Source organism: Pseudomonas sp. SJZ103 (assembly GCF_007828335.1).
In the GTDB taxonomy this organism is placed as follows: Bacteria; Pseudomonadota; Gammaproteobacteria; order Pseudomonadales; family Pseudomonadaceae; genus Aquipseudomonas.
In genome coordinates this window covers 1-56,070 of record NZ_VIUN01000019.1, presented here as the reverse complement: position 1 = coordinate 56,070, position 56,070 = coordinate 1, and the positions used below count along the sequence as shown (strand labels likewise).

Genomic DNA, 56,070 nt, shown 5'->3' with positions numbered 1-56,070 from the left:
AGCAAGTAGCAATGCCACAACTTCAACCAGGCATGGCGCGCATCCGGGTCAAGGACCTGTGCCTGCGCACCTTCATCGGTATCAATGAGGACGAAATCCTCAACAAGCAGGATGTGCTGATCAACCTGACCATCCTGTATGCCGCCCAGGAAGCCGTGCGCGACAACGACATCGACCATGCGCTGAACTACCGCACCATCACCAAGGCCATCATCGCCCACGTGGAAGGCAACCGCTTTGCCTTGCTGGAGCGCCTGACCCAGGAACTGCTGGACCTGGTGATGAGCAACGAATCGGTGCTGTACGCCGAAGTCGAAGTGGATAAGCCCCATGCGCTGCGCTTTGCCGAGTCGGTGTCGATTACCCTGGCGGCCAGCCGCTAACCCCTGAATTGTCAGTGAGCCCTATGAACGATCAACAACGCCTCGAACTCGAAGCCGCCGCCTTCCGCCGGCTGGTGGCGCATCTGGACAGCCGCAAGGATGTGCAGAACATTGACCTGATGAACCTCGCCGGCTTCTGCCGCAACTGCCTGTCCAAGTGGTACAAGGCCGAGGCCGACGAGCGCCAGATCGAGCTGAGCCTCGATGACGCCCGCGAAGTGGTGTACGGCATGCCGTATGCCGAGTGGAAAGCCCAATACCAGCAAGAAGCCAGCGCCGAGCAGCAGGCGGCGTTCGCCAAAGGAAAACCCCATGACTGATTTGAACACCCTGCGCGCCAGCCTCAACAGCGGCGCACATGTTTTTGCCGACACCCTGGCGTTTGTCGCTGCCGGTTACGATTACCAGCCGCAAGCCTTCACCAATGGCGATGTGGAAAACGCTGCCGGGCAAAACGAAGGTTCGTGCAAGACCCTGGGCTTGGCGTTGCTGGAAGGCTTGAGCGACCAGGAAGCGCTGCTGGCGTTTGGTGAGCACTACCGCTCGGTGGTGGCGACGCCTGAAGGCAGTGACCATGGCAATATTCGGGCGTTGATTGCCCATGGGTTGGCAGGTGTGACATTCACCGCCCAGCCACTGACTCGCAAATCCTGAGTCAGTTAAATTGCACGCATAAAAAACCGGCCTCGCAGCCGGTTTTTTTATTTCAACAATTTAGAAGGAAGCGTCCTTCAAACCGTCGAGGTAACGCTCGGCGTCCAGGGCCGCCATGCAACCGGCGCCGGCCGAAGTGATGGCCTGGCGGTAGACATGGTCGGCCACGTCGCCGGCAGCGAAGATGCCTTCGATGTTGGTCGCGGTAGCGTTGCCTTCACGGCCGCCTTGCACCACCAGGTAGCCGTCTTTGGCTTCCAGCACGCCTTCGAACAACGAGGTGTTCGGGGTGTGACCGATGGCGATGAACACGCCGTCGACTTTCAGCTCGTCGAAGCTGCCATCGTTGTTTTTCAGGCGAGCACCGGTCACGCCCATGTTATCGCCCAGGACTTCATCCAGGGTGGCGTTGAGCTTGAGGATGATCTTGCCCTCAGCCACACGGGCGTGGAGCTTGTCGATCAGGATCTTCTCGGCGCGGAAAGTCTCGCGGCGGTGAACCAGGGTCACGGTGCTGGCGATGTTGGCCAGGTACAGCGCCTCTTCCACGGCAGTGTTGCCACCACCGACCACGGCGACCGGCTTGTTGCGGTAGAAGAAACCGTCACAGGTGGCGCAAGCGGAAACGCCTTTGCCCATGAACGCTTCTTCCGATGGCAGGCCTAGGTAGCGAGCACTGGCGCCGGTGGCGATGATCAGCGCGTCACAGGTGTAGACGCCGCTGTCGCCGGTCAGGCTGTAAGGTTTCTTGGAGAAGTCGACCTTGTTGATGTGATCAAACACGATCTCGGTTTCAAAGCGCTCGGCGTGTTCTTTCATGCGCTCCATCAGCACCGGACCGGTCAGGCCGTGGACATCACCCGGCCAGTTGTCGACTTCAGTGGTGGTGGTCAACTGACCGCCCGCCTGCATGCCGGTGATCAGCAGCGGCTTGAGGTTGGCCCGGGCAGCGTAGACGGCAGCGCTGTAACCGGCAGGGCCGGAACCGAGAATAATCACTCGCGAATGACGGGTATCAGACATGACTCACTCCTATCGACCGCCCGGACTACAAGACGGCTGGAATAAAAAAGGGACCACGAAGCACTTGGGGAAGGCTTTAACTCGCAGGCCCTGAAAAATAATGGGTGCAGCGTATCGAGGGGGGCAAGATTAAGGAAATACGGAATAACAATCCAGCTCATAGGTGGTCTCTATGCAGTCAGGCCGATTAATCGACGCCTTTGTTACCGTTGATGTCGTCACACCGACCACGCTTTCGCCTTGAAGGCAAAGCCGGTAAGGTCGGCGCGTTCGTCATCCTGCTCGGAGTTCTCCATGCCCGCCCCTGCCCTTTCCGGCCCGCAATACCTGCGCGAAGGCCTCAGACTGGTGCTAAGCCCCGGCCTGCGCCTGTTTGTGCTGCTGCCGCTGGCGATCAACCTGGTGCTGTTCGTCGGCTTGATCTATTTTGCCGGCCATCAGTTCAGCCTGTGGGTCGACCACTTGATGCCGACCCTGCCCGGCTGGCTGAGCTTTCTGAATTACCTGCTATGGCCGCTGTTTGTGGTGCTGGTGGTGCTGATGGTGTTTTTCACTTTCACCATGCTCGCCAATATCATCGCGGCACCGTTCAACGGCTTTCTCTCCGAGAAAGTGGAAGTGGTGGTACGTGGCACTGATGACTTCCCGGCATTCAGTTGGGGCGAGCTGATTGAAATGGTCCCGCGTACCCTGGCCCGGGAAATGCGCAAGCTGGGCTACTTCCTGCCACGGGCCATCGGCCTGTTTATCCTGTCGTTCATTCCGGTGGTCAACCTGATCGCCGCGCCGCTGTGGTTGCTGTTTGGCGTGTGGATGATGGCGATCCAATACATCGACTACCCGGCGGATAACCACAAGCTGGGCTGGAACGAAATGCTCGCCTGGCTGCGCCAGAAACGCTGGCAGAGCATGAGTTTCGGCGGCATTGTTTACCTGGTGCTGCTGGTGCCGGTGGTCAACCTCCTGATGATGCCGGCCGCAGTGGCTGGGGCGACGTTGTTCTGGGTGCGTGAACAGGGCGCTGAGGCGATGGCGACGTCGAAAGTGGTCAAGTCATAAATCCATCATCTGCATGACACAATGGCGACATGGCCCATAGCGACACTGTGGGTCATGACGACAGCTTCGCTTCACATCACCCTGATCACCGAAACCTTCCCGCCAGAGATCAACGGGGTGGCCAATACCCTTGGCCGCCTGTGCGAAGGTTTACGCGCGCGCGGCCATCAGGTCGAGCTGGTACGCCCGCGCCAGGGCGCCGACGAGAGCCGGCCCAGCGATGATGGTTTACTGCTCTGCCGTGGCTGGCCGCTGCCGGGTTACCCCGGCCTGCAATGGGGCCAGTCGTCGATGCACAAGTTGCTGCGCCGCTGGACCCGCCAGCGCCCGGACGTGCTGTATATCGCCACTGAAGGGCCGCTGGGGCTGTCGGCGCTGCGGGCGGCGCGGCGTTTGGGCATCAGCGTGGTCAGCGGGTTTCATACCAATTTCCAGCAGTACTCCAACCAGTACGGCTTGAGCCTGTTGAGCCGCATGGTCACGCACTACCTGCGTTGGTTTCATAACCGCTCGAGCTTGACCCTGGTGCCCAGCGCCAGCCAGCGCCTGGAACTGGAGCGCAGGCATTTCGAGCGCCTGGGGATGCTGGCGCGCGGAGTGGATAGCCAACTGTTCCACCCGGCCAAGCGCGACAATGCCCTGCGCGAAAGCTGGGGCCTGGAAAACGACGATATTGCCGTACTGCACGTGGGGCGCCTGGCCCAGGAGAAAAACCTCGGGCTGCTCAAACGGTGCTTTGATGGGCTGCAGGCTACTTATCCACAGCGTCGGCTGAAGTTGATCATCGTCGGGGATGGTCCGCAGCGCCCGATACTGGAGCGCGACCTGCCCGAGGCGGTGTTCTGCGGCACCCAACGCGGTGAAGAACTGGCCAGGCATTACGCATCAGGGGACTTGTTCCTGTTCCCCAGCCTGACCGAAACCTTCGGCAATGTGGTGCTGGAGGCAATGGCCTCTGGCCTGGGCGTGGTGGCGTACGACCAGGCCGCCGCCACCCAGCATATTCGCCATGGCTACAACGGCGTGCTGGCGATGCCGGGAGATGAAAACGCATTTTGCGATGCTGCTACCTGGCTGCTGGAAGAGCGCGAGACCTTGCGCAGGGCCCGACTGAATGCTCGCCAGCATGCCAGTCGCCAGGGCTGGCCGGCGATTATCGAGCAATTCGAGCGCCAGTTACGCGGTGTGTGCGAGGACGGGCAACCGGTGCCCGTCCTGGCGCCGCTTACACCAGGGTCGTCAACGCCTCACGACTGAACGGCAGAATGTCGCCTTCGCGGCCTTCACGCACCTTCACGGCCCAGTCCGGATCTACCAGCAGCGCACGGCCCACAGCAACCAGATCAAACTCGTTGTTATTCAACCGCTCCAGCAGTTTCTCCAGGCTGGCCGGTTGTGCAACCTTGTCGGTGTTGACCATAAACTGCAGGAATTCGCCATCCAGGCCGACACTGCCCACGGTGATCGTCGGTTTGCCAGTGAGTTGGCGGGTCCAGCCGGCGAGGTTGAGGTCGGAGCCTTCGAACTCCGGCTCCCAGAAGCGACGGGTAGAGCAGTGGAAAATATCCACACCTGCCTCAGACAGCGGCTGGAGGAACTCACCCAATGCCTCGGGGGTTTGCACCAGGCGCGCGGTGTAGTCCTGCTGTTTCCACTGGGAGAAACGCAAGATGATCGGGAAGTCCGGGCCGACCGCGGCGCGGGTGGCCTGGATCAGTTCGATGGCAAAGCGCGAACGGTTGGCCAGGTTGCCGCCGTATTCGTCAGTGCGCTGGTTGCTGCCTTCCCAGAAGAACTGGTCGACCAGATAGCCATGGGCGCCATGGATTTCCACGCCGTCCATGCCGATGCGCTGGGCATCCTTGGCTGCTTGGGCGAAAGCGGCGATCACCTCCTTGATGTCCTGGGAGGTCATGCCGTGGACCACCACGTTGCCATCCTTGAGTTTTTCCATCGGGCCGTAGGCCGGCACACTGGCGTCAGGCTCGGTACCGATGCGGCGCACACTGCCCACGTGCCAGAGCTGCGGAACAATCTTGCCACCTTCGGCGTGCACGGCATCTACGACCTTCTTCCAGCCGGCCAGCGCCGCCTCGCCGTAGAAATGCGGGACATTCGGGTAGCCGTTGGAGGCCGGGTGACCGACCACGGTGCCTTCGGTAATGATCAGGCCCACGCCGGCAGCGGCTCGGCGGCGGTAGTACTCGATGACCTTGGAGTTCGGCACGCCACCCGGGGAAAACGAACGGGTCATCGGCGCCATGACCACACGGGTCGACAGCTGAAGTGCACCGAGCTGGAACGGTTTGAACAAGGCTTGGACAGGCATGGGAGCACTCCACGGAAGACGAGGTTTATGATGTGGATAATATGGGGGAGTGCAGCGTGCTGAATAGCACTATTGATTTGGGTGATTAAGGGGTATGAAGGTAGCGGCTAGCTGCAAGTTTAAAGCTGCAAGAGGACCCTTTGTGCTTCTACTTGCAGCTTCAAGCTTAGAACTTGAAGCTGCACCGGCAGGTGTTCAACTCAGGGCTTTTTCGATGGCCTGGACGACCGTCGGATCATCCGGTGCAGTACGCGGCGAGAATCGCGCGAGGACCCGGCCATCCTTGCCCAGCAGGAATTTCTCGAAATTCCAGGTGATATCCCCAGGAAACTCCGCGCCCTCGCCCGCCAGCAAACGGTACAGTTGGTGACGCTCAGGACCGTTCACATCGAGTTTGCTGCCCAGGGGGAAGGTCACGCCGTAGTTCAGGCTGCAGAACTCGCGGATTTCTTCCTCGGTGCCCGGTTCCTGGCCTGCAAACTGGTTGCACGGCAGGCCAAGCACGGTAAATCCCTGGTCCTTGTACTGCTGATAAAGGTTTTCCAACGCCGCGTACTGCGGGGTCAAGCCACATTTGGAGGCGACATTGACCACCAGCACAACGTGCCCCTTGAAGGGCGCCAACGGCAGCTCTTGTCCGTCCAAAGCTTTGAGTTTCAGGTCGTGGAAAGCACTCATGACGAACTCCAGATTTTCCATGTACTTTGCGTTGCAGCGCTTCGAGATTACAACCCGCAAGCCTGCAATCATAGACGCCGATTGCAAAATCCGCCTGCGAATTACTGAGCGGTCGGCCACGGCAGAACAGGAATCGCCGTCACCGCATTCTGCGGGCTGCCTTCGATCAAGCGGTCGCTGTAGACCAGGTACACCAGGGTATTGCGCTTCTTGTCGAGGAAGCGCACCACCTGCATGGTCTTGAACACCAGCGAGGTGCGCTCCTTGAACACTTCGTCGCCGTCCTTGAGTTCGCCCTTGAAGCGGATCGGGCCGACCTGGCGGCAAGCGATAGATGCTTCAGCACGGTCTTCGGCCAGGCCCAGGCCGCCTTTCACGCCGCCGGTCTTGGCGCGCGACAAATAGCAGGTCACGCCGTCGACCTTGGGGTCATCGAACGCTTCGACCACAATCCGGTCGTTGGGGCCGACAAACTTGAACACCGTCGACACCTGGCCAATTTCTTCGGCCGAAGCCAGCAGCGGCATGGCCAGCAGCAGGCCGAGCAATCCCTTCATCACGCGCATCGTGTATTCCCTTTGTTTAGACCAGGATCAGGTTATCGCGGTGAACCAGTTCCGGTTCTGCCATGTAACCCAATAGTCCGACAATCGCGTCAGACGATTGTCCAATGATTTTCTGCGCTTCCAGGGCACTGTAGTTGGCCAGGCCGCGGGCGATCTCACGACCGTCGGGCGCTACGCACACAACCATCTCGCCACGGCGAAAGCTGCCCTGCACCAACTTGACGCCCACCGGCAGCAGGCTCTTGTTGCCTTGAGACAACGCCGACACCGCGCCATCGTCGAGCACCAGGGTGCCACGGGTTTGCAGGTGCCCGGCCAGCCATTGCTTGCGCGCCGCGAGCATGCCGCGCTCGGGCGACAGCAACGTACCGATGCGCTCACCGGCCTTGAGGCGATCCAGCACACGCTCCAGGCGCCCACCGACGATGATGGTGTGAGCCCCGGAACGTGCGGCCAAGCGTGCTGCGCGCAGCTTGGTCTGCATGCCGCCACGGCCCAGGGCACCGCCAACGCTGCCGGCCACGGCGTCGAGCGCCGGGTCATCGGCGCGCGCTTCGTAGATCAGTTGGGCATCGGGGTTGTTGCGTGGGTCGGCGTCGAACATGCCGTCGCGGTCGGTGAGGATCACTAGCAGGTCGGCCTCCACCAGGTTGGCCACCAGCGCGGCCAGGGTGTCGTTGTCGCCGAAACGAATTTCGTCGGTGACCACGGTGTCATTCTCGTTGATCACCGGGATAACCTTGAGCTCCACCAGCGCACGCAAAGTACTGCGGGCGTTTAGGTAGCGCTTACGGTCGGACAGGTCATCGTGGGTCAGCAGGATCTGCGCCGTATGACGGCCGTGCTCTGCAAAGCTGGACTCCCAGGCTTGCACCAGGCCCATCTGACCGATGGCGGCGGCGGCTTGCAGTTCGTGCATCGCGCTGGGTCGCGCGGTCCAACCGAGGCGGCTCATCCCGGCGGCAACCGCCCCGGACGACACCAGCACCAACTCCACACCCGCCTCATGCAAGGCCACCATCTGCTCGACCCAGACGCTCATGGCTGCGCGATCCAGGCCTTTGCCGTCTGCCGTCAGCAGCGCACTTCCGATCTTTACGACCCAGCGCTGCGCACCTGTCACTTTGCTCCGCATCATCTTCAACCTTAGATTGAGGGCCGCGCGACCCAGCGCCGCCCATAACGTTATACCCGGATACCAAAACGCCGCTCCAGGGAGCGGCGTTCAAGTTTATCGCAACGGATCAGTCGCGCACGTAAATGATTTCCGGACCGTCTTCATCATCCACGTCTTCTTCGTCCCAATCATCGTCGCCGATGTCATGGACCGACTTCACGCCGCTGCGGCGCAGGGCACGCTGGTCGTCCAGGGCTTGCAGCTGGGCACGGGCTTCGTCTTCGATCTGCTGGTCGAGTTCGGCGAGTTCGGCCTTGAATACCGGGTCGGCCGCCAGGCGGTCGGCGCGGTCTTCCAGGTAGCGCATGATGTCGCGGGTCAGGCGCTCGGTGCCTTCTTTGGCGATGGCCGAGATCACGTAGACAGGACCCGTCCATTCCAGGCGATCGACGATTTCCTTGACGCGCTCCTCGTGCTCTTCCTCGAGGATCTGGTCGCACTTGTTCAGCACCAACCAGCGATCACGCTCGGCCAGGGCCGGGCTGAACTTGGTCAGCTCGCTGACGATCACTTCGGCGGCGTCCGGTGCACTGGTGTCATCCAATGGCGCCATGTCGACGAGGTGCAGCAGCAAACGGGTGCGGGACAAATGCTTGAGGAAGCGAATCCCCAAGCCTGCGCCGTCGGAAGCGCCTTCGATCAGGCCGGGAATGTCGGCGATCACGAAGCTTTTCCAGCGGTCGACGCTGACCACGCCCAGGTTTGGCACCAGGGTGGTGAACGGGTAGTCGGCGACTTTCGGCTTGGCGGCCGATACCGAGCGGATGAAGGTACTCTTGCCGGCGTTCGGCAGGCCCAGCAGGCCCACGTCAGCCAGTACTTTCATTTCCAGCTTCAGGTCGCGCTGCTCGCCCGGCTTGCCCGGCGTGGTCTGACGCGGTGCACGGTTTGTACTGGATTTGAATCGGGTGTTACCCAGACCGTGCCAGCCGCCCTGCACAACCATCAGCTTCTGGCCGGCCTTGGTCAGGTCGCCAATCACTTCCTGGGTCGCGGAGTCGATAATCGTGGTGCCGACCGGTACACGCAGTACCAGGTCTTCGCCTTTTTTACCGGTGCAGTCGGTGCTGCCGCCGTTGGAGCCACGCTCGGCATCGAAGTGCCGGGTGTAACGGTAGTCGACCAGGGTGTTGAGGTTTTCGTCGGCCATCATGTAGATGGAACCGCCATCACCGCCGTCACCGCCGTTGGGGCCACCGTTTTCGATGAATTTTTCGCGACGGAAACTCATGCAACCGTTACCGCCGTCGCCTGCTTTTACTCGGATGGAAACTTCATCAACGAACTTCATAACAAAACGCCTCTCGCCGCACGGACGAGCTTAAGAAACCAAGACATAAGACTCTTGCAAAAATGAGCGCAGCGACCTCAATCAACAGCCGCAAATCCAGCTGCTCGAGCCCATTACAAACAGCTTTGCAAGAGACTCACTCCACAAACGAAAAAGCCCCGTCGCAAGACAGGGCTTTTCCAGCGATCGCGCAATTAAGCGGCGACAACGCTCACGTAACGGCGGTTGAACGCGCCTTTTACTTCAAACTTGATCACGCCTTCGATTTTCGCGAAGAGGGTGTGATCTTTACCCATGCCAACACCGTAACCGGCGTGGAATTGGGTGCCGCGCTGACGCACGATGATGTTGCCCGGAATGATTTTCTGGCCGCCATACATCTTCACGCCAAGGCGTTTGGCTTCTGAGTCGCGACCGTTACGGGTACTACCACCAGCTTTTTTGTGTGCCATGAGTCAATTCTCCTAGTGAGGAATTAGGCTGAAATTAAGCCTGAATACCGGTGATTTTGATCTCGGTGTACCACTGGCGGTGGCCCATACGCTTCATGTGGTGCTTACGACGACGGAACTTGATGATGCGGACTTTATCGTGACGACCTTGGGAGATCACTTCAGCCACAACGGTAGCGCCAGCAACAACTGGAGCGCCGATGTTCACGTCATCGCCATTGGCGACCAACAGAACGCGATCAAAGGTAACGGATTCGCCGGTAGCGATTTCCAGTTTTTCGATCTTCAGGTATTCACCTGGGGCGACCTTGTATTGCTTGCCACCAGTAACAATTACTGCGTACGACATGGTATTTCTCCGATAATCCTGCTCACCCAGCGCTTTATAAGAAGAGGTATTGGCTGGCATGGCTGCATGGGATGGACGTCCCGAATGCAATTGCGTAAGGCAGGTGCTGCCCAGGAAGTTCAGGGTGCGCGATTGTACGCAATGTAAATGGGTGTTGCAAGTGGCTGTCTATCGCGCCTTGACACTACGGGGTCAGGGTCCTAGCATGCCGCGCAACCCTTCTGGAGCGACTGTCGCTGATGCAACCCCAAGCTTTCTACCGCGCGGTCGCGGACGATTTTAGCGCCGTCGACGGCATCATCAAGCAGCAGCTGACGTCTAAGGTGCCGCTGGTCTCAAAAATTGGCGACTACATTACGTCGGCAGGCGGTAAACGCCTGCGTCCTTTATTAGTGCTGCTGTGTGGCAAGGCCCTGGGCCGCGAAGGCGATGACCTGCGCCTGCTGGCTGCCACCATCGAATTCCTGCACACCGCCACCCTGCTGCATGACGACGTGGTCGACATGTCCGGCATGCGCCGTGGCCGCGAGACCGCCAATGCGATGTGGGGCAATGCCCCGAGCGTGCTGGTCGGCGACTTCCTGTACTCGCGCTCGTTCGAAATGATGGTCGAGCTGGGCTCGATGCCGGTGATGAAGATTCTTTCCCAGGCCACGCGCATCATCGCTGAAGGCGAAGTGCTGCAGCTGTCCAAGGTCCGCGACGCCAGCACCACCGAAGAAACCTATATGGAAGTGATTCGCGGTAAGACCGCGATGCTCTTCGAAGCCTCCACACACAGTGCCGCCGCGCTCTGTGGCGCGACCGCCGAACAGGCCGAAGCCCTGCGTACCTTTGGCGACCATCTGGGCGTGGCGTTCCAACTGGTGGACGACCTGCTCGACTACCGCGGCGATGCAGAGACCCTGGGCAAGAACGTCGGTGACGACCTGGCCGAAGGCAAACCGACCTTGCCGCTGATCTACACCATGCGCGAAGGCACGCCGGAACAGGCGGCCCTGGTGCGCAAGGCGATCCAGAAAGGCGGGATCGAGGACCTGGAAAGCATCCGTGAGGCTGTGGAAGCCTCGGGCTCGCTGGACTACACCGCGCAACTGGCACGTGACTACGTGGCCCGTGCGATCAAGTGCCTGGAAGCCCTTCCGGCCAGCGAGTACCGGGATGCCTTGGTTGAGCTGAGTGAATTTGCGGTCGCGCGGACGCACTAGGTCCTACCTGCAAACGCATACCCATGTGGGATGGGGGCTTGTCCCCCCCACATTCGGATTTGATAAAACCTGCAAGACCACAATTCCCTATATAATGTGCGACTTTTAGCCATCCTGACCGTTAAGGAGCTTTAGTGAGCACGTTGCCACCCTGCCCGAAATGCAATTCCGAATACACCTACGAAGACGGCGCCCAGCTGATCTGCCCGGAATGCGCCCATGAGTGGTCCGCCAATGGCGAGGCCGAAGTGGCCGGCGATGAAACCGTGAAGAAAGACTCTGTGGGCAACGTCCTGCAGGACGGCGACACCATCACCGTGATCAAAGACCTCAAGGTCAAGGGTACGTCCTTGGTCGTGAAGGTCGGCACCAAGGTCAAGAACATCCGCCTGTGCGACGGCGACCACGATATCGATTGCAAGATCGACGGTATCGGCCCGATGAAACTCAAGTCCGAATTCGTGCGCAAAGTCTGAACCTGCTGCATCCATCCCGCGCCCGCGCGGGATGGCGTTTTGCCCTCCCCGTTGACCCCTCTCAATATCCACACAGAAAAACCAGGAAACTGCCAATAGGCACTTGCTATTCTACGAATAAGAATTATTCTCATTGAAACCCATCAAGGAGATGCAACCATGACTTATTTGATAGATGCCTGGCTCGACCGCCCACACCCTTACCTACGCATCCTCCATCGGGAAACCGGTGAAGTCTGTGCTGTGCTGGAAGAAGAAGCGTTGAATGAGCTGCAGGACCAGGGCGACCTGGACGTCAACGGCCTGAGTTCGAGTGAACCTGGAGTACTGAAGGAGGTTGTGCGCAATCTGTTTCTGTTCTGCTATGCCCGAGCGTTGCGCCCGGCCACGGAGCTCAGTGGCAAGTTCCATCCATGAGAAAACCAGCAAAACACTGTAGGAGCGAGCTTGCTCGCGAAGACCGCATAAACAACGCGCTCATCCAGGATGCCCGCGTCATCGTTGACGTTTTTCGCGAGCAAGCTCGCTCCTACAGGTAATCAAAAGCAGGTCTTACAGAACGTCGAGCAGTTCGACGTCAAATACCAGCACGCTGTGCGGCGGAATGCTGCCAACGCCTTGAGCGCCATAAGCCAACTCGCTCGGCACGTACAGGCGCCATTTGCTGCCGGCATTCATCAGTTGCAGGGCTTCGGTCCAGCCGGCGATCACGCCGCCCACCGGGAATTCTGCAGGCTGGCCACGCTCGTAGGAGCTGTCGAACACAGTGCCGTCGATCAAGGTGCCGTGGTAGTGGGTACGAACCTGGTCTTCACGGGTCGGCTTGGCGCCGTCACCGGCGGTCAGCACTTCAAATTGCAGGCCGGAAGCCAGGGTGGTGATGCCATCACGCTTGGCGTTTTCAGCCAGGAAAGCCAGGCCAGCGCCTGCAGCCGCTTCAGCCTTGGCAGCCGCTTCGGCTTGCATGATTTCGCGGATGACCTTGAAGCTGGCAGCCATTTGCTCTTGATCAACACGGCTTGGTTTGCCGGCGAACGCGTCGGTCAGGCCAGCCAGGATCGCATCCAGGCTCACACCTGGCGGTGGGTTGTCGCGCAGTTGGTCGCCCAACTGACGGCCGATACCGTAGCTGACGCGGGTTTCGTCGGTGGACAGATTAACTTCGGACATGAAGAGGCTCCGCTATAGGGCAGCGCTGAAAACACCGGTTTCCCGCACCGCCCAGAACTAAAAGGGCCAGCAGACTAGCACACAAGACCTGCTCGTGATGAGCCCTGCACGGCAGCGCGGCACCGGGATCGCGACCCTTCGTCGCACACGCAATAAAAGCACTTCAGATTCACAGCCCGTCGCCGATACAGCGCTACACACTTTGGCTGGCTCAAATAACAACACCGTCCAGCAGACAGACATCACCTTTGCGGAGCATTAGATGAACAGCTGGTTCGGTAACATCAGCGTCAACCTCAAACTGGGCCTGGGCTTCGGCCTGGTACTGGTCCTCACCTCGATCCTGGCCCTCACCGGCTGGACCAGCCTGGGCGGTCTGATCGACCGCAGTAACTGGATGAGCGACATCACCCAGCTCAATGCCTCACTGACCAAACTGCGTATCGTGCGTCTGCAATACATGCTGGCCAACGGCGACGAGGCCGTGGCACAAAACGTACAGACCAACCTGGACGCCTTTACTGCCCAGCAACAGAAACTCCTGAACAGCTTCAAGAGCCCGGAAAACGTCAAGCTGCTCAACGAGCAGAAAGCCATCATCACGGCTTATCAGCAATCCCTGAACAAAATGCGCGAGGCTTACCGAAACGGTAATGCCTCTCGCCAAGTGATGGGCGACAAGGCCGATATCGCCAATGCCCAAATCGACGCGCTGGACGCCAGCGTGAGGCAAATGCCCGACAGCGCGGAGCACCTTGCACAGTTCCAGGCCGTGGCCGACGCCAAGATGCAGTTCCAGTTGGCCCGCTACGAAGTGCGCGGCTACACCGGCAACGTCAACCCGGACACCGAAGCCCGCGCTGCCGCACAAATCGAAAAAGCCATCAGTGGCTTGAAAGGCCTCAGCGCCGCCTTCGGCGCCAGCCAGCAAAGCGCCCTGAGCTCCTTGGAAACCGCCCTTGGCGCCTATCGCAGCGCCGTGCAGAACTACAAGGCCGCCAACGCCAATATCGTGGCTGCCCGTGCCGAAATGACCACCCAAGGCGCCGATATCGTCACGATCAGTGACAAGCTGTACGACATCCAGCTGGATCGTCGCGACGCTGAAAGCGCCCAGGCCCGCAGCCTGCAGTTGATCAGCACCTTGCTGGCACTGCTGGTCGGTATCATTGCGGCACTGGTGATCACCCGCCAGATCACGCGTCCATTGCAGGAAACCCTGGCCGTGGTTGAACGCATCGCTTCCGGCGACCTGAGCCACAATATCCAGGTCACCCGTCGCGATGAGCTGGGCGTATTGCAACAAGGGATTCAGCGCATGGGCACGACCCTGCGTGAATTGATCAGCGGTATTCGCGACGGCGTGACCCAGATCGCCAGCGCCGCCGAAGAGTTGTCGGCCGTCACCGAGCAGACCAGCGCCGGCGTGAACAGCCAGAAAATCGAGACCGATCAGGTCGCCACGGCGATGCACGAAATGACCGCCACCGTGCAGGAAGTCGCACGCAACGCCGAGCAAGCCTCTCTGGCCGCCGCCGATGCTGACGGCCAAGCCCGCGCAGGCGACAAAGTGGTGGCTGAGGCCATCGCCCAGATCGAACGCCTGGCCGCCGAAGTGGAACGTTCCACCGATGCCATGGCGCACCTGCAACAAGAGAGCAACAAGATCGGCAGCGTGATGGACGTGATCAAGGCCGTTGCCGAACAAACCAACCTGCTCGCGCTCAACGCAGCGATCGAAGCGGCGCGTGCCGGTGAAGCCGGTCGCGGCTTTGCCGTGGTGGCCGACGAAGTACGCGGCCTGGCCCAGCGCACGCAGAAGTCCACCGAGGAAATCGAAGGCCTGGTCGCCGGTTTGCAGAACGGCACCCAGCAAGTTGCCAACGTAATGAACAACAGCCGCAGCCTCACCGACAGCAGTGTCGAACTGACGCGCAAGGCCGGAGTGTCACTGGAAAACATCACCCGCACGGTGTCGAACATCCAGTCCATGAACCAACAGATCGCCGCCGCCGCCGAACAGCAAAGCGCCGTGGCCGAAGAGATCAGCCGCAGCATCGTGAATGTGCGTGATGTGTCCGAGCAGACCGCCACCGCGAGCGACGAGACGGCAAAATCGAGCGTGGAACTGGCACGTTTGGGTAGCCAGTTGCAGCAGATGGTCAGTCACTTCCGGGTTTAAGAAACCAAAAAGCCGCTTCGGTATTAACCGAAGCGGCTCCACTTCTCAGACCTTACAGGTCATCGAAGCTGTCCCGCAGGAATGTCCACACGTGATAAACACGTACGGCATTCACTACGAGGTTCCATGTACGTCGTGCAAACTTAGACATACTCGGCCCTCCGTGAGTTGGGCCTTACCTCCAGCACACTTACCGGAACACGTGAGCCTTTGGATGCGGGTCAACGCTTCCTGTGAGGCGGCCGGGCTTTGGTTCCTCCCGCATGAATCCGGCACGGATTACTAGCCCGTGGCGTTCGGTCCATAATTCCGCGCGCATACCCAGCCACCTACAAAACGACATACTTGGAACGGGGGTGATACTAATCAACATCCGAATCAAAGGTGTGACAGGCGACGATAAACCTGCTGGAAAGATCAACTGATATGTTGCAAATTTTTGCCACCAACTCTAAATAGAAATAAAGTCGACAGATAAAAAGCAACGCCCCTCGTCAAGCCTTGCGCGAGACGATAACCGGCATTAGTATCCCTTAGGCGGGTCAGCGCTTCCTGTAAGAATGCAACCCCAGCCACTAACTGGGGTTGCAAAAAAAAACCGCCTACCAAGGCGGTTTTTTATTGCCTGCGATTTGCCGCTCAGCCCTCGCCTTCCTCAACAAACACCACGCGATTCCCAAACGGATCCTTGATGCTCATCTCCCGCGATCCCCAAGGCGTTTCCTCAACCCCAGGCTTGGCGTAACGGTAATCCTTGCCCAGCAACTGCTGCTGGTACGCATCCACCCCTTGCGCCTGGATCCGCACCGCCGTGCCCGGAGAGGCGTCGCCATGATGCTCGGACAGGTGCAGCACGCAATCGCCCAGCGACACCTGCAGATACAGTGGATAATTCGCCTCGAAGCGGTGCTGCCAATCGACCTTGAAGCCCAGGAAGTCGACGTAGAATTCCAGCGCCTTGGCCTCATCGAAAATCCGCAGGATGGGGGTGACTTTTCCTAAGTGCATGGCAATCGCTCCGTGTATGAAAGCGCCCACTATAGAGTCGAAAACCCACCACGCAAATCCCCACTGCGCGCCAGGAACCGCCCCGGTCGCTGACCGTTCGCCTGGCCATCGCTGTAGCTCAACACGCCGTTGACCCACACGCCATCAATGCCTTGCGCTGCCCGCTGTGGTCCATTGAAGTCCGCCACATCGCGCACCCGCACAGGGTCGAACAACACCAGGTCGGCCCAGTGCCCTTCGCGAATTTCGCCCCGCTCGGATAACCCAAAACGCGCTGCCGACAAGCCGGTCATCTTGTGCACGGCGGTGTGCAACGGGAACAAGCCGACATCCCGGCTGAAATGCCCCAGCACCCGTGGGAACGCGCCCCATAAGCGAGGATGCGGAAACGGATCTTCAGGCAAGCCATCCGACCCCACCATCGACAACGGATGCGCGAGGATACGTCGCACATCCGCTTCATCCATCCCGTAGTACACCGCCCCCGCAGGCTGCAGACGACGGGCGGCGTCCATCAGGGAGACGTCCCATTCGCCAGCGATGTCCTGCAAGTCGCGCCCCCCCACTTCAGGGTGCGGCGTCGACCAGGTGATCGTGATACGAAACGCGTCGGTCACCTGCTTGAGGTCCAGGGTAGAAGAACTGGCCGCATAGGGATAACAATCACACCCCACCGGGTGGGTTTTCGCCGCCGATTCCAACGCTGCCAACAGCTGCGGACTACGCCCCCAGTTCCCCGCTCCCGCACATTTGAGGTGGGAAATAATCACCGGTACCTGTGAGTGCCGGCCGATCAGAAAAGCCTCGTCCATCGCCTCCAGCACCGGTTCGAATTCGCTGCGCAAATGGGTGGTGTACACCGCACCGAAGGCCGTGAGTTCTTCACTCAGTTGCAGCACCTCATCGGTCTCGGCATTAAACGCGCTGGCGTAGGCCAGGCCTGTGGATAAACCGAGGGCGCCGGCCTCGAGACTCTCGTGCAACTGCAAACGCATGGCGACGATTTCATCCGGTGTGGCGGTGCGATGCAGATCGTCCATGTGGTTACTGCGCAGCGCCGTGTGGCCGATCAATGCTGCGACATTGACCGCTGGATGAGCACGTTCAACGGCGCTGCGATAGTCGCTGAAACGGGGATAAACAAACGCCGCAGCGCTGCCCAACAAGTTCATCGGGTCGGGCGGATCGCTGCGTAAACTCACCGGTGAGGCGCTGATGCCACAGTTGCCGACAATCACCGTGGTCACACCCTGGCTGAGCTTGGGCAGCATCTGCGGCTGGCGGATGACCACCGTGTCGTCGTGGGTGTGCACGTCGATAAAGCCCGGCGCCAGCACACGGCCTGTCGCATCGATTTCATGCACGGCCGCCGCCGTCGACAAGTCGCCGATCGTCTCGATGCGCCCGTCACGCAGCCCCACATCGGCGACATAACCCGGGGTGTTGCTGCCATCGATGATCAGCGCCTGGCGAATCAGCGTGTCGTACGTCATATCAATCTCCAAGCGGCAGGCTGTCAGGGCCGCCGCGATAATCGTCGAGGGCCAGCTTGATCCGGCGCAGGCGTTCCTGGTTGTCGTCGGGCAGGGCCAGCGCCAGTTCGGTGGCGAGCAGGTCGATGGCCAGCAGCATGCCGTAACGCGCCGCCGTGGGTTTGTAGATAAAACTGGTTTCCGCCGGTTGCAGCGGCAGCAGCACATCCGCCAACTGCGCCAGGGGTGAGTCGGCAAGAGTGATGGCGACGATGCGCGCGTCGTAGTTGCGTGCCAGCGCCACCACATCGAGCAACTCGGGGGTAAGGCCGGTGAGCGAGCAGACGATCAGCGCGTGTTCCGGCCCCAGGGTTGCAGCCGTGACGCGCATCATCACCGGGTCGTGGCTGGCGGCAATCGGATAGCCCAGGCGTACCAGGCGCACCTGCAGTTCATCGCTGCACAAGCTCGATGGCCCGCCCATGCCAAACGCGTGGATCATCCGCGCCTTACCCAGCAGGTTGACCGCATCGACAAAACTGGCCTGGTTGAAACCGGACAAGTGCTGGCGCAACGTCGCTTCGATGTCGCCGAGAATCTGCCGATGAAACGCCGACTGTTCAGGCAACCCCGCCGGGTCCAGGAAGCGGCTGCCGACGCCGCTGGCCTGGGCCAGTTGCAGGCGCAGATCGCGCAAGTCCCGGCAACCGACACTGCGGGCAAAGCGCGACAAGGTGGCGGTACTGACCTCGGCCCGTTGGGACAGCTCTTCCAGACTGGCCGAGGCGGCAAAGCCCACATCCTCCAGCATCAGCCTGGCGATACGCCCTTCGCCGGCGCTGAAGGAATCCTGGCGGGCGCGGATCTGGTAGAGGATGTCCATGGGGGCTCCGGGTTACAAAATACAGGACAGGCCGTAAGTCAGACCGAAGGCAACCACAGAGATCAGCGTCTCCAATACGGTCCAGGTCTTGAAGGTCTGGATCACCGTCATATTGAAGTATTCCTTGATCAGCCAGAAGCCACCGTCGTTAACGTGGGAAAAGATCACCGAACCCGCGCCAGTGGCCAGCACCAGCAATTCCGGGTGTGGATAACCCAGGCCCAGGGCGACCGGGGCCACCACGCCCGAAGCCGTAGTCATGGCCACCGTGGCTGAGCCCGTCGCAATCCGCATCAACGCAGCGAACAGCCAGCCCATCACCAGCGGTGACAGGTGGAAGGCATGCGCCAGGCCTAGAATTTCGTTGGTAACGCCAGCGTCCACCAATATCCGGTTCAAACCGCCACCCGCGCCCACCAGCAAGGTGATGCTCGCGGTCGGCGCCAGGCATTCATTGGTGAACCTGAGGATCGACTCGCGGTTGAAGCCCTGCGCCAGGCCCAGGGTCCAGAAACTCACCAGGGTCGCCACCAGCAGCGCGATCACCGAGTTACCGATAAACAGCAGGAACTGGTTGAAGCCCGTACCCGGGGTGGAAATCACGTTGGCCCAGCCACCGATCATCATCAACACCACCGGCAACAGGATAGTGCCCATGGTCAAGGCAAAGCTCGGCAAACGCTCGCGAGGTTCACGCTCGATAAACTGGCGTTCCAGCGGGTTTTCCGCCGGCAGGTGAATACGCGGCACGATGAATTTGGCGTACAGCGGGCCGGCAATGATCGCCGTCGGAATACCGATGAGAATCGCATAGAGCACGGTCTGCCCCACCGACGCGTTATACGCCAGCACGGCCATCATCGCCGCTGGGTGCGGCGGCACCAACGCATGCACCACCGACAGGCCGGCGACCATCGGCAGGCCGACCATCAGGATCGACACCCCCACGCGCCGCGCCACGGTAAAGGCGATCGGCACCAGCAGCACAAAGCCCACTTCGAAAAACAGCGGCAGCCCCACCAGGAACGCGATGCACACCATGGCCCAATGGGCATTCCGTTCGCCGAAACGGTTGATCAGCGTGCGGGCCACCTGCTCGGCGCCACCGGACTCGGCCATCATCTTGCCGAGCATGGTGCCCAGCGCCACCACCAGGGCGATATGCCCCAGGGTTTTGCCGACGCCGGCCTCGTAGGAACCCATGATGGTGTCTGCCGGCATCCCGGCCATCAGCGCCAGGCCGATGGACACCAGGGTGATGACGATAAACGGGTTGAGCCGGTAACGTGCGATCAGCACGATCAAAGCAATGATGGCGATGGCAGCGTATGCCAACAGCCCGAAGCCCGGTGATGCGGCCATGCGGTACTCCTCGGAAAGGGTCACGTCGAATGGGTTGTGAAACTCATAAATCATTACCGAGGCGTATTTTCAAACTGTATGAAAGTAACTTTCGCTTACGGATAAGCGCTGTCGCGTTGGGATAAGCCCAAGGGCCGTGTATGAAAATTCGAGGGATGTTCTTACATCAAGATCAGAGAAGGCTGGAAACTCGACGAACACCCTTGAGTCATAGAATGCACACCCACTGATGCCAGGAAAATCGAGCATGATTCGTACGACACTCGCCACCGCCGCCCTGCTTCTCGCCGTGTGCGGCACTGCCGCTGCCGCCGACAACCCGGCGCTGAAAAAATGCATGGACGGCGCCAATACCACTGCCGACATGGTCAGTTGCAACGTCAAGGAAACCAAGGTGCAAGACACGCGCCTGAACACAGCCTACAAGACCGCCCTCGCCGCCCAGGAAGGCACACGCAAACAGCAACTGCAGGACCTGCAGCGCCTGTGGATCAAATACCGTGACGCCAATTGCGCCTTCGCCGGCTCCGCCACCGGCGGCACCATCGACCAGGTCAACGGCACCGGCTGCGTGCTGGACATGACACAGACCCGCGCCCAGGAATTGGAAGACCTGGTCGGGCCGTAAAAATCAGTCGTGGTGAACCTTGGCACGCTTGAGCAACTGCTTGCAGCGCTCAGACAAATGCAGCACCCGCAGATGCTTGCCAGCTTTGCTGTAGCGCTCGCGCAGGGTCATCAGCGCGGCAATTGCCGAGTAGTCGACAAAGCTCAGGTGACGGCAATCCAACGTCACCTGGGCGGGGTCGTTCGCCGGATCGAACTGGTTCAGGAACGGCGTAGTCGAGGCAAAAAACAAGGTGCCGTGCAGGCGATAGAGCTTGCTGCCGTCCGCTTCCAGATGCTCATCGGCATACAGCTCACGGGCCTGTTGCCAGGCAAAGTTCAGTGCTGCGATCACGATGCCGCACAGCACGGCGGTGGCCAGGTCGGTGAACACCGTGATCACGGTCACCGCGATAATCACCAGCACATCATTGAGCGGCACCTTGTTGATCACCCGCAGGGACGCCCAGGCGAAGGTCTGCTGCGACACCACAAACATCACGCCCACCAGCGCCGCCAGCGGGATCCGCTCGATCAGCGGTGACAGAAACAAAATAAACAGCAGGATCATCACCCCGGCGAACACCCCGGAGAAACGCCCGCGCCCGCCGGAGCTGAGGTTGATCACGGTTTGCCCGATCATCGCGCAACCGCCCATGCCGCCGAACAGGCCCGAGAGCATATTCGCCGCGCCCAAGGCCACGCTTTCGCGGTCGGGGTAGCCACGGGTCTCGGTGATTTCGTCGGTGAGGTTCAGGGTCAGCAGGGTTTCCAGCAGGCCTACCATGGCCATCAGGAATGCATAGGGGGCGATGATGCCGAGGGTTTCCAGGGTCCAGGGGATCTGCGGCAGCGCGAAGGTCGGCAGGCCGCCGGCGATGTGGGCCATGTCGCCGAGGGTACGGGTCGGCAGGCCGAGCAGGTACACGGCCAGGCCCACGCCAAGGATCGCCACCAGGGCCGGCGGCACCGCACGGGTGATGCGCGGCAGCAGGTAGACGATGGCCATGGTCACCAGCACCAGGCCGGTCATCACGTACAACGGCGTACCGCTGAGCCAGCTTTCACCGCTCTTGAAATGCTCCAACTGGGCCAGGGCAATGATGATCGCCAGGCCGTTGACGAACCCCAGCATCACCGGGTGCGGCACCATGCGCACCAGCTTGCCCAGGCGCAACAGGCCGAACGCGACCATGATCAGCCCGCCCAGCAGCACCGTGGCGAGCAGGTATTCCACGCCGTGCTGCACCACCAGCGCGACGATCACCACCGCCATCGAGCCTGCCGCCCCGGACACCATGCCGGGCCGGCCGCCGAACAAGGCAGTAAGGGTGCAAATGATAAAGGCGCCGTAGAGCCCCATCAGCGGGTTGAGGTGAGCCACCAGGGCAAAGGCGATGCATTCGGGCAGCAGCGCAAAGGACGTGGTGAGGCCGGCCAAGGCATCGGCGCGTAGGCGGGTGAGGTTCATGAGGTACCAGGGCATTGCGGGGGATAAGGCGGGGAATGGTACGGAATTGAGCCCGGTGGGGCCAGTCTGAAAGATCGAGTGGCCCCAATCGGGGGGCAAGTAGAATCGTCCCACCGCCCCTCCCACACTTGACTGCATTCCAGCGTTGGAACTCAGTCAAATGTGGGAGGGGGCTTGCTCCCGATAGCAGCACCTGGGTTTCAAGCGAACATCACACCATCTCGTCGCGAATCCACTCCACCACCGACGTACGCTTCGGCACCCAGCCCAGCAACTCGCGGGCATGCTTGCCGCGCACGCGGCTGTTGGAGCCCAGGCCATAGTTGGCCATTTCATAGCCCCACTCGGCTTCAGCCTCGGCCAATGGCCAATCCTGTGGCTGGCCCAGGTTCAGGGCGTGGGCGATAGCCGTGGTCATGTCGATAAACGAGGCCTCGCCGCTTTCCACAAAGTAGAAAGTGCCCGGCACGTTCCTGGTCAGTGCCAGCAGGTACAGCGCCACCACGTCGTCAATGTGCACGTTGGACCAGATGTTCTGCCCGGTGCCGACATGGCGCACCACATCGCTCTTGCGTGCCTGCTTGAGCAAGCGCGGCAGTTGCACGCTGTCGCGCTTCACCCCAAGACTGTGGCCGTAAATCAGGGTGTTGCAGATCACCGCCGAATTCACCCCGTCTTTGGCCGCTGCCAGGATCAGGTTGTCGATGGCCACGCGGGCAGCCTTGTCGACGGTCGGCTCCGGCAGGCTGTCTTCGAAGTAGATGACATCGCTGGCCTTACCGCCCGAGGCATCACCCACGATGCTCGAGCCGCTGGTGTGCAGGAATGGCTTGTTCGAGCCTTTCAGCGCGGCCAGCAGGGTTTCCACCGCAGCGCGATGGTCGCTGCTCGCGGCATTGATCACCGCATCGGCTTTCTGCGCTTGCTCGGTCAACACAGCGGCATCATCGAGGGTGCCGATCACCGGGTTGATGCCCAGGGCGGTCATTTCAGCCGCTTGCTCGGCGCTGCGTACCAGGCCGGTAACGGTGTGACCGGCCTTGACCAGGCCAGTGGCGATGGAACCGCCGATAAAACCGGCTGCGCCGGTAATGAATACGTTCATGGAGAGTGCTCCTGACGGGGTAAGTGATGGGTCCATTGTTACGGACTCATCCCTGACGAATAAGCCCGTACCGCCCAATTCACTCTTGCGTGACGGTCACGAATCAGCAGGCATACCGTGCCAGCTTGGCCTGGATAAAGTCTAGGAAGCACTGGATGCGCAGCGCCAATTGCGAGTTGCGGTAGAACACTGCATGGATGGGTTGGCGATACCCGCTGTTGAACGCCTCCAGAACCGGCACCAGGCGTCCGGCAGTAATGTCTTCGACAGTCATGAAGTTCGACAGGCAGCAAATGCCCTGCCCTTCCAACGCCAGCTGGCGCAGGGTTTCACCACTGGACGCGGCCACGCTGGGCTGGATCAGCCAGCGGTCGCCTTCCACATGGCGTAGCGGCCAATGGTTGAGGGTTTCGGTCTGGGTAAAGCCCAGCAAGGTGTGGTCAGCCAACTCGGCGACCGTCGTCGGCGTGCCGTACTGCTTGAGGTAGTCGGGGCTGGCGAGGATATGCAGCGGCGACCAGCCGAGGGAGCGCGCATGCAGGGTGGAGTCGGCCAGGGCACCGATGCGAATCGCAATATCGGTGCTCTGCTCCAGCAGGTCGATGATCAGGTCATCGCTGTTCAACTCCAGCTGGATCTGCGGGTACAAACGGCGAAATTCTGCGATATAGGGCACGATCCCATGCAGCATGAACGGCACGGCGGCATTGATGCGCAGCCGCCCGGCGGGGTTTTTCTGGCGTGACGACAGGCGCTCTTCCAGCGCGTCCATCTGCGCCAGGATCAGCTTGGCCTGCTCGAAGAAGTACTTGCCCTCCTCGGTCAGGTCCATGCGCCGCGTGGTGCGGTTGATCAGTGTGGTTTCAAGCTTGGCTTCCAGGCGCGACAGGGTGCGACTGACCGCCGACGGCGTCTGCCCGACCTGCTCCCCGGCAGCGGAAATCGAGCCGCACTCAATCACGCTGACGAAAATCTGTAGCTCATCGGATCGGGCTTTCACGGGCGGTCCTCGTTATCGGTTCACAGCAGCTTACACCGCAGCGCCCTCAACCACTGATCAACAAATGCCCGCCCAGCAGCGCCATGCCGATAAAAAACACCCGCTTGAACAGCACCGCACTGATGCGCTGGCGCACCACCTGGCCGAGCCACATGCCCAGCAGCGCCGGCACCAGCGCCAACAACGATGCATTGATTTCGCCACCGCCCAACGTGCCGCGCCAGGCCAAACCGGCGGCCAGCGCCAGGGTCGACACGGTGAACGACAGCCCCAACGCCTGCACCAGTTGATCGCGGTTCAAACCCAGCGCCTGCAGGTACGGCACGGCCGGAATCACAAACACACCGGTGGCCGAGGTGATGATGCCGGTGATCAGCCCGCACAACGGGCCCAGCCAGCGCTCGGTTTGAGCCTTGACCTTGAACGTGGGCAGGAACAGTCCGCTCAGTGCATATACCAGCAACGCCGCGCCCAGTGCGCGCACCACCCATTGCCCGCCGTCCATCCCCAGCCACAACGTGCCCAGCCCGGTGCCGAGGAAAATCAGCAGCAACATCGGCCATAGCCGCTTGAGCAAAGCACTCAGGTGCCCGCCGAATGCCAATTGCCACAGGTTGGTGACGGTCGAAGGAATGATCAGCAACGCCGCAGCCTGCGCCGGCAGCATAGCCAGGCCGAGCATGCCCATGGCAACGGTGGGCAGGCCCAGGCCGATGACGCCCTTGACCGTACCGGCCAACAGAAAGGTGCCGATCACCAGCAAGGTAAGGGCGGGGCCGAGGTTTTGGTAAAACGCGAGGAAGGTGTTCATGGGCCGAGTGTGCGACTTTTCGATGCGCCCGAAAATTCGCCATATACTGAGGCAGCCTCTTGTTTTGCATGAGGCTGACGATGCCAGTCCAGTCACCCGAGCAACCAGCCATGCACTTTGACCTGATCGACCTGCGCCTCTACCTGCACATCCTCGACACCGGCAATATCACCGCCGGCGCGGCCCGCAGCCATTTATCCCTGGCCGCCGCCAGTGCACGCATCCGGGCGATGGAAGCCTCGTTGGGCATCGAGTTTCTCGACCGTGGGCGTCGAGGCGTCACCCCCACACCGGCGGGAAAGGCCTTGGCCCGTCACGCTCGCCTGTTGTTGCAACAAGCCGATCACCTGCAACAGGACCTCGCGGAATACGCCAACGGCGTCAAAGGCCAGGTGCGCCTGCTGTGCAACACCACCGCACTCAGCGAATACCTGCCGGAACTGCTCGCGGACTTTCTGCGCGAACACCCCAACCTCGATATCGACCTGCAGGAATTGCCCAGCCTGCGCATTACCCAGGCCTTGCGCCAGGGTACGGCGGAGCTGGGGATCATCTCCGACGCCGTGGACACCCACGGCTTGCAGACCCTGCCGTTTCGCGACGACCCACTGGTGCTGATCATGCCGCGCGACCATCCCCTGGCAGGCGGCAAGGTGAGTTTTGTCGACAGCCTGCAATTCGACTTCGTGGGCTTGGGCGCCGCCAGCGCACTCTCGGTGTACCTGGAAGAACAGGCACTGCACGCGGGCTTTCGTGTGCAGACGCGCATCCGCGCCGAGGGTTTTGACGGGCTGATGCGCATGGTCGCCCGCGGCGCCGGCCTGGGCATCGTGCCCCAGGCGGCGTTGGCGCGCTGGCCAGCGCCACACCCCTTCACCGCCCAACCGTTGCAGGAAGAGTGGGCTCGGCGAACGCTGCTGTTATGCGCGCGCTCGTTCGAACACTTGCCGGGTTACGCCAGGGCCTTGTTCGACGCCTTGGCCCTACCCTTGCGGAAAAACACGTAATACACCGCCGACAGGATCAGCAGGAACGGCACGCCAAACACCAGGGTCATCTTGAACGCCTCGGTGAAGTACGTGGTGATCATCACCGCCCCCATCAGTACCAGGCCCAGTAACGTGCTGTAGGGAAACAGGCGCAACTGGAACGACAGCTTCGCGCCGCCATGACGCTTGCGATAGCGCCGGAAGAACAGGTGCGTGAGGAAGATCATGAACCAGGTGAAGATCGCGCCAAACATCGAGATCGCCATCATCAGGGTGAACGAACTTTGCGGGTACACCACGTTCAACAGCGTCGCCAGGGCGATGCCCGAGCTGGACAACAGCAAGGCATTCAGCGGAATGCCGCTCTTGCTCAACGCGCCCATGGACTTGGGCGCAAAGCCAGCGCGGGACAGGCTGAACATCATGCGCGTGGTGATGTAGAGCTGGCTGTTCATCGCCGACAACGCCGCGATCAGGATCACGAAATTCATCACCCCGGTGGCGCCGGGAATGCCGATGGTCTGCATCACCGTGACGAACGGGCTCTGGGTCTGGCCGGCCTGGTTCCACGGCACGATGGCGAGCATCAGCGCCAGGGTCAGCAGGTAAAACACCACCAGCCGCACGATGGTCGCGCGAAAGGCTTTCTTCACGGCCTGCTCCGGGTCCGCCGCTTCACCGGCAGCCACGGCGATCATCTCGACGCTCAAGTAGCTGAAGATCGACACGATCACCGCTATCCACATGCCGCTCAGGCCATGGGGGAAGAAGCCATCGTGGGCCGTGTAGTGCTGCACGCCATAGTCCGGGTTGCCGGAGCCGAACACCACGTACACCGCAAGGATGATGAAGCCGACGATGGCGCTGATCTTGATCGTCGAAAACCAGTATTCGAAGTGGCCGAACGTCTTGACGCTGATGGCGTTGAGCAGGATGAGCACGCTGGAAAACGATACGATCCATACCCACTCCGGCACGTTGGCGAACCAGTACTTCATGTACATCGCCACCGCCGTGACCTCGGCGCCCACCGCCAGCACAATCGCCGCCCAGTAGGCATAACGCACCAGGAACCCGGCCAGCGGGCTGATGTAGAACTCGGCATAGGCGCCAAAAGAACCCGAGGTGGAGTGGGCCACCGTCATCTCCGCCAGGCAGCCCATCAGCAACAAGGTGATCAACGCGCCGATCGCGTAGCTCACCAGCACGCTGGGCCCGGCATAGCCGATGGCATAGGCGCTGCCCATGAACAGCCCGGTGCCGATGGCGCCACCGATAGCGATCATGCTCATCTGGCCGGAAGTGAGCTGGCGCCTCAGGCCCAGTTCGCGGTGGGTGATATCGGCAAAGCCGTTGTCTGGCGTGGTCACGTGGTGTGCCCCTTTATTATTGTGGTTGCACTATCTAACGGTTGTCACAGGTCCCCTGTGGGAGGGGGCTTGCCCCCGATGGCGGTGTATCAACCTGCAAATCCGGCGACTGACACACTGTTATCGGGGGCAAGCCCCCTCCCACATTTTGATCTGCGTTATCTTCAGGTGACGCTGTGGCGGACCTTGAATTGCGGCTGGTCCCAAGTGGTGTTATCGAGAATCTCACCGAGGATTTCCACCGCATCCCACACCTCGGTAAAGCTCGTGTACAGCGGCGTAAACCCAAAGCGCATGATGCGCGGCTCGCGGTAATCACCTATCACACCCCGGGCGATCAGGGCCTGGATCACCGCATAGCCTTCCGGGTGTTCGAAGCTCACATGGCTGCCACGCCGGGCGTGTTCGCGCGGCGTGATCAGCACGAGGTTATGGGCGGCACAGCGGCTTTCAACCAGCTCGATAAACAGGTCGGTCAACGCCAGGGACTTGCTGCGCAGGCTGGCCATGTCGGTCTGTTCAAAAATCTCCAGGCCGCATTCCACCATCGCCAGCGAAGTGATCGGCTGGGTGCCGCACAGGTAGCGGGCGATGCCGGCGCTCGGCGCGTAGCTGGATTCCATGGCGAACTGCCGGGTATGCCCGAACCAGCCCGACAGCGGCTGGTGCACCAGGTCCACCAGGGTCGGGCTGACCCATACGAACGCCTGGGAGCCCGGGCCGCCATTGAGGTATTTGTAGGTGCAGCCAATCGCATAGTCGGCACCGGCCCCGTGCAGGTCGATCGGCACCGCGCCCGCCGAATGCGCCAGGTCCCAGATGCTCAGCGCGCCGCATTCATGGCTCAAGGCAGTGAGCGCCTGCATGTCGTACATGTAGCCGGTCTTGTAGTTGACGTGGGTAAGCATCACCACCGCCACATCCCCGTCGATGGCCTCGGGCAGTTCATCCGGGCTGTTGACCAGGCGCAGGGAATAGCCCTGTTGCAGCAACTCGGCGAGGCCTTGGGCGATGTACAAATCGGTGGGGAAGTTGCTCGCTTCGCTGACGATCACCTTGCGCGCAGGCTCCCGTTGGCGCTGCACGCTCAAGGCGGCACTGAGCACCTTGAACAGGTTGATCGAGGTGGTGTCGGTGATCACCACCTCACCGTCGCGCGCACCAATCAGCGGTGCCAGGCGGTTGCCCAGGCGCTGGGACAAGTCGGCCCAGCCGGCGCTGTTCCAACTGCGGATCAAGCCATTGCCCCACTCTTGCACGATGACCGCCTGCGCCCGCTCCAGCGCCGCCACTGGACGCGCGCCGAGGGAGTTGCCGTCCAGGTAGATAACGTCCTGGGGCAAGGCGAACTGGTGACGTAGCGGCGCCAGCGGGTCCTGGGTGTCAAGGGCTTGGCAATGGCTGCGAGGGGTCATGGGCTGTCCTGGTTTTTATAAGTGAGGATGCAGTAAATAATGAACGAAGATTTAGAGAATTTTCGTGCAAAGTGGTGGGTAACAGGCTAATTAAGCTGTAGGAAATTCGACTAACAACCGAAAATACGCGGATTTATTCTAATCATGATTCTCGACGCCACCGACCTTCGCCTCCTGCATTTCCTGCAACAGGATGGCCGTATCAGCAATCAGGAACTGGCGGAAAAAGTCGCGTTGTCGCCCTCTGCCTGCCTGCGCCGTTTACGCCTGCTGGAAAGCGAAGGGATTATCAGCGGCTACCGCGCGGTGTTGAATGCCGAGCAACTGGGGATTGAACTGGAGGCCATCGTCCACCTGTCATTGCGCCAGGATGTGGAGGATTGGCATGAGACGTTTATCAAGAAGGTGCAGGGCTGGCCGGAAGTGGCCAGCGCCTACGTGATCACCGGCGCCAGCAATTATGTACTGCGCGTGCAGGCGCGCAACCTCAAGCACTTTTCGGACTTTATCGTGAACCACCTGAACCGCACGGCGGGGGTGATGGATATCCGCTCGGAGATTGTGTTGCAGAAGATCAAGGATCGGGATGAGGTGCTTGATCTGGTTGTTCGCAAATAGGAGCAGCACCATCGCTCGAATGTGGGAGGGGCGGTGCGACGATTCGACTTGCCCCCTCCCACATTTTTGACCGTGTTGATCAATCCTCCAACGCACGAACCCGCTGCATGCGTTTTTGCTCTACCGGCGCTGCCGCGGCCTGCAACTCAAAGTCAAAATCAATCTGCGCAAACCGCCCTTCCACGCCAAACTCCCGCGCCAGTTGCGGATCGTCGCTGAAGCGAATCTCGGCAATCAACTCATCCCGCGTCGCGTAGGCAAAATCATCATGCAGGTACGGGTCATCCGACAGGTTGATCTGCGTGGTCAGGTGCCGGTACCCCGGCGCCGAGATGAAGAAGTGGATATGCGCCGGCCGCTGGCCGTGACGCCCCAGTTGATCGAGCAACTGCTGGGTCGGCCCGGTCGGCGGGCAGCCATAGCCCGAGGGCACGATGCTGCGAAAGCGGTAGTTGCCCTGGGCGTCGGTCTCGATGCGGCGGCGCAGGTTGAATTCGGATTGCGTCGGGTCGAACCACGAATAGGTGCCACCGGTATTGGCCTGCCACACATCGACAATCGCCCCCGCCAACGGCTTGCCCTCGGTGTCGCGCACTTGCCCGCGCATAAACAGCGGCACCGCCTCGTCCTTGCCATCGTCCAGCCGCGCCTCGTACTTCGACAGCGGCGCGCCGGCCACATACAGCGGGCCTTCGATGGTGCGCGGGGTACCGCCGGATTTGCCGGCTTCCTCATCGGCGGCGTCCATCAGCATGTCCAGGTAATGCTCCAGACCGAGCCCGGCGGCGAGCAGTCCGGCCTCCTGGTTCTTGCCCAATTCATTGAGGTAGTTGACCGCCTTCCAGAACTCTTCCGGGGTCACTTCCAGGTCTTCGATAATGTTTACCGTATCGCGCAGGATCCGGTAGATCAGCGCCTTGGTACGCGGGTTGCCGCCGTCAGTGAAGTTGCCGCTGGCTTCTTCGAGAAACTGTTGGGCATGGGCAGTCTGGGACAGTCGGATGGACATGGTGCATTCCTCATCTTGTAGTTATCAGGGTGAAAACCGGCCTAGCGGTCGTCCGCATGGATCGACGAAGGGTGCCGGCACAAGGCGTTCACTTCGATGGCCATGTAGGGGTAAAGCGGCAGTTGCATCAGCAGGTCATGCAGTTCTTGCACACTGTCGACGTCGAACACGCTGTAGTTGGCGTAGAGCCCGGCGATGCGCCACAAGTGGCGCCATTTGCCTTGCTCTTGTAAACGTCGAGCCAGGGCTTTTTCGTCGGCCTTGAGGCTGGCGGCGCGCTCGGGGTTCATATCGACGGGCAGGTTCACGGTCATTTTTACGTGGAACAACATGGCGGCGCCTCTTAGTGTTTGTCACGACGGAAGAACGCCAGACGCTCTTCATCGATGGCCAGGCCCAGGCCCGGCAAATGGGAGACATGCAGCTGGAAGTCGCGGTACAGCGGCGGCTCGGTAAGGATGTCTTCGGTCAGCAACAGCGGGCCGAACAACTCGGTGCCCCACGCCAGTTTGTCCAGCGTAAGGAAGGCATGCGCCGACGCCAGGGTGCCGATCCCCCCTTCCAGCATCGTGCCGCCGTACAGGCCGATACCGGCTGCCTCGGCAATCGCAGCGGTGCGCAATACCGCGCGGGGGCCGCCGTTCTTGGCGATCTTCAGGGCGAACACCGAGGCCGCGCCTTCACGGGCCAGGTTGAAGGCATCTTCGACACACTCGATGGATTCGTCAGCCATGATCGGCGCCGGGCTCGACAGGTTGAGCCGGGCCATGCCCCCACGGTTATTGCGCGAGATCGGCTGCTCGATCAGGTCGATGCCGTTGTCGTCGAGCACCTTGCACGCACGCAGGGCCACGGCCTCGTCCCAGGCCTGGTTGACGTCGACGCGCACGCTGGCACGCTCGCCCAGGGCCTTTTTGATCGCGATGACATGGGCCAGGTCATGGCCAACTTCACCGGCACCGATCTTCAACTTGAAGATGCGGTGGCGGCGCAGGTCGAGCATCTTTTCGGCCTCGGCAATGTCCTGGGCGGTATTGCCGCTGGCAAGGGTCCAGGCCACCGGCAACGCATCGCGCACACGCCCACCGAGCAGTTCGCTGACGGGCAGGTTCAGGCGCTTGCCGTGGGCGTCGAGCAAGGCGCTTTCGATACCGGATTTGGCAAAGGTGTTGCCGCGAATGCTGCGCTCCAGGCGCAACATGGCAGCGTTGATATTGCTGGCGTCCTGGCCGATCAGCAGTGGCGCGAAGTGACGGTCGATGTTGACCTTGATGCTGTCGGGGCTCTCGTTACCGTAGCTCAGGCCACCGATGGTGGTGGATTCACCGATGCCTTCGATGCCGTCGGCGCAGCGCACGCGGATGATCACCAGGGTCTGGTTTTGCATGGTGTGCATCGCCAGTTTGTGCGGGCGAAGGGTGGGAAGGTCGACGATAATGGTCTCGATCGACTCGATGGCGCGAATCGGCATGGCAATACCCGTTGGGTTATTTATAGATTTACGTCGATTCTGTGCCGCATTTTTCCTAGCTTCCAATATAGAATTAGTCTCAAGCAATACCCTCAAGGTATGAAAGGAGCCGTTATGGAACTGCGTCATCTGCGCTACTTCCAGGTGTTGGGGCAGACCCTCAACTTCACCCGTGCCGCCGAACGCCTGCACATCGCCCAGCCGCCGTTGAGCAGGCAGATCCAGCAATTGGAAGAGGAATTGGGCGTGATTCTGCTGGAGCGTGGCCGACCGCTGCGGCTGACCGAGGCCGGGCGGTTTTTCTATGAACACGCCAATGTATTGCTCGAGCAGTTGAACAAAGTCTGCGACAACACGCGACGCATCGGCCAGGGCGAGAAGACCTGGCTGGGCATTGGCTTTGCCCCATCGACCTTGTATGGCGTGCTGCCGGAATTGATTCGGCGGCTGCGCAACCATGAGGCGTTGGAGCTGGAACTGGGGTTGTCGGAAATGACCACCTTGCAGCAGGTCGAGGCGCTCAAGGCCGGGCGTATCGATGTGGGTTTCGGGCGCATTCGTATCGACGACCCGGCCATCGTCCAGCGCGTGCTGGTGGAGGATCGGTTGGTCGCCGTGCTGCCCGCCGGCCACCCCTTGTTGGGCGCCCCCGCGACCCTCGCCCAACTGGCCGCCGAGCCGTTTGTGCTCTACCCCGGCAACCCGCGCCCCAGCTATGCCGACCATGTGATCGCGCTGTTCGACGCCCACGGCCTGAGCCTCAAGGTGGCGCAGTGGACCAACGAATTGCAGACCGCCATCGGCCTGGTCGGTGCGGGCATGGGCGTGACGCTGGTGCCGGCATCGGTGCAGGTGCTGCATCGCGCGGATATTGGCTACACGCCGGTTGTAGAAGCGACGGCGACCTCGCCGATCATTCTGAGCCGACGGGTGAATGATCAGTCGCCAGGGCTTAGTCATTGCCTGCAGTTGGTTGAAGAACTGATCTGAAACCCTCCCACATGTTGATCTTCATCAGGTTCAAGTACTGCGCATACGCTTGCGCTGCAACGTCTGGCTGGGGGACTCATCGAACAGTTTTCGATACTCCGCCGAGAACCGCCCCAGGTGGGTAAAGCCCCAGCCCAGGGCGATCTCGGAGATGGTGCGGATTGAACCGTGCTCAAGGATTTCCTGGCGCACTGCATTCAGCCGATGCTTCTTCAGGTAGGCCATGGGCGACAGGGCGAAGTACTTGCGAAACGCATCGAACAGCTTGAACCGCGACACGCCGGCAGCGGCTTCCAGGTCTTCGAGGTGCAGCGCCTCGCGGGCGTTGGCGTGAATGTATTGGCGCGCACGGATCAGGTAATGGGGCAGTTTCACCCCCAGCACGTCACGCAGTTCTTCCGAGTAGTTGTTCGGCTGGGCGAGGATCAGGCCCTTGATCAGCGAGCTTTCCAGGTCACGGGTAAACGCCGCCTGCTCATACAACTCACTGCTGCCTTCCAGCTCGGCGATGAAATAACGCGCCATGCGCCACCACGACGCCGAAGCGCCCTCCACCGCATCCATCACCGGTTCAAATTGCAGCGGCGCTTCGATAGGCCGTTGCAGCAAGCCTTCCAGCGATTCGCTCATCGCCGCCCGCGTGATCACCACCTGCAACTTGCGGCAGTCACCGGAAATCGCCAGCACCTGGTGCTCGTTGGGCGCGATGATCACGCCCTGATCGCGGTTGGAACCCAGGCACTCACCGTTCTTGCTCAACGCCTGTTCGCCCACCAGCGGCAGGCTCACGCTGTAGCTGCTGAAGTGCTCGGCGTCTTCGATATCGATGGTCACGTCGGTGCCGTATTCGATCACCCCCAGGGTGGTGGCGCGGGACTTGAACACGTTGGCACTGTGATGAAAGCGCAGGCGCTCGGGCGTGGCCGTCGCCAGGCGATGGGGCCCGCAAATGCCGGACATCCAGCTGCGGGCGCCTTCGAGGTCGAAGCGTTGAATATGAATATCGCGTGTCTGGCTACTCATCAGGGTGCACCCACGGCGGTTAGGCTGTTGCGCGCTCTGGCGGCGCGTCGTTGTGGTTCCACAGCAAGTTCTACGCCACGCCGGCCCGATTGCAACCGGGTGGATAGCAACCGCCAACTATGTGGATAAACCGCAGGTGTTGACGCCCCTTGCCTCGCCAGACGGTAGCGCGTCGCGTCACCGCCCCGCACCGCCGTGGGTATTTGCTGCCCAACTTTGCGGCCCACCTTCCCCCATTAAGTGGATAGCCCGCCCCCTTGTCGCAGCCTCTTAATGGCTCACCTGTTTAGCCATGATCAAAAGGTGCCTCCCATGAGTGGTGCAAGAAGCGTCGAGCAATGGAAAAGCTTTATCGAAAGCTGCCTGGATTTTCGTCCGGCAGACGCAGTGTTCCGTATCGCCCGCGACATGTTTACCGAGCCCGAGCTGTTCGACCTGGAGATGGAGCTGATCTTCGAGAAGAACTGGATCTACGCCTGCCACGAAAGCGAACTGGCCAATCATCACGACTTCGTGACGATGCGTGCCGGGCGCCAGCCGATGATCATCACCCGCGATGGCGAGGGCCGGCTCAATGCGCTGGTCAACGCCTGCCAGCATCGCGGCACCACCCTCACCCGGGTCGGCAAGGGCAACCAGTCGACCTTCACCTGCCCGTTCCACGCCTGGTGCTACAAGAGCGATGGCCGGCTGGTGAAGGTCAAGGCGCCGGGGGAATATCCGGAAGGTTTCGACAAGGCGACACGCGGCCTGAAAAAGGCGCGCATCGACAGCTACAAGGGCTTTGTCTTCATCAGCCTGGATGTGAATGGCCGTGACAGCCTGGAAGACTTCCTCGGCGACGCCAAAGTGTTCTTCGACATGATGGTCGCGCAGTCTGCCACCGGTGAGTTGGAGGTGCTGCCGGGCAAGTCTGCCTACACCTACGACGGCAACTGGAAACTACAAAACGAAAACGGCCTGGACGGGTATCACGTCAGCACCGTGCACTACAACTACGTGGCCACGGTGCAGCATCGCCAGCAGGTGAACACCGAGAACGGCACCGGGTCCGCCAGCACCCTGGACTACAGCAAGCTCGGCGCCGGCGACGCCAACACCGATGACGGTTGGTTCGCCTTCAACAATGGCCACAGCGTGTTGTTCAGCGACATGCCCAACCCCAGCGTGCGTTCCGGCTACGCCACCATCATGCCGCGCCTGGTGCAAGAGCACGGCCAGCAGAAGGCCGAGTGGATGATGCACCGCCTGCGCAACCTGAATATCTACCCGAGCCTGTTCTTCCTCGACCAGATCAGCTCGCAGTTGCGCATCATCCGCCCGGTGGCGTGGAACAAGACCGAGATCATCAGCCAGTGCCTGGGGGTGAAGGGCGAATCCGACGCCGACCGCGAAAACCGTATTCGCCAGTTCGAGGACTTCTTCAACGTCTCGGGCATGGGCACGCCGGACGACCTCGTGGAGTTTCGCGAAGCCCAGCGTGGTTTCCAAGGCCGCCTGGAACGCTGGAGCGATATCTCACGCGGCAGCCATCGCTGGGAAACCGGGCCAACGCCGAACAGCGAGGCCATCGGCATCCAACCGGCCATGACCGGCACCGAGTTCACCCATGAAGGCCTGTACGTCAACCAGCACCGCAACTGGCAGCAGTTCCTGCTCCAGGGCCTGGATCAACAAGCGCTGAAACTGCGGGAGGTGAAATGATGAATGCGCCATTGCAGTACCGGATCGAGCAGTTTTTCTACCGTAAATCCGAGCTGTGCGACGCCCAGGACTGGGACGCCTATGTGCAGTTGTTCGACCCGCAGAGCGAATTTCACCTGCCGCAATGGGACTCGGAGCACGTCTACACCCGCGACCCCAAGCGTGAGATGTCACTGATCTATTACGCCAACCGTTCGGGCCTGGAAGACCGCGTGTTCCGCCTGCGCACCGGCAAAGCGGCGTCTGCCACACCGATGCCGCGCACCTTGCACCTGATCAACAACGTGCGCATCGCCGAGCAGGCGGATGGCACGTTGGAGGTCCGGTTGAACTGGCACACGCTGTTCTATCGGCTGGCCACGTCGGAGCAGTTCTACGGGCATGCCACCTATCGCCTCAAGCCCCATGGCGACAGCTGGCTGATCACCCGCAAGCATGCGCTGCTGCTTAACGACACCATCAATTCGGTGCTGGATTTCTATCACCTATGAACACGCCTTTGTGGCGAGCGGACTTGCCACAGGTTGTGCGCACGTCATCAATATGCGGAGCCCCTACATGAATCACAAAGTGGCCTTCAGTTTTGCCGACGGCAAGACGCTGTTTTTCCCGGTGGGCGCGAATGAAATCCTGTTGGATGCGGCACTGCGCAATGGCATCAAGATCCCCCTGGATTGCCGCGAAGGCGTGTGCGGCACCTGCCAGGGCCGGTGCGAGTCGGGGGATTACACCCAGGACTATGTGGACGAGGAAGCCCTCTCCAGCCTCGACCTGCAACAGCGCAAGATGCTCAGTTGCCAGACCCGAGTGAAGTCCGACGCGGCGTTCTACTTCGACTTTGATTCAAGCCTGTGCAATGCGCCGGGGCCGGTGCAGGTGCGCGGCACGGTGAGCGAGGTGCAGCAGGTGTCGGCCAGTACGGCGATCTTGACGGTGCGGTTGGACGCGTCGCTGGATTTTCTACCGGGTCAATATGCGCGCATCTCGGTGCCCGGCACGGACGGTTGGCGCTCCTACTCTTTCGCCAACCTGCCGGGCAATCAGCTGCAGTTCCTGATCCGCCTGCTGCCGGATGGGGTGATGAGCAACTACCTGCGTGACCGTTGCCACGTCGGCGATGCGTTGCTGATCGAGGCGCCGCTGGGTGCGTTCTACCTGCGTCATGTCAGCAAACCGTTGGTGCTGGTGGCCGGCGGTACCGGATTGTCTGCCTTGCTCGGCATGCTCGATGAACTGGCCGCCACGGGCTGCGAGCAGCCCGTGCACCTGTATTACGGCGTGCGCGGGGCTGAGGATTTATGCGAAGCGCAGCGTATCCATCAATACGCCTCGAAAATCCCCGGTTTTCGCTACACCGAAGTGCTGAGCGCACCGTCGCCCGAGTGGCCTGGCAAGCGCGGCTACCTCACCGACCATTTCGACCTGGCCGAATTGCGCGACGGATTGGCGGATATGTACGTGTGCGGCCCCCCTCCGATGGTCGAATCCATCCAACAATGGCTGGCGGATCAGGCACTTGATGGCGTTCAGCTGTATTACGAAAAGTTTACGCAGAGTAATATCTGACGCCTCAGCACTTCTGAGGGGTTCTACCCCGAGAAAAACAAGTAGAAGGGAACGTTAATGGCGGATGACATGGTTAACCCGGTAGGCCTCAAGCGTGGCCTGAAGAACCGGCATATTCAGTTGATCGCCTTGGGAGGGGCGATTGGCACGGGGCTGTTCCTCGGTTCGGCCGGGGTACTCAAGTCGGCAGGGCCGTCGATGATCCTGGGCTACGCGATTGCCGGTTTCATCGCGTTCCTGATCATGCGCCAGCTCGGCGAGATGATCGTCGAAGAACCGGTGGCCGGCTCGTTCAGCCACTTCGCCCACAAATACTGGGGCGGTTACGCGGGCTTCCTGGCCGGCTGGAACTACTGGGTACTCTACGTGCTGGTGGGCATGGCCGAGCTGACCGCCGTGGGCAAGTACATCCAGTTCTGGTGGCCGGAGATCCCGACCTGGGTCAGCGCACTGGTGTTCTTTGTCGCGGTGAACCTGATCAACACCCTGAACGTTAAATTCTTTGGTGAGACCGAGTTCTGGTTTGCGATCATCAAGGTGGTGGCGATTGTCGGCATGATCGTGCTCGGCTGCTACCTGCTGTTCAGCGGCACCGGCGGCCCGCAAGCGTCCATCAGCAACCTGTGGAGCCACGGCGGGTTCTTCCCGAATGGCGGCATGGGGCTGTTGATGTCCATGGCCTTCATCATGTTCTCGTTCGGCGGCCTGGAGCTGGTGGGTATCACCGCTGCCGAGGCCAGCGAGCCACGCAAGGTGATCCCGAAAGCGATCAACCAGGTGGTGTACCGGATCCTGATTTTCTACGTCGGCGCATTGACCGTGCTGCTGTCGCTGTACCCATGGGATCAACTCCTGCAAACCCTCGGCGCGTCGGGCGATGCCTACAGCGGCAGCCCGTTTGTGCAGATCTTCTCGCTGATCGGCAACGACACCGCCGCCCACATCCTCAACTTCGTGGTGCTGACCGCGGCACTGTCGGTGTACAACAGCGGCGTGTACTGCAACAGCCGCATGCTGTTCGGCCTGGCCGAGCAAGGTGATGCGCCAAAAGCGCTGATGAAGCTCAACAAGCAAGGCGTACCACTGCGGGCCCTGGCGATCTCGGCGTTGGTGACGATGCTGTGCGTGGTGGTCAACTACGTGGCGCCGAAGAGTGCGCTGGAGTTGCTGTTTGCGCTGGTGGTTGCCTCGCTGATGATCAACTGGGCGCTGATCAGCATCACCCACATCAAGTTCCGCAAAGCCATGGGTGAGCAAGGTGTGACGCCGTCGTTCAAGACCTTCTGGTTCCCGTTCAGCAACTACCTGTGCCTGGCGTTCATGCTGATGATCATCAGCGTGATGCTGGCGATCCCGGGCATTCGCGAGTCGGTGTATGCGATGCCGGTTTGGGTGGGGATTATCTATGTGGCCTACCGGTTGCGAGTGAGTAAGACGAAAGCGGTCGCCGCCTCCCGCATTTGATTGCATTGCAAATGAAAAGCCCCGGTGATCCGGGGCTTTTTGTTTACAGCGTGGAGCGCACTCGCCACAGCTCGGGGAACAGCACGGTGTCGAGCATCTTGCGCAGGTAACCCACGCCCTCGGTGCCGCCGGTGCCAGGTTGGAAGCCGATAATCCGCTCCACCGTGGTCACATGCCGGAAGCGCCATTGGCGGAACGAATCTTCCAGGTCGATAAACTTCTCGGCCAACTGGTACAAGTCCCAATACCGGCTCGGGTCGCGATACACCTCGCGCCACGCCGCCTCCACCGACTCATCGTGAACGGTCGCCGCCGTCGGGTCGCGCTCGGCGCGCCTGGGGTCAATCGCCAGGCCCGCCTTGGCCATCAGGTTCACCGCTTCGTCATACAGCGACGGCGTGGCAATTGCCACCTGCAACTCCTGCAACAACTCAGGCCGATGGGCATGGGGCCGCAGCAGCGCCGCGCTCTTGTTGCCGAGGATAAATTCGATCTCGCGGTACTGGAAAGACTGGAACCCGGACGACTGCCCCAGGAACGGGCGAATCGCCTTGTATTCCGACGGCGTCATGGTCGCCAGCACGGCCCAGGCGTGCACCAGTTGATCGAAGATCCGCGAGACCCGCGCCAGCATCTTGAACGCCGGCGGCAATTCGCCCAGGCGCACGTGTTCGCGGGCGGCCTTGAGTTCGTGGAGCATCAGTTTCATCCACAGCTCGGAGGTCTGATGCTGGATGATGAAGAGCATTTCGTTGTGGTCCGGCGACAGCGGATGCTGGGCGCTGAGGACTTTGCCCAAGTCCAGGTAGTCGCCATAGCTCATGGACTCGGAAAAATTCAGTTCGGCGTTATGCCATTCTTCCGGTGGCTGGTAGTCGGCAGAGAAAGGACATTGGCTCATCGCGAGGGCTCCTTGAGCGGGCGGAGAATGGCACGGACCGGGCTGGCGTCCAGGTTGGCGAAACGCAGCGGCAGGGCGATCAGTTCGTAGTCGCCCTCCGGTACGTCGTCGAGCACGATGCCTTCGAGGATCGCCATGCCATGCCGCGCCACGGCGTTGTGGGCATCCATGGTCTTGGACTGTTGCGGGTCCAGGGAGGGCGTGTCGATACCGATCAGGCGCACCCCCAGGCTGGCCAGCCGTTCAATGGTCTGCGGGGCGATGGCGGTGAAGTTCGAATCCCATTCGGTCAGCGGTGCTTGTGGATAAGTACGCAACAGCACGCGCTGCGGCAAGTTATCCACACGCCCTTCCAACTGATGCGGCTGTACCAGCGCGCCGCTGTCCAGGCAATGCAGCACCCGGCACGGGCCCATGTACACGTCCAGCGACACCTCGCCAATCGGTGCACCGTCAGCGCTGTAATGCAGCGGCGCATCCACATGGGCGCCGGTGTGCGGCGACAAGGTAATGCGCCCGACATTCACCGGGCACTCCGGGCCGAACTGCCACACACGCTCTTCCTGGAACGGCGTATCGCCCGGCCAGGTCGGGGTCGCCGTGCTCAAGGGCGGGCTGATGTCCCACCACGTTTTTATTGGGTTCATTTAAAGGCTCTCGGCGGTTACTGGGGTGAATGATACGAGGGCCAGACGTGAATTTTCTTGCGAATTCCTGCGTAAAGCGGGAAATCTTTCGCACTTACTGCGAGGAAATGGCCTATTTACGCTCAGAAGTATTGCCTGGCCACAGTGGAGCTGCCACCAAGGATTAATGTGGGAGGGGGCTTGCCCCCGATAGCAGTGTGTCAGTCACTTATGTGTCCACTGACCCTCCGCCATCGGGGGCAAGCCCCCTCCCACATTGACTGCACACGGCAGAGGAGTCGCATTCACCTGCGCTTCTGGGCATCCCGATGTCGAGTTCAGACCACTGGCGCAACGCCCAAGGCCTTAGGGTGCATCTTTCCATTCCCTGCCTCGGAGTCATCATGTCCAAGCCCATCACCGTATTGCGCGACACCCATCCCCTGCCGGTCCTGGATGCCTGCAAATGGGAAAAGCTCGAAGGCGACCCGCACACCGTCAACCTCAACGCCTACACCAGCGAAGACGGCAGCAAGATCATGGGCACCTGGATCTGCACCCCGGGCAAGTGGTACGTGGAATACGTGAAGTGGGAATACTGCCACTTCCAGGAAGGCTACTGCGTGATCACCCCTGAGGGGATGGAGCCGATCCATCTGCGCGCTGGGGATATTTTCGTGGTGGAACCGGGGATGAAGGGGACATGGGAAGTGGTTGAGACGGTGCGTAAGTATTTTGTGTTTGCTTGAGTCGCTTCCAAAGCGGGCAATTTGACGTTGTTGTGGCGAGCGGGGCAAGCCCGATCGCCACAGTAAGCCTCCATTACAAGGTTATTTGGGTTTGCGATAGCTGTTGATAATCGCCGAGAAGTCCTTGCCCCCTTCCCCACGCTGACTCATCGATTGGTATAACTGCTGGGCCACGGCACCGAGGATCACCGGTTGCTTGGCCTGGCGAGCGGCCTCGGTGGCCAGGCCCAGGTCCTTGAGCATCAAATCGGCGCCGAACCCACCGGTATAACCACGGGACGACGGCGCGGTTTCGATCACGCCCGGCCAGGGGTTGTAGGTGTCGGAACTCCAGCAGCGCCCGGTGGAGCTGTTGATAATGCCGGCCAGCACCTGGGTGTCGATGCCCAGCGCGTCCCCCAAGGCCATGGCTTCGCTGACGCCGACCATGCTGATGCCCAACAGCAGGTTGTTGCAGATCTTGGCGATTTGCCCGGTGCCCACATCGCCGCAATGCACGATGTTGCGGCCCATCTGCGCCAGCACCGGTTGCAGGGTGGCGAACAGTTCCGGGGTGGCGCCGACCATGAAGGTCAGGGTGCCCGCCTGGGCGCCGCCCGTGCCGCCGGAGACCGGTGCATCGGCCATCACCACGCCTTGCTTGGCGGCAGCAGCGGCGACATCGCGCGCGGTCTGCGGGTCGATGGTGCTGCAGTCCACTGCGGGCACGCCGTTGCCGATCCCGGCCAATACACCGTCTTCATTCAGCCAGACACTGCGCACATGGGCGGCGGCCGGCAGCATGGTAATCACCAGCTCGGCGCCTTGGGCAGCGTCACGCGGCGAGTCGCTGATGCGGCCGCCCAGTTCGGCGAGTTCCTTGAGCACCGTCTGGTTCAGGTCGAACAGGTTCAGCGCATGGCCGGCCTTGATCAGGTTGCGGGCCATGGGCGCGCCCATGTTGCCCAAGCCGATAAATGCAATCTTCATGGTCGTCTCCCGAATCAGCGCAGGTTGATGGTGGTGTTGACGCCATCGTTGACCGTGTCGTCGTCGAACCAGCGGCTGGTGACGGTTTTGGTCTGGGTGTAGAACTGCACCACTTGCTTGCCGTACGGGCCGAGGTCGCCGAGCTTGGAGCCACGGGAACCGGTGAAGCTGAAGAACGGCACCGGCACCGGGATCGGGATGTTGATGCCGACCTGGCCCACATCGATTTCGCTCTGGAATTTACGCGCCGCCGCCCCGCTCTGGGTGAACAGGCCGGTGCCGTTGCCGAAGGGGTTGGCGTTGACCAGCGCAATGGCCTGGTCGAGGGTGTCGACTTCCAGCACCACCAGCACCGGGCCGAAGATTTCCTGGGTGTAGATCTGCATATCGGTTGTCACACCCGAGAACAGGGTCGGGCCGACGAAGTTGCCTTGCTCGAAGCCCGGCACCTGGATGTCGCGGCCATCCAGCTCAAGCTTGGCGCCTTCTTTCACGCCGCTTTCGATCAGCTCCAGGATGCGGGCCTTGGCGCGCTTGGAGATCACCGGGCCGACATCCGTGCCCGCTTCGCTGCCGGCGTTGACCTTGAGCTTTTGCGCCAGCGCTTTCAGATCCGGCAGCCATTGCTTGGCTGCGCCCACCAGCACCACCACCGAGGTGGCCATGCAACGCTGGCCCGCCGCGCCGAAACCGGCACCGACCAGGGCATTGAGGGTGTGTTCGCGGTTCGCATCCGGCAGCACCACGGCGTGGTTCTTGGCGCCCATCATCGACTGCACGCGCTTGCCGTGCTTGCCCGCCAAGTCGTAGACGTGAGTACCGACAGCGGTCGAGCCGACGAAGGACACGGCCTTGATGTCTTTATGGGTGCACAGCGCATCCACCACATCCTTGCCGCCGTGCACCACGTTGAGCACACCCGCCGGTACGCCCGCTTCCAGCGCCAGCTCCACCAGCAGCAGGGTCGACAGCGGGTCTTGTTCGGACGGCTTGAGGACGAAGGTGTTACCGCAGGCGATGGCCATCGGGAACATCCACAGCGGAATCATCGCCGGGAAGTTGAACGGGGTAATGCCGGCACACACGCCGATGGGTTGGCGCAGGGTGTAGGTATCAACACCACCGGCGACGTTCTCGGCGAACTCGCCCATTTGCAGGGTGCCGATGGAACAGGCGTGCTCCACCACTTCCAGGCCACGGAAAATATCGCCCTCGGCATCGGCAATGGTCTTGCCCTGCTCGGCGCTGAGGACCACGGCGATGCGCTTGGAGTGCTCACGGATCAAGGCTTGCAGCTTGAGCATGATGCGCATGCGCGCGCCGATCGGCGTCAGCTTCCAGGTCTGGAAGGCTTGATGGGCGGCGTCGATGGCAGCATTGACTTCATCGGCCGTGGCGAACGGGACTTTGGCCAGCACTTGCTGGGTGGCCGGGTTGACGATGTCTTGCCAATGGGTGGTCTTGGACTCGACCCACTCACCATTGATCAGCAACTTGACCTGTTGCACGGAAATATCGGCAGATGCGTTCATGTGGTCTCCAACTCTTATATTTATGCAGAGACAAGGCGCGTAAACCGCCTTGAGAAATGAGGCGTTCGGACTGTTTTTGGAGTATAGATGTGCAAATCTCTAATAAGAACGCACATAAAAGCCGGTCCAATATGCAAAAAAACATCACATCGCTGGGTTCCCTGAACTGGGATGACCTGAAGTTTTTCCTGGAAGTGGCCCGCACCCGCAAGGCCAGCGTCGCGGCCAAGCGCCTGGCGGTGGACTACACCACCGTGTCGCGGCGCATCAGCTCATTGGAAGTGTCGCTCGGTACCCTGCTGTTCGAAAAGTCCCGGACCAACGGCTTCGTCCTCACCCCCGAAGGCCAGCGTTTGCTGGGGTATGCCGAGTCCATTGAAAGCACCCTGCACATGGCCTGCGAGCAGGTGTCCGGCTCCGGCGTGGCGCTGTCCGGCCATGTGCGCATGGGCTGCACCGAAGGCTTCGGCAGCTTCTTCGTCACCCCGCAGTTGAGCCACTTCGTCGACACCTACCCGGCCATCTCGGTCGACATCCTGCCGCTGCCCCACTTCATCAGCCTGTCCAAGCGCGAAGCCGACATCGTCATCGCCCTGGAACGCCCGGAACACGGACCCTACGTGTGCTGCAAACTGTGCGACTACAAACTGCAGCTGTACGCGACCCAGGAATACCTCGACCAACACCCGCCCATCCAGCGCCCGGCCGATTTGGCCGAGCATCCGTTTATCAGCTATGTGGATGATTTGGCCTTCAGTTCGGAGCTGCTGTACCTGGCCAACGTCGTGCCCGGCGCCAGCGCCAGCCTGCGCAGTACCAGCGTGATTGCGCAATACGTGGCGGCGCAGCAAGGGCGGTCGATGGCGATCTTGCCGTGCTTTCTGGCGGCGCAGGATCCACGGTTACTGCCGGTGCTGGGGGAGCAGATTGCGATCACTCGCCAGTTTTGGATGTATTGCCGCGAGGATCTGAGGAAGCTGAAGCGGATTACGTTGCTGTGGGATTACATTCGCGAGGTGACGGAGCAGAACCAGGGGTTGTTGATGGGGGAGACAAGGGAGATTCGGTTTGCGGATTAAAGGGCTGGGCTGCGCGGTGTCTCTGAGAGATGGGCAAGGCCGTGGTGGGTGACTTGACGCAGGCGATGACGCCGGGCAGTTAAGCGAACATCGTTCAAATGTGGGAGGGGGCAAGCCCCCTCCCACATTTTGATTGGATTTCAGATTGAAATCGGACTGCCGGCTCAGTCCGCAATCACCACAATCGCCACCCGTCGATTCTCGGTACGCCCTTCCGCTGTGTCGTTGGTGGCCACGGGTTTACTGCTGCCCAGCCCACGCAGCTGGATGTTGTCTTCTTTCATGCCCACGCCTTGCAGCACCGTCGCCACGCTTTGGGCGCGGCGCAGGGACAGTTGCTGGTTGTAGGTCTCTGTGCCCGAGGCGTCGGTGTGGCCGTCGATGCGTACACGCTCGATGCCTACGTCCAGCAGGGCCTTGCCGATGCGTTGGACGATGTCGGTGCTGGGTTGGTTAAGGGTTTCGACGTCACTGCCAAACAGCACTTTGCCGGACAGGCCGAACGCCCAGCCGTCATCGGTAAGCTCGAAGCCCTGTTGCTTGAGGACGGCGACTTGCGCCGGGGTCAGGCCTTTGGAGGGTACCGTCTGGCAGCCGCCAAGGGCGAGCAACGCCACCAGCAGGGTGATAAAGATAAAACGCGCGGTAGAGAACAAGGGATCAGCTCCTGTGTTGAACGTTGACGACGGGGCTCTCCGACTCCGCCGTTTGCTGGCCGCCCGACGACAAACGTTTGGCCTGGTACATCGCCGCATCGGCGGCATTGAGCAAGGTGCCAGGTGTGACGCCATGCTCGGGGTAGAGGGCGATACCAATACTGAGGGAGGTCAACACCTGGGTGTCGCCAGGCACCGCAATCGGCATGTCCATGCTGGCGATGATTTTGTCGGCGATGCGCTGGGCGTCTTCCACCTTGTGCAGCGGCGCCAGCAGGATGGCGAACTCGTCACCGCCCAGGCGCGCCACCAGGTCATCTTCACGCAATTGCGCACGCACGCGCTCGGCGACGGCCACCAGCACGGCATCACCTGCGGCATGACCGAAGCTGTCATTGATCTCTTTGAAACGGTCGCTGTCGAGGTACAGCACGGCCACCTGTTCCTTGGCTTTGGCGGCGCTGCGCAGCGCGCGAATCAGGCGGCCTTCGAAGTATGCGCGGTTGGGCAGACCGGTAAGGCTGTCGTGGTTGGCCTTGTGGGCGAGGGTTTCGTTTTCGCTTTGCAGGTGGTTTTGCCAGGCTTGCATCTCGCCGAGCAAGGCATTGAAGTCGCTGCCCAGGCTGTCGAGTTCGGCGATGCGGGCCGGCGGCACGCGGCGGTCGAAGTCGCGCTCGCTGCGGGCGGCGTGGGCCACGGCGGCGAGGCTTTGCAGCGGCTCCGTAATGCCGCGCAACAGACGCCGCGCCAAGTGCAGGGCAACCCAGGCGCTGAGGGCGGTGCAGATCAGGATCCCCGCCAGGCCGCTGAGCAGGAAGCGCAACAGGCTGCCGCCGTGGCCGGTCAGGTGAATGCTGCCGATGGTGCGCCCCTGATGGAGGATCGGCTGGATGATGGGCTGTTCGAGCAAGGCGTGCGCCAGTTCCAGTTCTACCCGCGACAGCATCCCGGTTTCCGGGCGCGTCCAATACGACAACAGCTTGCCACTGGCATCGAATACTTCGGCCTCGGCGACTTCCTCGGTTGAAGCGATAAGGCTGAGAGCTTCGGTGGCTGCGGCGCTGTCATTGAACACCACCGCCGCCTCCACGGTGTAGTTGATGGAGCGGGCGATCAGGTGCAGGTTGTGTTCGGCGTAGACCCGTAGCGCCAACACGCCGAGCAGGGTCAGGGACACACTGGCCAGGGTCACCGCCATCAGCGCGAGGATCAGGTGCCCTCGGCCGATGACCGAACGCAGGGTCGGTCGCACTCTCATGGCGCAGGCGCCCGGCGACGGGACAGTTGCAAAACGCTGGGATGAATGCGCACGCCGCTGCGCGCCACCGAGTCGAGGTTGACCTCAAACGACACTTGCTCATCCCCCACCTGCAGGCAGAACAGGCTGCCCACGGTGCACTGGTCGCCGCCTTCGCTGATGCTGAGCACCGGGTGGCCGATCAATGAGGCAAACAGGCGGCTGCGTTCGTCATTGCTGAGTTTGCCGATGTACACGGCGTCGCAGGCGTTGACGATATCGGGATGGTCGGCCAGCAGGCGCCGCACCACGACCGGACGGCCGGTGGCCTGGATGGTGCCTTTGATCAGGTCGTCGGTGTATTGGGTCGGGCCGACGATGCACAGGCGCAGTTGCTCGGGCTCTACTGGCCAGCGGGCATAGCTGAGGATACCGAGTACCACCTGGGTGACCGCCTGGGCGCGCTGGTCAGCCGGGCCCGGAGCCTCGGCAAATACGCGGGGCGCCAGCAGGCATAGAACCGCCACCAGCAGCAGGCGTCTCCAGCTCAAACTACGCCCTGTGGGCGAGACGGCCACGTTCATGCAGCGATACTCTCAGGTGTTTTCGGGGTGATGCCGCAACGATAGCACAGCATCAGATAGTTCTGACTCCTGACCCAACTCCAGCATCAACCCACTCAAGCGTTTGACCTTGCGTCGCACGGCATCTTCAAACACGCCGCCACGGGGTTCGATCAGGCTGAACCAGCGCTTGGCGCGAGTGATGCCGGTGTAGATCAACTCTTTGGTGAGCACCGGGTTCAGCGCGTCCGGCAGGATCAGTGCAGTGTGGGTGAACTCCGAACCCTGGGATTTGTGCACGGTCATGGCGTACACGGTTTCCACATCATTGAGACGGCTGGGCAGTACAAATCGCACGCCACCCTGGCCATCGTTACGTGGGAAAGCAACGCGCAACACCTGGGGCCCGCCATCACTTTCAGGCAGTTTGAGGGCAATGCCGATGTCGCCGTTCATCAAGCCCAGGCCGTAATCGTTGCGGGTCATCAACACCGGGCGGCCTTCGTACCATTGCTCGTCCCCCTCGATCAGCCGCACTTTGCGCAAGGCGGCCGTGATGCGCAGGTTCAGCCCTTCCACACCCCAAGGGCCCTTGCGCACGGCGCAGAGCAGTTGGAACGCATCAAAGGCTTGCAGCAGTTGTTGGGCCCAGTGGGTCCAGGCGGGGTCGTCACGCGGGGTGTCGACGGCGGGCCGCGCGCTGTGCAGCAGTTTGAGGTAATAGCGATAACCCTGGGCGCCGTCGCCCTGCCCGTCCAGCACCAGGCGCTCCAGGGCGTGGTCGTGCTCGCCTTTGAGGCTAAGGCAGAACAGGTCACTGTGGCTGCGCGCGGCCAGCAGCTTGCGCGCCTCGTCGGCGTTTTGCTGGTTGACCCAGCGCGCCAGTTGGCCGATGCCGCTGCCTTCGCCGAACCGGCGCGAATAGCGCAGCATCACCACTTGCTGCGCCAGGGGATGGCTGCCCTCGAGGTCTTCGTGCAGGCCACTGGCGCTGAGGTCTTCGCCGCTGACGGTTTGCAGCCATTGGCGGGTGTGGGGGCTGTACCAGCCGGCTTCGGCGTCGCGGCACAAATCACCGAGTACGGCGCCGGCCTCTACCGAGGCGAGTTGGTCCTTGTCGCCCAGCAACACCAGGCGGGCATGGGGCGGTAACGCGTCCAGCAGGTTAGCCATCATTTCCAGGTCGATCATCGAGGCTTCGTCCACCACCAGCACATCCAGGGGCAACGGATTGCCAAGGTGATGGCGGAAGTGCCGAGTGCCCGGACGGCTGCCCAGCAGGCGGTGAACCGTGGTGACCTGGGTCGGGATCTTTTCCTTCACACTTTGCGGCACTGTCAGCGACAGTACTTGCTGGCTGATGGATTCGGTCAAACGCGCGGCGGCTTTACCGGTCGGCGCGGCCAAGCGGATGCGCAACGGGCTGCCGGACTCTACGGCCGGCGCCTGCAACAGCGCGAGCAGGCGCACCACAGTGGTGGTCTTGCCGGTGCCGGGGCCGCCGGTGACGATGCTGAATGCACCGCGGGTGGCCAGGGCGCAGGCGAGTTTCTGCCAGTCGATCACGCCATCGGGCGCCGGCTGGTCAAACAAGCTATTCAAGCGCTGGGGTAAATCGGCGGCGACGCTTTCCTGGGTGGCGAGACGCAGGCGCAGGGCAGTGTCGATGCGCCGTTCGTAGGTCCAGTAGCGGCGCAGGTACAGGCGTTTGCCCGACAGTACCAAGGGACGACTGTGTGCCGATTCGCTGCCGTCCACCGCCAGGGCGACCAACGGGCTGGCGGCCAGTACATGACACCAATGGGCACCGTCGAGGCCGTCGAGCAATTGCGACGGCAGCAGCATTGCGCCGGTTTGCAGGTCGCCTTCGGGCGGCAAGGACAGGGCAAAATCCGGCGCTTTGAGGGTTTCGAACAGGTCCAGGCACACATGGCCGTGGCCCAGTTGATGGCTGGTCAGCGCCGCCGCCAGTAACACCAAGGGGTCGGCGTGTGGATCGAGTTCGTGCAGGAAGCCCACGAAGGCCTTGTCCAACGCCCGTAGCCAACCACGCTCAACCCAACGCTCCAGCAGGTGCACCAGGTCGGCGGCGCGGCTCAAGGGAGCTAGCGCCTCAAGCGGTAACGGCGACAGGCTCATAACAACACTCCTTGTTCCCAGGCGGGCTCAGCCTTGGGCGGGATGGGCTTGCCCTGGAACAGCAGGTCCAGGCTTTCGATCAGCTCCCGTGGCGGCCGGGTGAAAAACGCCCCTCGGCTGACAGCCTGGGTGCCGCGCAGGAACAGGTACAGCGCGCCGCCGACATGACGGTCGTAGTCGTAGTCCGGCAGGCGTGCCTTGAGTTGACGATGCAGCGCGAGCAGGTAAAGCACGTATTGCAGGTCGTACCGATGCTCGAGGATCGACTGTTCCATGGCGTCTTGGGTGTAGGCCGAATCGTCAGGGCCGAGCCAGTTGGATTTGTAGTCAGCCACGTAGTAGCGGCCATCGTGTTCGAAGGTCAGGTCGATAAAACCCTTGAACATGCCGTTGAGCAGCACCGGTTCGGCAGAGACACGGGACACACCGTTGTGGGTGTACTGGCACACCAGCTTGTCGAGGGCGAGCACGTCGACTTTATGACTGGCGAACCAGAACTCCATTTCGATCTGGTAGTGCTGCAAGCTGCTCAGGGCGATCTGGTCGTTATCCACCGACAGCGGCGTGTGCAGCAGATGGCCCAGCCACTCGCTGAGGGTGACGATCCAGCCTTCCCAGTTACGGCGATTGCAGCGCGCGCCTACGGCTTGTTCGATCGCTTGCGAGGTCACGTTGAAGCCTTCTTCCCCGGCCCACTCCAGTAGACCGTGAAGGAAGGTGCCGGGGTTCGGACCACGTGGGAAACGGTGAATGTCTGCGCCGGACGCTGCCACTTCACGCGGTGCGTCGGGATCGAGGCGTTCGTCATCGAACAGCTTTTGCGCCTGTGGGCTTTCGGGCGCTTCGAGGTGGGCGACGCTCATGCTGTCGCCAATGCGCAAGGCACTGTAGGACGCGATCCACCAGTTCTCGGCGGCCTTGCGTTTAGGTAACAAGGGCGCGAGCAAGTTGGCGGTGTTGCGCGGCGGGTGGAACAGGGTGTCTTGGGCGTCGGGCACAGGGACGTAGTGGATGGCCGGGCAGCCGTCCTGCAGATCCAGCAGCCAACGCGCGAGGCCGGCGGATTCACTCAACGAAGCACCTGCGCCGAGCAAGTAACCCAGCGCCGACAGGTGCAATACCGAGCCGTTGCTGTTGCCGCGCTTGAGGTCGGCAACGCCGAGCCAGCAGGCGTGTTTGGCGCGGGTCAGGGCCACGTAGAACAAACGCAGGTCTTCGGCCAGGCGCTCATCGTCGGCCTGGGCGATCAACTCCGCGGTCGGGCGCAGGCTGACGTGGGATTTGCCGTGTTCATCGTGGTAATGCAGCGGCAGGCGACTGCCGTCGACCGGCTTGGCCGAGCAGATGAAAGGCAGAAAGACCAGGTCGTATTCAAGGCCCTTGGATTTGTGAATGGTCACGACCTTGACCAGTTGCTCATCACTTTCCAGGCGCAGGATTTGCTCTTCACCGGCTTGACCGGACAACGCGAGGTGTTCGGCCAGGTGGCGGATCAACGCCTGTTCACCGTCCAGTTCCGACGCGGCTTGTTGCAACAACTCGCTGAGGTGCAACAGGTTGGTCAGCACACGTTCGCCGTCGCTGCGGGCAATCAGGGTTTGCGGCAGTTTGAAGTCGTGCAGCAGGCGACGCAGCATCGGCAGCACGCCTTGGGTGCGCCAGATCGCGCGGTAGCCACGGAACTGCATCACGCGGCTTTCCCACGCCAGTTCGTCCTGGTTCAGACGCTCCAGTTCCGGCAGTGACAGGTTCAAGGTGACGCAAGCCAGGGCAGCCCGTAGCGGCCGCTCGACATCCGGCTCGGCACAGGCCTTGAGCCAGGCGAGCAGATCGTGGGCTTCCTGGGCGGCGAAGACAGAGTCCTTGTCCGACAGGTACACGCTACGCACGCCACGGGCGGCCAACTCGGCGCGCACGGCTTGGGCTTCCTTGCCGTCGCGCACGAGGATGGCGATGTCCGACGGCAGTACGCCTTTGAAGCTGTCGTCCGGTTGCAGGAAACCAGCCGTACCTTGCTGCCCGCCGTTGAGCAACTCGACAATCTGCGAGGCACAGGCGCCAGCCAGTTGCTGACGGTACACCGCGTTGGAAACCGGCTGGTCGGTGGCCAGGTGCCAAAGGTTCATCGCCGGCAACGTTTGGCCGTCGACCTGCAGTCTTTCCTTGCGGCCTTGTGACAGCACCGGGTGGAACGGCACCGGGTTGTCGCCATTCGACTCCCGGAACAGGAACGCGCCCCGACCCGTTTCCGCCCGCTGGAACACATGGTTCACTGCCTCGACCATCGCATGGCTGGAACGGAAGTTGGTACCCAGGGTGTGGTGACGGCCGATCGTGGATTTACGCGCGCGCAAGTAGGTGTAGATATCGGCGCCACGGAAGGCGTAGATCGCTTGCTTGGGGTCACCGATCAGGAACAGGCCGCTGTCGAGGTGGTTCTCTTCAATGCGGTAGATGCTGTCGAAGATGCTGTATTGCACCGGGTCGGTGTCCTGGAACTCGTCGATCAGGGCCACCGGGAACTGCTCGCGGATCACACTGGCCAGGCGCTCGCCGCCATCGGCTTGCAGGGCAGCGTTGAGGCGAATCAGCATGTCGTCAAAGCCCATTTCGGCACGACGGCGTTTTTCTTCTTCGAAGCGCTTACCCACCCAACCGGCAGCGTGTTGCAACACGGCAGCGTCGGGGGTTGGCAGCGCGTCGAGGGCGGCTTTAAGGCCGGCCATGGCGTCGATGCCGGGGTGTTGCGGCGGGTCGCCCTTCCAGGCTTCGGCCATGCCGTCGGGAGTGAGGCGGGTGAAGCCGGTGCCGATGTCCAACTGTTCCAGGGTTTCGTCAACGGCCCAAGCGCTGATCTTTTCGAACCAGGGCTCGAAGTAACGCGCTTGCATCTTGCGGCCGTCGACGGCTTTGGCGGCCACCGCTTGCAGGCAGATTTCGCGTAACTCGGCGGCCCATTGTTGCCAGGGAGCCTTGATGTTTATCAATGCTTCGCGGCGTTCTTGCAGGCAAGCGTTGATCAACTCGGCGGGTTCGCGGGTTTCATCCGGCGACCGTTCGCTGCCGAACAGTGCGCGCACGCGTGGCATCAACGCCGCGGGGCCACCCCAGTTGCTGCGCACCCAGTTGAGTGCATCGTCATGCATGGGGTAGCAGAACAACCGCCAGTAATCGCGCAACACTTCGCCCAGCAGGTCGCTGTGGTCGGTTTCCAGGGTCTGGGTGAACAGGCTGCCGCTGTCGAACGCGTGTTCGCGCAGCATGCGCTGGCACCAACTGTGAATTGTGGAAACCGCCGCTTCATCCATCCACTGGGCAGCGATGTCCAGGCGGTTGGCGCAGGCGGGCCATTGCTCGGGGAGGTATTGCGCACGCAGGTCGGCGATCAGCGCGTCGGGCTGTTCAATCTCCTCGCGGAAGAAACGCGCGGCTTCGGCCAGGCGAATGCGGATGCGCTCACGCAGCTCTTTGGTAGCGGCATCGGTAAAGGTGACCACGAGGATTTGCGGCGGCAGCAGTTCACGCCCGAAACCGGACTCATCGCCACCGTGGCCCAGGACCAGACGCAGGTACAAGGCGGAGATGGTGAAGGTTTTGCCAGTGCCGGCGCTGGCTTCAATCAGCTGGCTGCCATTCAACGGGAAGGCCAGGGCCAAGGGTTTGCTGCTCATGCGCCGGCCTCCTCGCCTGTGAGTGATCGCCATGGGGCGTTGATGAGCGGTCGATACAAGGTTTCGCACCAGCCTTCGAACTCTTCGCTGGCGACCAGGGCGGCGTAATCGGGGAACTGTCGGGTGAGCGCCGGGGTTTCGCGGCGCTCGCCATCGGTGGTCAGGCCGTCGCCTTCATAGGCTTTGCTCGCGGCTGCGTGGGCTTTGACCGGATCGGTTTGGCTGAGCCAGGCGAAAGCGGTCTTGACGGCTACCGGGAGCGGTTCTCTCATGCCGCTGTGCCAGGCCAGCAGCAGGTTGCCGAGGATTTCCCGGGCGATGGGCTTATCCAGCGGGGCCAGTAGCAACGTATCGTCGCTGGCCACCAGCCCTGTGCTCAACGACAGGCCGCAGGCGCAGGCCACCACATGATTGACCCAAGGACGTATCAGGCGATGCCATTTGCGTGTTTTGATCGATCCGATGCTATTGGGGATGGTGGTGACACTTAGCAATCCACCGTCACTGCGGCGATGCAGGCCGCTGATCCAGCCTTCCAGCGCTATACCTTGATGCTCGAAACTGATCGGTTCTGCAGCGGTGTGTGGCGTTGGCCAGAGAGCCAGCAAGTGCTGGTAGCGTTGCAACAAATCAGGCAGGGGCTCAATGAGTTCGTTGCGCAGGCACTCGCCGAAACCGACCATCGGCAACAGGCCACTGCCTTGCAACCGCAGGGCCTGGGCGTTAAGGGCCTGGTCGAGGTGCTCGGGTTGGGACAGCGCAGCGTTCAACAGGCTATCGCTCAGGCTGTAGCGTTGCAGCGCGTCAAGCACGAAGGGTTCTTCATCGGCCAAGGGCACCTCGGCAGCTTCGAAGAACACTTTCAGACGCTGGCTGAAGAAGTGTTTGACCGGGTTGCGCAGGAAGTCCTGTAACTGGCCGAGGCTCAGGGGCTCCTCCTGTTGGTGCTGCGCCAGTTGGTCTTCCTGTGTAACGGCATCCGGGGCGGCGTGGAGTAACTGCCATTCGCGGGCGTAGCTGAACAGCGGATCACCTTCGTGGAAGTAGCGGGCGCTGAAGGGTTGGAGCGGGTGTTCCTGGGTCATCGCGTCCAGCAGCGGTGTTTCCTGTGCGTTGTGCCAGCCGCTGGCGATATGGTCCCGCAGTTGGCCGATGAGTACAGAGGCCGGGCGCTCGCTGTTATCGCGGATGCTACGGCCGACCCAGCTTATATAGAGCTGGTCGCGGGCGGACAGCAGGGCTTCGAGCAGCAGGTAACGGTCGTCTTCGCGGCGCGAACGGTCGCCGGGACGGTAGTCGCTGCCCATCAGGTCGAAATCCAGCGGTGGTTGGGCGCGTGGGTAGTCGCCGTCGTTCATGCCGAGCAGGCAGACGAGTTTGAAGGGGATGGCGCGCATGGGCATCAGGGTGCAGAAATTGACAGCTCCGGCGAGGAAGCGCTGGGACAGACGGCCTTGGTCCAGGCCGGCCAGCCAGGCTTCGCGGACTACGGTAAGCGGTAACTCATCCTGCAGGCCGACGGACTCGCAGGTTTCCAACCAGGTTTCTCTGAGCTGCTCAAGCTGACCCAACAGGTAGTCGTCGTGCTCGCTGCTGGGCAGGAAGAATAGTTGCATCAGGCGTTGCAGACGTTCGCCCCATTCGTGGGGCGCTGCGGGTTGTGACAGCGCTTGATGGGCATCGCTGAGCGCATCGAGTAAAGCAACCAGCGGGCCGATCAAGGCCGCATCAAGCCCGCCGATTTCGTCGTAAGGCTCAATGCCTTCGCAGGCCGCACCGGTGCCGACGGCATAGCCTAGAAGCATACGGCGAAGGCCAAATCGCCAGCTGTTTTGTTCCAGCTTACTCGGCAAGCCGAGTCCCGCACGTTGCTCGGCGTTGAGCCCCCAACGGATACCGGCGCCTTCGATCCAGCGGTGCAGCGTAGGCAGATCGCGCTCCTTGATGGCGAAGCGTTCGCGCAAGGCCGGGACATCCAGCAGGTCGAGAATCTCGCTGACGGGAAAGCGGCTATCGGGGAGTTTGAGCAGGTGTTCGACGGCGATCAGCAGGGGATCGCGGCCGCGCTGACCTTGATCGGTCAGGGTGAAGGGGATGAAGCGGGGGTCGATTCTGTCCAGTTGACCGAATACCGCGCGAATATGCGGCGCATAGCTGTCGACGTCGGGGACCATGACGATGATGTCCCTTGGCCGAAGCGTGGGGTCGGCGCTGAAACGCTGGAGCAATTGGTCGTGGAGAATCTCCACTTCGCGTTGGGCGCTGTGGGCAATGTGGAAGCGGATGGATGTATCACGCTCTAGATCGACAGCGGGCCATAGTTCGCGAGTCTCGTTGAGTGGGCGCAGTTCGAGGATATCGTCCTGAAGCTGGTTGAGCAGTGTGGTGGGTTGGCTGTCGCTGAACAGGTCGATTCGACCATCGCGGAAAGCGGCGCGGTAGCTGTTGGGATCGTCGTAACTGTCCAGCAGGCTGATGTAGTCGCGACCTTGTTTGCCCCAGGCGGCCAGCAGCGGATGGGCGTGCTGGTGCAGGGTTTGTGGATCGATGGTAACGGGCATGCCGGCTTTGCGCGCCTGGCGTTTGTATTCGTTACGCAGCAGGTCTTTGTCGGCCACGATGTCGGACCAATGGTGGCGACACGGGTTGTGCACACACAGCAGGACTTGACTGAAACGGGACAGACCGGCCAGCGCTTCGAGCGCTTGGGCGGGCAAGGAAGAAATGCCGAAGACAATCACCCGAGAAGGTAGCCCCTTTGGTGCTTGCTCAAGGGCATTGATACGTTCGATGAAACGCTGGTGCACGCCGGCGCGGCTTTCGGCCATGCCTTCTTCACCTACGTCCAACAACAGCGCACGCCATAACTCGGCTTGCCAGCAGTTGGCAGGGTTGAGGGGCTTGGGCTCGCCTCGGCCGTTGCGCAATTGGTGGCGACCGGCAGCCCAGTCTTCCAGCCAGTCAGCGCGGTAAACCTGGTATTGGTCGAACAGGTCTGCCAGGCGTTCCGCCAGTTGGTAGCGTTTGCGCAGGTCAGAGTCGTGGGTCAAGAAGCGCTGCAACGGCTCGAAGTGCTGTTGATCGATGAGTTCCGGGAGCAGGCGCATCAGACGCCAAGTGAGCGGGGCTTTATCGAGCAGGGATTTTGGAGGGATTTCGTCACGTCCCAGGACCATGCGATAGAGCTGCCACATGAAGCTGCCGGGGAGCTGTACATCAATGGCTGCGGCGATTCCGCAGCCACCCATATCGTCGTCTTCCGGGTCTTCAGCCAAGGCCAGTTTGAGCCACTGAGCAATGCCGTTGCTTTGTACCAGGGCGATTTCGTTTTCCAGGGGGGCCAGGGGATAACGGCGTATCCAACTCACCACCAGGCTGCGCAGTTCGTCCAAGCGGTTGCCGTGAACCACCATGAATCCAGCGCTGAGGGACGTCGCATCCGGCATAACGGCTTCCTTGGGAAAAGCAAAATCGAGGGCATGAACTTTAGCACTGAAGGCCACCCCGAGGCGCCTCTTCGCACTTTTCGACCGCGCAAAACAAAACCCCATCTGCTTTCGCAAATGGGGTTTCGGAATTTAATCTTGACGATGACCTACTCTCACATGGGGAAA

General features: G+C 61.4%; 53 protein-coding genes and 1 pseudogene (1 of these 54 only partly in view). 21 read left to right on the top strand and 33 right to left on the bottom strand.

Annotated elements, in window-relative coordinates:
* The 4 genes in view from folE to FBY10_RS28320 are tightly spaced (at most 23 nt apart) and all read left to right on the top strand, a layout consistent with a single transcriptional unit that may run on beyond the window.
* On the top strand, positions 1-9 hold the end of the coding sequence (gene folE, locus FBY10_RS28335) for a GTP cyclohydrolase I FolE (protein WP_024077360.1). Its footprint begins 552 nt before the window's first position; the window shows 9 of its 561 coding nt (coding positions 553-561); its start codon lies beyond the left edge, outside the window; its stop codon occupies positions 7-9.
* Positions 10-11: 2 nt separating this feature from the next.
* Entirely contained in the window at positions 12-383 is a 372-nt protein-coding gene (gene folX, locus FBY10_RS28330) for a dihydroneopterin triphosphate 2'-epimerase (protein ID WP_003194073.1), read from the top strand.
* A 23-nt stretch (positions 384-406) separates the two neighbouring features.
* Complete coding sequence (locus tag FBY10_RS28325; RefSeq protein WP_139237772.1) at positions 407-703, top strand: DUF1244 domain-containing protein; 297 nt, start codon at positions 407-409, stop codon at positions 701-703.
* Positions 696-1,037, top strand: a complete 342-nt coding sequence (locus FBY10_RS28320; RefSeq protein WP_145338511.1) for a HopJ type III effector protein — start codon at positions 696-698, stop codon at positions 1,035-1,037. Before FBY10_RS28325 ends, FBY10_RS28320 begins: the two co-directional genes overlap by 8 nt.
* Positions 1,038-1,097: 60 nt before the next feature.
* On the opposite strand, the gene trxB is transcribed toward FBY10_RS28320, so the two are convergent.
* Positions 1,098-2,060: a thioredoxin-disulfide reductase gene (gene trxB, locus FBY10_RS28315; RefSeq protein ID WP_003194076.1), complete on the bottom strand. Its 963-nt coding sequence runs from the start codon at positions 2,058-2,060 to the stop codon at positions 1,098-1,100.
* Between the two features lie 294 nt (positions 2,061-2,354).
* On the opposite strand from trxB, the gene cysZ reads away from it, so the two are divergent.
* Together cysZ and FBY10_RS28300 are read left to right on the top strand one after the other, a co-directional pair.
* The gene (cysZ, locus tag FBY10_RS28305; protein WP_131700249.1) at positions 2,355-3,119 is read left to right on the top strand and encodes a sulfate transporter CysZ; all 765 of its coding nucleotides are present in this window, start codon (positions 2,355-2,357) and stop codon (positions 3,117-3,119) included.
* A 54-nt stretch (positions 3,120-3,173) separates the two neighbouring features.
* Positions 3,174-4,376 carry a glycosyltransferase family 1 protein gene (locus FBY10_RS28300; protein WP_131700248.1) on the top strand — a complete coding sequence of 401 codons (1,203 nt, stop codon included), beginning with the start codon at positions 3,174-3,176 and terminating at the stop codon, positions 4,374-4,376.
* Here the strand turns inward: FBY10_RS28300 and FBY10_RS28295 are convergent.
* From FBY10_RS28295 to rplU, 7 genes are all read right to left on the bottom strand, one after another.
* Entirely contained in the window at positions 4,345-5,448 is a 1,104-nt protein-coding gene (locus FBY10_RS28295; protein WP_145338512.1) for an NADH:flavin oxidoreductase, read from the bottom strand. The two genes, FBY10_RS28300 and FBY10_RS28295, sit on opposite strands and share 32 nt — an antisense overlap.
* A gap of 195 nt (positions 5,449-5,643) precedes the next feature.
* Positions 5,644-6,126, bottom strand: coding sequence for a glutathione peroxidase (locus FBY10_RS28290; protein ID WP_027607649.1), 483 nt, complete (start codon positions 6,124-6,126; stop codon positions 5,644-5,646).
* Positions 6,127-6,227: 101 nt separating this feature from the next.
* On the bottom strand, positions 6,228-6,692 hold the full coding sequence (locus tag FBY10_RS28285; protein WP_131700246.1) for a CreA family protein: 465 nt from the start codon (positions 6,690-6,692) through the stop codon (positions 6,228-6,230).
* 16 nt (positions 6,693-6,708) lie between these two features.
* On the bottom strand, positions 6,709-7,827 hold the full coding sequence (gene proB / locus FBY10_RS28280; protein WP_026013771.1) for a glutamate 5-kinase: 1,119 nt from the start codon (positions 7,825-7,827) through the stop codon (positions 6,709-6,711).
* 109 nt (positions 7,828-7,936) lie between these two features.
* The gene (gene cgtA, locus FBY10_RS28275) at positions 7,937-9,160 is read right to left on the bottom strand and encodes an Obg family GTPase CgtA (RefSeq protein WP_015885843.1); all 1,224 of its coding nucleotides are present in this window, start codon (positions 9,158-9,160) and stop codon (positions 7,937-7,939) included.
* A 194-nt stretch (positions 9,161-9,354) separates the two neighbouring features.
* Entirely contained in the window at positions 9,355-9,612 is a 258-nt protein-coding gene (rpmA, locus tag FBY10_RS28270; RefSeq protein ID WP_003176049.1) for a 50S ribosomal protein L27, read from the bottom strand.
* Between the two features lie 34 nt (positions 9,613-9,646).
* Positions 9,647-9,961, bottom strand: coding sequence for a 50S ribosomal protein L21 (gene rplU, locus FBY10_RS28265; protein ID WP_003176051.1), 315 nt, complete (start codon positions 9,959-9,961; stop codon positions 9,647-9,649).
* Between the two features lie 239 nt (positions 9,962-10,200).
* Here rplU and FBY10_RS28260 point away from each other — a divergent pair, with 239 nt between their 5' ends.
* The 3 genes from FBY10_RS28260 to FBY10_RS28250 all read left to right on the top strand — a co-directional run bounded on the left by FBY10_RS28260 (position 10,201) and on the right by FBY10_RS28250 (position 12,062).
* On the top strand, positions 10,201-11,169 hold the full coding sequence (locus FBY10_RS28260) for a polyprenyl synthetase family protein (protein WP_053132020.1): 969 nt from the start codon (positions 10,201-10,203) through the stop codon (positions 11,167-11,169).
* A gap of 134 nt (positions 11,170-11,303) precedes the next feature.
* Positions 11,304-11,645 (top strand): zinc ribbon domain-containing protein YjdM, encoded by a 342-nt coding sequence (locus FBY10_RS28255; protein ID WP_003230858.1) that lies wholly within the window; start codon positions 11,304-11,306, stop codon positions 11,643-11,645.
* Positions 11,646-11,804: 159 nt separating this feature from the next.
* Positions 11,805-12,062, top strand: coding sequence for a hypothetical protein (locus FBY10_RS28250; protein ID WP_057724031.1), 258 nt, complete (start codon positions 11,805-11,807; stop codon positions 12,060-12,062).
* Positions 12,063-12,197: 135 nt separating this feature from the next.
* Here the strand turns inward: FBY10_RS28250 and FBY10_RS28245 are convergent, their stop codons facing one another.
* Positions 12,198-12,815, bottom strand: a complete 618-nt coding sequence (locus FBY10_RS28245; protein ID WP_003176055.1) for an FKBP-type peptidyl-prolyl cis-trans isomerase — start codon at positions 12,813-12,815, stop codon at positions 12,198-12,200.
* A gap of 262 nt (positions 12,816-13,077) precedes the next feature.
* Here FBY10_RS28245 and FBY10_RS32360 point away from each other — a divergent pair.
* Positions 13,078-14,142, top strand: a pseudogene (locus tag FBY10_RS32360) (methyl-accepting chemotaxis protein); the annotation flags it as partial.
* Entirely contained in the window at positions 14,134-14,997 is an 864-nt protein-coding gene (locus FBY10_RS32355) for a methyl-accepting chemotaxis protein (protein ID WP_370671263.1), read from the top strand. The pseudogene FBY10_RS32360 and the gene FBY10_RS32355, both read left to right, overlap by 9 nt.
* Positions 14,998-15,636: 639 nt before the next feature.
* Here the strand turns inward: FBY10_RS32355 and FBY10_RS28235 are convergent.
* Genes FBY10_RS28235 through FBY10_RS28220 form a run of 4 tightly spaced genes read right to left on the bottom strand, consistent with a single transcriptional unit; the run spans position 15,637 to position 19,722 of the window.
* On the bottom strand, positions 15,637-16,005 hold the full coding sequence (locus tag FBY10_RS28235) for a glyoxalase superfamily protein (protein ID WP_131700244.1): 369 nt from the start codon (positions 16,003-16,005) through the stop codon (positions 15,637-15,639).
* Positions 16,006-16,034: 29 nt separating this feature from the next.
* On the bottom strand, positions 16,035-17,498 hold the full coding sequence (locus FBY10_RS28230) for an amidohydrolase family protein (protein ID WP_145338513.1): 1,464 nt from the start codon (positions 17,496-17,498) through the stop codon (positions 16,035-16,037).
* 1 nt (position 17,499) lies between these two features.
* Positions 17,500-18,360 (bottom strand): MurR/RpiR family transcriptional regulator, encoded by an 861-nt coding sequence (locus tag FBY10_RS28225; protein ID WP_065925967.1) that lies wholly within the window; start codon positions 18,358-18,360, stop codon positions 17,500-17,502.
* A gap of 12 nt (positions 18,361-18,372) precedes the next feature.
* Positions 18,373-19,722, bottom strand: a complete 1,350-nt coding sequence (locus tag FBY10_RS28220) for a gluconate:H+ symporter (RefSeq protein WP_256243895.1) — start codon at positions 19,720-19,722, stop codon at positions 18,373-18,375.
* Positions 19,723-19,969: 247 nt separating this feature from the next.
* Here FBY10_RS28220 and FBY10_RS28215 point away from each other — a divergent pair, with 247 nt between their 5' ends.
* On the top strand, positions 19,970-20,350 hold the full coding sequence (locus FBY10_RS28215) for a lysozyme inhibitor LprI family protein (protein WP_145338514.1): 381 nt from the start codon (positions 19,970-19,972) through the stop codon (positions 20,348-20,350).
* Between the two features lie 3 nt (positions 20,351-20,353).
* Here the strand turns inward: FBY10_RS28215 and FBY10_RS28210 are convergent, their stop codons facing one another.
* The 4 genes from FBY10_RS28210 to FBY10_RS28195 all read right to left on the bottom strand — a co-directional run bounded on the left by FBY10_RS28210 (position 20,354) and on the right by FBY10_RS28195 (position 24,715).
* Positions 20,354-21,799, bottom strand: coding sequence for a SulP family inorganic anion transporter (locus FBY10_RS28210; protein ID WP_145338515.1), 1,446 nt, complete (start codon positions 21,797-21,799; stop codon positions 20,354-20,356).
* Between the two features lie 211 nt (positions 21,800-22,010).
* Entirely contained in the window at positions 22,011-22,904 is an 894-nt protein-coding gene (locus tag FBY10_RS28205) for an NAD-dependent epimerase/dehydratase family protein (protein WP_131700239.1), read from the bottom strand.
* Between the two features lie 103 nt (positions 22,905-23,007).
* Positions 23,008-23,904: a LysR family transcriptional regulator gene (locus FBY10_RS28200; RefSeq protein ID WP_145338516.1), complete on the bottom strand. Its 897-nt coding sequence runs from the start codon at positions 23,902-23,904 to the stop codon at positions 23,008-23,010.
* A gap of 46 nt (positions 23,905-23,950) precedes the next feature.
* A complete protein-coding gene (locus FBY10_RS28195) occupies positions 23,951-24,715 on the bottom strand; it encodes a sulfite exporter TauE/SafE family protein (RefSeq protein WP_145338517.1) in 765 nt (254 codons plus the stop codon).
* Between the two features lie 110 nt (positions 24,716-24,825).
* Between FBY10_RS28195 and FBY10_RS28190 the strand changes: the two genes are divergently transcribed.
* Positions 24,826-25,722, top strand: a complete 897-nt coding sequence (locus FBY10_RS28190) for a LysR substrate-binding domain-containing protein (protein WP_145338532.1) — start codon at positions 24,826-24,828, stop codon at positions 25,720-25,722.
* Here FBY10_RS28190 and FBY10_RS28185 read toward each other — a convergent pair.
* Together FBY10_RS28185 and kynU are read right to left on the bottom strand one after the other, a co-directional pair.
* The gene (locus FBY10_RS28185; protein ID WP_145338518.1) at positions 25,668-27,074 is read right to left on the bottom strand and encodes an amino acid permease; all 1,407 of its coding nucleotides are present in this window, start codon (positions 27,072-27,074) and stop codon (positions 25,668-25,670) included. The genes FBY10_RS28190 and FBY10_RS28185 overlap by 55 nt on opposite strands.
* Before the next feature lie 164 nt (positions 27,075-27,238).
* The gene (gene kynU, locus FBY10_RS28180) at positions 27,239-28,489 is read right to left on the bottom strand and encodes a kynureninase (RefSeq protein WP_145338519.1); all 1,251 of its coding nucleotides are present in this window, start codon (positions 28,487-28,489) and stop codon (positions 27,239-27,241) included.
* Between the two features lie 144 nt (positions 28,490-28,633).
* Here kynU and FBY10_RS28175 point away from each other — a divergent pair, with 144 nt between their 5' ends.
* Positions 28,634-29,107, top strand: a complete 474-nt coding sequence (locus tag FBY10_RS28175; RefSeq protein ID WP_003176072.1) for an Lrp/AsnC family transcriptional regulator — start codon at positions 28,634-28,636, stop codon at positions 29,105-29,107.
* Positions 29,108-29,186: 79 nt separating this feature from the next.
* Here FBY10_RS28175 and catA read toward each other — a convergent pair whose 3' ends face one another.
* The 3 genes from catA to FBY10_RS28160 are packed head-to-tail and all read right to left on the bottom strand — an operon-like array spanning position 29,187 to position 31,587.
* On the bottom strand, positions 29,187-30,116 hold the full coding sequence (gene catA, locus FBY10_RS28170; RefSeq protein WP_131700234.1) for a catechol 1,2-dioxygenase: 930 nt from the start codon (positions 30,114-30,116) through the stop codon (positions 29,187-29,189).
* 41 nt (positions 30,117-30,157) lie between these two features.
* Complete coding sequence (catC, locus tag FBY10_RS28165) at positions 30,158-30,448, bottom strand: muconolactone Delta-isomerase (RefSeq protein ID WP_131700233.1); 291 nt, start codon at positions 30,446-30,448, stop codon at positions 30,158-30,160.
* An 11-nt stretch (positions 30,449-30,459) separates the two neighbouring features.
* A complete protein-coding gene (locus tag FBY10_RS28160) occupies positions 30,460-31,587 on the bottom strand; it encodes a muconate cycloisomerase family protein (protein ID WP_145338520.1) in 1,128 nt (375 codons plus the stop codon).
* 114 nt (positions 31,588-31,701) lie between these two features.
* Between FBY10_RS28160 and FBY10_RS28155 the strand changes: the two genes are divergently transcribed.
* The gene (locus FBY10_RS28155; RefSeq protein WP_131700231.1) at positions 31,702-32,577 is read left to right on the top strand and encodes a LysR family transcriptional regulator; all 876 of its coding nucleotides are present in this window, start codon (positions 31,702-31,704) and stop codon (positions 32,575-32,577) included.
* A gap of 30 nt (positions 32,578-32,607) precedes the next feature.
* On the opposite strand, the gene FBY10_RS28150 is transcribed toward FBY10_RS28155, so the two are convergent.
* Positions 32,608-33,600 (bottom strand): helix-turn-helix domain-containing protein, encoded by a 993-nt coding sequence (locus tag FBY10_RS28150; RefSeq protein ID WP_131700230.1) that lies wholly within the window; start codon positions 33,598-33,600, stop codon positions 32,608-32,610.
* Between the two features lie 312 nt (positions 33,601-33,912).
* Between FBY10_RS28150 and antA the strand changes: the two genes are divergently transcribed.
* The 4 genes from antA to FBY10_RS28130 all read left to right on the top strand — a co-directional run bounded on the left by antA (position 33,913) and on the right by FBY10_RS28130 (position 38,334).
* Positions 33,913-35,304 (top strand): anthranilate 1,2-dioxygenase large subunit, encoded by a 1,392-nt coding sequence (antA, locus tag FBY10_RS28145; protein ID WP_131700229.1) that lies wholly within the window; start codon positions 33,913-33,915, stop codon positions 35,302-35,304.
* Entirely contained in the window at positions 35,304-35,795 is a 492-nt protein-coding gene (gene antB / locus FBY10_RS28140) for an anthranilate 1,2-dioxygenase small subunit (RefSeq protein ID WP_053131958.1), read from the top strand. Before antA ends, antB begins: the two co-directional genes overlap by 1 nt.
* 67 nt (positions 35,796-35,862) lie before the next feature.
* The gene (antC, locus tag FBY10_RS28135) at positions 35,863-36,870 is read left to right on the top strand and encodes an anthranilate 1,2-dioxygenase electron transfer component AntC (RefSeq protein ID WP_145338521.1); all 1,008 of its coding nucleotides are present in this window, start codon (positions 35,863-35,865) and stop codon (positions 36,868-36,870) included.
* Positions 36,871-36,927: 57 nt separating this feature from the next.
* Positions 36,928-38,334, top strand: a complete 1,407-nt coding sequence (locus FBY10_RS28130) for an amino acid permease (RefSeq protein WP_145338522.1) — start codon at positions 36,928-36,930, stop codon at positions 38,332-38,334.
* A gap of 43 nt (positions 38,335-38,377) precedes the next feature.
* On the opposite strand, the gene kynA is transcribed toward FBY10_RS28130, so the two are convergent.
* Positions 38,378-39,235 (bottom strand): tryptophan 2,3-dioxygenase, encoded by an 858-nt coding sequence (gene kynA, locus FBY10_RS28125; RefSeq protein WP_145338523.1) that lies wholly within the window; start codon positions 39,233-39,235, stop codon positions 38,378-38,380.
* Positions 39,232-39,882: an arylformamidase gene (kynB, locus tag FBY10_RS28120; protein WP_145338524.1), complete on the bottom strand. Its 651-nt coding sequence runs from the start codon at positions 39,880-39,882 to the stop codon at positions 39,232-39,234. Before kynB ends, kynA begins: the two co-directional genes overlap by 4 nt.
* A gap of 383 nt (positions 39,883-40,265) precedes the next feature.
* Here kynB and FBY10_RS28115 point away from each other — a divergent pair, with 383 nt between their 5' ends.
* The gene (locus FBY10_RS28115; protein ID WP_003230905.1) at positions 40,266-40,610 is read left to right on the top strand and encodes a cupin domain-containing protein; all 345 of its coding nucleotides are present in this window, start codon (positions 40,266-40,268) and stop codon (positions 40,608-40,610) included.
* An 81-nt stretch (positions 40,611-40,691) separates the two neighbouring features.
* On the opposite strand, the gene mmsB is transcribed toward FBY10_RS28115, so the two are convergent.
* Positions 40,692-41,579: a 3-hydroxyisobutyrate dehydrogenase gene (mmsB, locus tag FBY10_RS28110; protein ID WP_131700224.1), complete on the bottom strand. Its 888-nt coding sequence runs from the start codon at positions 41,577-41,579 to the stop codon at positions 40,692-40,694.
* Positions 41,580-41,593: 14 nt separating this feature from the next.
* Positions 41,594-43,111 (bottom strand): CoA-acylating methylmalonate-semialdehyde dehydrogenase, encoded by a 1,518-nt coding sequence (locus FBY10_RS28105; RefSeq protein ID WP_131700223.1) that lies wholly within the window; start codon positions 43,109-43,111, stop codon positions 41,594-41,596.
* A gap of 131 nt (positions 43,112-43,242) precedes the next feature.
* Here FBY10_RS28105 and FBY10_RS28100 point away from each other — a divergent pair, with 131 nt between their 5' ends.
* A complete protein-coding gene (locus FBY10_RS28100; RefSeq protein ID WP_145338525.1) occupies positions 43,243-44,190 on the top strand; it encodes a LysR family transcriptional regulator in 948 nt (315 codons plus the stop codon).
* Positions 44,191-44,354: 164 nt separating this feature from the next.
* Here FBY10_RS28100 and FBY10_RS28095 read toward each other — a convergent pair whose 3' ends face one another.
* From FBY10_RS28095 to recC, 6 genes are read right to left on the bottom strand one after another with little or no spacing between them, the layout of a single operon-like run.
* Entirely contained in the window at positions 44,355-44,846 is a 492-nt protein-coding gene (locus FBY10_RS28095; RefSeq protein WP_145338526.1) for an OmpA family protein, read from the bottom strand.
* Between the two features lie 4 nt (positions 44,847-44,850).
* Positions 44,851-46,104 (bottom strand): diguanylate cyclase domain-containing protein, encoded by a 1,254-nt coding sequence (locus FBY10_RS28090; protein WP_145338527.1) that lies wholly within the window; start codon positions 46,102-46,104, stop codon positions 44,851-44,853.
* Positions 46,101-46,667: a YfiR family protein gene (locus tag FBY10_RS28085; RefSeq protein WP_131700220.1), complete on the bottom strand. Its 567-nt coding sequence runs from the start codon at positions 46,665-46,667 to the stop codon at positions 46,101-46,103. The genes FBY10_RS28090 and FBY10_RS28085 overlap by 4 nt, the downstream gene beginning before the upstream one ends.
* Before the next feature lie 12 nt (positions 46,668-46,679).
* Entirely contained in the window at positions 46,680-48,785 is a 2,106-nt protein-coding gene (gene recD / locus FBY10_RS28080; protein ID WP_145338528.1) for an exodeoxyribonuclease V subunit alpha, read from the bottom strand.
* On the bottom strand, positions 48,782-52,456 hold the full coding sequence (gene recB, locus FBY10_RS28075) for an exodeoxyribonuclease V subunit beta (protein WP_145338529.1): 3,675 nt from the start codon (positions 52,454-52,456) through the stop codon (positions 48,782-48,784). The genes recD and recB overlap by 4 nt, the downstream gene beginning before the upstream one ends.
* Positions 52,453-55,902, bottom strand: coding sequence for an exodeoxyribonuclease V subunit gamma (gene recC / locus FBY10_RS28070; protein ID WP_145338530.1), 3,450 nt, complete (start codon positions 55,900-55,902; stop codon positions 52,453-52,455). Before recC ends, recB begins: the two co-directional genes overlap by 4 nt.
* Positions 55,903-56,070: the final 168 nt, after the last annotated feature.

Bases quoted from the DNA above. Each gene is read 5' to 3' on its own strand.
- folX (WP_003194073.1), top strand. From the start codon at position 12: ATGCCACAACTTCAACCAGGCATGGCGCGCATCCGGGTCAAGGACCTG.
- FBY10_RS28325 (WP_139237772.1), top strand. From the start codon at position 407: ATGAACGATCAACAACGCCTCGAACTCGAAGCCGCCGCCTTCCGCCGG.
- FBY10_RS28320 (WP_145338511.1), top strand. From the start codon at position 696: ATGACTGATTTGAACACCCTGCGCGCCAGCCTCAACAGCGGCGCACAT.
- trxB (WP_003194076.1), bottom strand. From the start codon at position 2,060: ATGTCTGATACCCGTCATTCGCGAGTGATTATTCTCGGTTCCGGCCCT.
- cysZ (WP_131700249.1), top strand. From the start codon at position 2,355: ATGCCCGCCCCTGCCCTTTCCGGCCCGCAATACCTGCGCGAAGGCCTC.
- FBY10_RS28300 (WP_131700248.1), top strand. From the start codon at position 3,174: ATGACGACAGCTTCGCTTCACATCACCCTGATCACCGAAACCTTCCCG.
- FBY10_RS28295 (WP_145338512.1), bottom strand. From the start codon at position 5,448: ATGCCTGTCCAAGCCTTGTTCAAACCGTTCCAGCTCGGTGCACTTCAG.
- FBY10_RS28290 (WP_027607649.1), bottom strand. From the start codon at position 6,126: ATGAGTGCTTTCCACGACCTGAAACTCAAAGCTTTGGACGGACAAGAG.
- FBY10_RS28285 (WP_131700246.1), bottom strand. From the start codon at position 6,692: ATGCGCGTGATGAAGGGATTGCTCGGCCTGCTGCTGGCCATGCCGCTG.
- proB (WP_026013771.1), bottom strand. From the start codon at position 7,827: ATGCGGAGCAAAGTGACAGGTGCGCAGCGCTGGGTCGTAAAGATCGGA.
- cgtA (WP_015885843.1), bottom strand. From the start codon at position 9,160: ATGAAGTTCGTTGATGAAGTTTCCATCCGAGTAAAAGCAGGCGACGGC.
- rpmA (WP_003176049.1), bottom strand. From the start codon at position 9,612: ATGGCACACAAAAAAGCTGGTGGTAGTACCCGTAACGGTCGCGACTCA.
- rplU (WP_003176051.1), bottom strand. From the start codon at position 9,961: ATGTCGTACGCAGTAATTGTTACTGGTGGCAAGCAATACAAGGTCGCC.
- FBY10_RS28260 (WP_053132020.1), top strand. From the start codon at position 10,201: ATGCAACCCCAAGCTTTCTACCGCGCGGTCGCGGACGATTTTAGCGCC.
- FBY10_RS28250 (WP_057724031.1), top strand. From the start codon at position 11,805: ATGACTTATTTGATAGATGCCTGGCTCGACCGCCCACACCCTTACCTA.
- FBY10_RS28245 (WP_003176055.1), bottom strand. From the start codon at position 12,815: ATGTCCGAAGTTAATCTGTCCACCGACGAAACCCGCGTCAGCTACGGT.
- FBY10_RS32355 (WP_370671263.1), top strand. From the start codon at position 14,134: ATGGGCACGACCCTGCGTGAATTGATCAGCGGTATTCGCGACGGCGTG.
- FBY10_RS28235 (WP_131700244.1), bottom strand. From the start codon at position 16,005: ATGCACTTAGGAAAAGTCACCCCCATCCTGCGGATTTTCGATGAGGCC.
- FBY10_RS28230 (WP_145338513.1), bottom strand. From the start codon at position 17,498: ATGACGTACGACACGCTGATTCGCCAGGCGCTGATCATCGATGGCAGC.
- FBY10_RS28225 (WP_065925967.1), bottom strand. From the start codon at position 18,360: ATGGACATCCTCTACCAGATCCGCGCCCGCCAGGATTCCTTCAGCGCC.
- FBY10_RS28220 (WP_256243895.1), bottom strand. From the start codon at position 19,722: ATGGCCGCATCACCGGGCTTCGGGCTGTTGGCATACGCTGCCATCGCC.
- FBY10_RS28215 (WP_145338514.1), top strand. From the start codon at position 19,970: ATGATTCGTACGACACTCGCCACCGCCGCCCTGCTTCTCGCCGTGTGC.
- FBY10_RS28210 (WP_145338515.1), bottom strand. From the start codon at position 21,799: ATGAACCTCACCCGCCTACGCGCCGATGCCTTGGCCGGCCTCACCACG.
- FBY10_RS28205 (WP_131700239.1), bottom strand. From the start codon at position 22,904: ATGAACGTATTCATTACCGGCGCAGCCGGTTTTATCGGCGGTTCCATC.
- FBY10_RS28195 (WP_145338517.1), bottom strand. From the start codon at position 24,715: ATGAACACCTTCCTCGCGTTTTACCAAAACCTCGGCCCCGCCCTTACC.
- FBY10_RS28190 (WP_145338532.1), top strand. From the start codon at position 24,826: ATGCACTTTGACCTGATCGACCTGCGCCTCTACCTGCACATCCTCGAC.
- kynU (WP_145338519.1), bottom strand. From the start codon at position 28,489: ATGACCCCTCGCAGCCATTGCCAAGCCCTTGACACCCAGGACCCGCTG.
- FBY10_RS28175 (WP_003176072.1), top strand. From the start codon at position 28,634: ATGATTCTCGACGCCACCGACCTTCGCCTCCTGCATTTCCTGCAACAG.
- catA (WP_131700234.1), bottom strand. From the start codon at position 30,116: ATGTCCATCCGACTGTCCCAGACTGCCCATGCCCAACAGTTTCTCGAA.
- catC (WP_131700233.1), bottom strand. From the start codon at position 30,448: ATGTTGTTCCACGTAAAAATGACCGTGAACCTGCCCGTCGATATGAAC.
- FBY10_RS28160 (WP_145338520.1), bottom strand. From the start codon at position 31,587: ATGCCGATTCGCGCCATCGAGTCGATCGAGACCATTATCGTCGACCTT.
- FBY10_RS28155 (WP_131700231.1), top strand. From the start codon at position 31,702: ATGGAACTGCGTCATCTGCGCTACTTCCAGGTGTTGGGGCAGACCCTC.
- FBY10_RS28150 (WP_131700230.1), bottom strand. From the start codon at position 33,600: ATGAGTAGCCAGACACGCGATATTCATATTCAACGCTTCGACCTCGAA.
- antA (WP_131700229.1), top strand. From the start codon at position 33,913: ATGAGTGGTGCAAGAAGCGTCGAGCAATGGAAAAGCTTTATCGAAAGC.
- antB (WP_053131958.1), top strand. From the start codon at position 35,304: ATGAATGCGCCATTGCAGTACCGGATCGAGCAGTTTTTCTACCGTAAA.
- antC (WP_145338521.1), top strand. From the start codon at position 35,863: ATGAATCACAAAGTGGCCTTCAGTTTTGCCGACGGCAAGACGCTGTTT.
- FBY10_RS28130 (WP_145338522.1), top strand. From the start codon at position 36,928: ATGGCGGATGACATGGTTAACCCGGTAGGCCTCAAGCGTGGCCTGAAG.
- kynA (WP_145338523.1), bottom strand. From the start codon at position 39,235: ATGAGCCAATGTCCTTTCTCTGCCGACTACCAGCCACCGGAAGAATGG.
- kynB (WP_145338524.1), bottom strand. From the start codon at position 39,882: ATGAACCCAATAAAAACGTGGTGGGACATCAGCCCGCCCTTGAGCACG.
- FBY10_RS28115 (WP_003230905.1), top strand. From the start codon at position 40,266: ATGTCCAAGCCCATCACCGTATTGCGCGACACCCATCCCCTGCCGGTC.
- mmsB (WP_131700224.1), bottom strand. From the start codon at position 41,579: ATGAAGATTGCATTTATCGGCTTGGGCAACATGGGCGCGCCCATGGCC.
- FBY10_RS28105 (WP_131700223.1), bottom strand. From the start codon at position 43,111: ATGAACGCATCTGCCGATATTTCCGTGCAACAGGTCAAGTTGCTGATC.
- FBY10_RS28100 (WP_145338525.1), top strand. From the start codon at position 43,243: ATGCAAAAAAACATCACATCGCTGGGTTCCCTGAACTGGGATGACCTG.
- FBY10_RS28090 (WP_145338527.1), bottom strand. From the start codon at position 46,104: ATGAGAGTGCGACCGACCCTGCGTTCGGTCATCGGCCGAGGGCACCTG.
- FBY10_RS28085 (WP_131700220.1), bottom strand. From the start codon at position 46,667: ATGAACGTGGCCGTCTCGCCCACAGGGCGTAGTTTGAGCTGGAGACGC.
- recD (WP_145338528.1), bottom strand. From the start codon at position 48,785: ATGAGCCTGTCGCCGTTACCGCTTGAGGCGCTAGCTCCCTTGAGCCGC.
- recB (WP_145338529.1), bottom strand. From the start codon at position 52,456: ATGAGCAGCAAACCCTTGGCCCTGGCCTTCCCGTTGAATGGCAGCCAG.
- recC (WP_145338530.1), bottom strand. From the start codon at position 55,902: ATGCCGGATGCGACGTCCCTCAGCGCTGGATTCATGGTGGTTCACGGC.